This window comes from Hyphomicrobium sp., assembly GCF_020852195.1.
GTDB lineage: Bacteria > Pseudomonadota > Alphaproteobacteria > Rhizobiales > Hyphomicrobiaceae > Hyphomicrobium_C.
The window spans coordinates 1-56,101 of the sequence record NZ_JADZBI010000095.1; the positions used below are offsets into that span (position 1 = coordinate 1).

Below are 56,101 nucleotides of genomic sequence, written 5' to 3' on the forward strand. Positions count from 1 at the left end.
AGAGCAATTCGCCCTTGTCGCCGTCGATGAACGTGATCGCCGACGAGCAGTTGGCGGTCGAGGTGAACCCTGGATCGTAGGTGAAGCATCCCGTGTCACGGAACACGCTCCCGATGTCCATCACGTCCGGCCCGATAGTCCCGCGGCGCACGTCGAGCGGCACCGACTTGCCGTTGAGCTTGAGCTCGGCCTGCCGGGTCGCTGCCGCGCCGGGGGTTGAGCTGTCATGAATGCTCATGCCGCTTCTCCTTGGTTTGGGGTCGTCGGTGGTCTTTGCGCAGATGAACGTGAACGGGTGATGCACCGGAGCTGATGCTGCATTGCAGTATAACCAGTCGCCCCCGGTGCCGGAAAGACGATTCCGGCCGCGAATTTGATGGGCAATCGCCCAATTCTCGCGCTGTCAGCGCGCCTGATCGGTAAGCCGGGCGAGTGTCTCGTCGCGCCCGAGAACGCTCATGACATCGAACACCGGCGGCGAGACGGTCCGCCCGGTCAGGGCCGAGCGCAGCGGCTGTGCCACCTTGCCGAGCTTGGTCCCCGTCTCCTCCGCGTATCCGCGCACAAGTGCCTCGAGCGCGGATGGGTTCCACTCCTCCGCCGCTGCGAGACGCGGCACGATCGCCGTGAGAATGGCCCGGGCGTCAGCATCCATCAGCTTCGTGGCTTTGTCATCTAGACTTATGGGTCGCCCGGCAACGAGGAACAGCGCCTGGCTTATGAGCTCGGCCAGCGTCTTCGCGCGCTCCTTGAGCGAGGGCAGGGCGGCGCCGAGTGCGTCCCATCCCTTGGCCGCGAAGAGCCGCGCGAGATCCGCACCCGTCGCCGCGCCCGGAACCTGCGATGCGGCCTCGTGCGCGAGCGCCACGTCGGAGCGCGCCGGCGCCTTCGGATCGACGGCGAGCGCCCTGAGCGCTGCGAAGTCGAGGTGCGGCAGCATCGCCTGGATGGCAGCGAGCAGCTCGGCGTCGGGCGTCTGGCGCAGATAGTGGCCGTTGAGATCGTCGAGCTTCTTGAAGTCGAAGCGCGCCGCGCTCTTGTTGATGCCGTCGATGTCGAACCACTGCACGAGCTGCTCGGTCGACATGATTTCGTCATCGCCGTGGCTCCAGCCGAGCCGCACCAGGTAGTTCCGGAGCGCCGCCGGCAGGTAGCCCATGGCGCGGTACTCCTCGACGCCCTGCGCGCCGTGGCGCTTCGAGAGCTTGGCCCCGTCCGCCCCGTGGATCAGGGGCACGTGCGCCCACTCGGGCACGTCCCATCCCATGCCGCGGTAGATCTGCGTCTGCCGTGCGGCGTTGGTCAGGTGGTCCACGCCGCGGATCACGTGTGTGATGCCTATGTCGTGGTCGTCGACCACCACCGCGAGGTTATAGGTCGGGTTGCCGTCGCTGCGCAGGATGATGAGGTCGTCGAGCTCCTTGTTCTGGAACACGACGCGCCCCTGCACGTGATCCTCGACCACGGTCTCGCCCTCGCGCGGCGCCTTGAGGCGGACGGCGAACGGCGCGCCTTGTGGCGCCTCCGCGGGATCGCGCTCGCGCCACGGCGAGCGGATGGTGAGCGGCCGCTTCTCGGCCTCCGCTTGCTTGCGCATGGCATCGATCTCGGTCGGCGTCAGGTAGCAGCGGTAGGCGCCTCCCTGAGCGAGAAGCGCCTCCGCAACCTCCCGGTGGCGCGCCGCGCGCGAGAACTGCGAGACCGGCTCGCCGTCCCACTCGAGCCCGAGCCAGGTAAGTCCGTCGAGGATCGCGGCCACGGCTTCCGGGTTGTTGCGCTCCCGGTCCGTATCCTCGATGCGCAACAGGTACTTGCCCCCGCGGCCGCGCGCATAGAGCCAGTTGAAAAGCGCGGTGCGGGCGCCGCCGATGTGCAGGTATCCCGTGGGCGAAGGGGCGAAGCGCACGACGACGGGTGTGCCGCCCTCGCTCCGTTGCGTGTCCGTCATGGGTGATCAGGCTCATGTTCCGGTGGTTCGGCCCGCCATGTAGCATGGCCCGGCGCCACGAGGCCAGATCTCGGGCGATGCCGCTTTCGGGGGGAAGCCGTGGACGCACTGCGAGGCAGCGGACAGCGAGGCGGGTCGATCCAGGCCGCCCTGCGCGCCGTCGCCGCACGCGTTCTGGGGGGAGGGCTCACCCGGCACCTCGAGTTGGAGCGGTCCCGCTGGTTCCTTTGGCTGCCCGTGGCCTTCGGTGCCGGAATCGCGATCTATTTTTCCCTGCGGGCCGAGCCCGGCGCGTGGACGGCACTTGCCCTGCCTCTTGTCGCGCTCGGTCTCGTGGCCGCGAGCCGCCGGGCCGGGCTCGCCCGCCTCGCAGCCCTCGCACTGCTCGCGATGTGCCTCGGCTTTGCCGTGGCCAAGGCCCGTGCCGAGTGGACGCGGGCCCCTGTCCTCAGCCACGAGTTGCGTCGCGCCGACATCTCCGGCGTCGTGGAGCTGATCGAGCCGCGCCCCACGCGCGGCGAGCGCCTGACGATCCGCGTCACCGACATTGCCGGCCTGTCGCCGGACGCCCGACCGGCCAGGGTCCGGGTGCGCGTGATGACGAAGCGTGAGGGCCTGAAGCCTGGCGACGCGATCAGGATGCGTGCCACGTTGCGACCGCCGGCTATCCCGCCACTCCCCGGGGCCTACGATTTCTCACGCTGGGCCTGGTTCCAGGGCATCGGCGCCACAGGGTTCGCGGTGCAGGCACCCGACATCGTTGCGGTTGCGGACACCGCAAGCCTCTCCCAATCCCTACGCGCCGGCCTCGAACGCTTGCGGCAGGCCGTCGGCGATCGGGTGAGGGCCGCGGTGCCGGGCGAGACGGGCGCCATTGCCACCTCGCTGCTCACCGGCGAGCGCGGCGGCATCACCGACGCCACCAACGACGCATACCGCGACTCCGGCCTGGTGCACATCCTGTCGATCTCCGGCCTGCACATGGTCATCATGGCGGGCTCGGTATTTCTGGCCGTGCGCCTGGTGCTTGCGGCCTTTCCGGCCGTCGCGCTGCGACACGCCACGAAAAAGTGGGCCGCCGCGGCCGCGCTCGCCGGCGGCTTCGGCTACCTTCTGATTTCGGGAGGCTCGATCCCGACCATCCGCGCCTTCATCATGATCGCCATCATGTTCGTCGCGGTCATGCTCGACCGGCAGGCGCTCGCCATGCGCAACGTCGCCATCGCGGCCCTCGTGGTGCTCGTCGCGATGCCGGAAAGCCTGCTCGATGCCGGCTTCCAGATGTCGTTCGCGGCTGTCGTCTGTTTGATCGCGGCCTATGAGGCCATACGCGACGGTGCCGGCGAGCGCGACCGCAGTGGCTGGCTCAGGACAGTGCTCTTCTTCTTCGGCGGCATCCTGGGATCGACCATCATCGCCAGCCTCGCCGTGACGCCGTTCGGCCTCTTTCATTTCCAGCGCAGCCAGCAGTACGCGCTGCTCGCCAACCTGATCGCCATTCCGATCTGCAACCTGGTGGTGATGCCAGGCGCGCTCTTGACGCTCGTGCTCATGCCGCTCGGGCTCGAGGCCTTACCGCTCAAGCTGATGGCCTTCGGCATCGACGCCATGACAGCCACCGCCTATTGGGTCGCGAGCCTGCCCGGTGCCGTCGCCTACATTCCGGAGATTCCCCAGACGAGCTTCGCGCTCATGGTGGCGGGCGGCCTCTGGCTCACGCTGTGGCAGACGCGCTGGCGCGCTCTGGGGCTCGCCGCCATCGGCGGCGGCATCCTGCTCGCGGGTGGGGGCGCGCGCCCCGACATCCTTGCCGGCCGCGGCGGCGAGCTCGTCGCCGTGCGCGGTACCGACGGTCGTCTGGCTGCTCGCGGCACGCGTGGCGGCAGCTTCGAGCTCACCCGCTGGCTCGGCAGCGACGGCGACGGCCGCGCCGCCCGCGACGTCTTGCGCAGCCGCGCCTTCCGTTGCGACGGCACGGGCTGCACGGCCACCGTGAAAGGCTTCCGCGTCGCCATCGCGCGCCATCCGTCGGCCATTGTGGAGGACTGCGTCAAATCCGAGATCGTGATCACCGAGACGCGTCCGCCGCGTGGCTGTATCGCGCCGTTGATCGTCATCGACCGGTGGGCGCTCAGGCGCGAGGGCACGCACACGCTCTATCTCGAAGCGGGCGAAGGCAATAGCCCAGGCCGCATCGCCCGCATCGAGACAGTCGAGAACCGACGCGGGCTGCGCCCCTGGACGCAGCGGCCGGATGCAACGCGCCGCGAACGCCATGCTGAATGAAGGTTGCGGCCGCGCTACCTGCTCGTGAGGGCTTCAGACGGTCTCCGCCCGTGCGCCGGTCAGCAGTCCGAGCACGCGGCCGACCGCGATCAGCACGAGACATAGCACCAGGAACGCGGCCGTCATGCCGCCCGCGTTCACCAGCACCTTGTCCAGCCCGAGTTGGGTAACGTCCACGAACGGGTAAGGATAGAACCCGCTCCACGAGCCGTGCCATAGTGTCCAGCCCATGTAGATCAGAGGGTAGGCGAGTGCCGCGAGCGCGGCCCGCCACGGCACGCTGTGCTTCGGCACGAACAGGAGCCAGTCGACGACGAACAGCACCGGCGTCACGTAGTGCAGGCTCATGTCGGCAATCCATTGCCACCCTTGCGGATCCCAGAGGTCACGCAGAACGAGGTGGTAGATCACGCCGACGACGATGATGTAGGTGGCGATCGCCGTACGCACCGCCGGGCGATCGAAGAAGCCGCCGATGGACGAGCCCGGGGCGAGCAGCGGCGCAGTCATCGCCAGTGCGGCGAGGATGTTGGTCAGGATGGTGAAGTAGCTGAAGAAATTTATGGTCCGGTTGACCGGATCGGGCCCGATGTCGCCGGAGATAACCAGCCAGTATTGCAGTGCAACCGCAAACCAGCCGAGCGCCGCCGCAAACGCGCGCAGAACGGTGACCATGTTTCCCCCTTGGCCGATGCGAGCCCGGCCGTCTTCCACCCAATGTTACGCGAAGGTTAGCAAACGGCGAAGATTTGGTCGATGCATCGGCCGCAGAAGCGTCACGCCAGCGGGTGTGTCTGAAACAGCGTGATGCGCAACCCGCCGTGGGCGACGGGCGCGGACGGCGCCAGGAAGGGCAGCCGCGTGGCGTTGGCGAGCGCGGCGTCGCTCGTCACGAGTCCGACGCGCCAGCCCGCGAATTTGCTCATCAGGGTCTGCCCCAGCGCGCGATAGAGGGCCTGCAGCTTTTTCCTGTCCCCAAGTCGCGCGCCGTAGGGCGGATTGACGATCACGAGCCCGGGAGGGCCGTCGGGTGGTGCGAGCGCGCTCGCCGCGCACTGTTGAACCACCGTGAGGTGGGCGACGCCCGCACGCTCGGCGTTGGCGCGGCTCATGGCAACCGCATTTGGATCGCGGTCGCTGCCGAAGAAGCGTACGGCTGGCGTCCTTATAGTCTGTGCGTCACGGAGCTCCTGCCAGGCCTCGGCGTCGAACGTTGCGAGGCGTTCGAAGGCGAACGACCGGGCACGCCCCGGCGGGAGACCAGCCGCGATCTCGGCCGCCTCGATGACGAACGTGCCCGAGCCGCACATCGGGTCAACGACAGGCTCGGTGCCGTCGTAGCCGCACTGGCGCAGGAAAAGCGCAGCGAGGTTCTCGCGCAGAGGCGCCTTGGCGACGGCGACCTTGAAGCCGCGCTTGTGCAGCAGCGCGCCCGACGTGTCGATGCTGAGCGTGCAGATGTCCTTCTCGAAGCGCGCCGCGACCGAGAGCGCGGCATCGGCGGACACGGGTACGCCCGCGACGTCATGGATCGCCTTGCCGACGCGCTCGGCGACCGCGCCCGTGTGATAGATGCGCGAGCGCGTGCACGCCGCTTCGACGCGCACCGGCTCGTCGCGTCGTAGCATGGCGAGCCAGGGCAGCTGGCGGGCTCGCGCCTCGATCTGCGAGAGGTGCGTCGCACGGAAACTCCCTAGGCGCGCCAGGATGCGGCTTGCTCCCCGGATCACGAGATTGGCGCGCCAGACGTCGTGCCAGCGGCCTTCGATCCTGACGCCGCCGGGGACGGCCCGCGGGGCACGGAACCCATGGGCCTTGACCTCCTCGCAGAGGATGCCCTCGAGACCGGGAGCAGTGGCCAGGAAGATCTCGAAATCGCCGTTCGCTTTCATCGCGCCTCAATACCGGGACGCCCGCCTGTCCGCGATGCCTTTTCGCGCTGCCGCGAGGCTCTGGGCGCACCGATACCGTAGGGGCCCCGAACGGCCTTGACAGAGAGGGCATCAGGACCGACTCTCCTAAACAGATGGCTGTCGCTGCCGACGTCAGTTCAGAGTGGGGTTCCGCAACCCCGTCCGTTTTGGCCCGCAGCACCCCCCGGTTGTGAGGACGGCCGTCTTTCCGTGGTCCGGGCGCAGGCGTCTGATCAGCGCGATGCGTCACGGCCACGGGTTTTGGATCAACAGCGAATGGAGGAAGGATGACGCCGCCTGGTCGTGCACTCGGACCCCGCGCTGAAGCGAGGTCCAGGCTTGGATAGCGGATGCTGCTTGAGCTCAAGCGCCGCGTATCCGGGCCCTTCCAGACATAGCACTGTCGACCTTCATGCGAGGGCGGAGAGCCGGTCAAGATCTGGACCGGAAAGCCAGAGCCTCGCCTCATAAGCCCGGCTCAGCTGGGCAGGTTACCGAAGACAAGGAGCCCCGATCGGCCGAGAGCGCGACGGGGCTCGACTTTTTTTGGGCACCGGCGCGAGAAGGGGCCGGGCGCGTGGCGTGCGGCTGCCCGGCCCCGAAGCCGCGTGGGGGGAGGACGCGGCTGTAGGGAATGAACGGCTATTGCGTGGCGGAGCCCTCGACGACAGTGGCGCCGTTCAGCTTCGCGTCCTTGAACGTCAGCTTGTCGCCGGCGTTGGCCATCCACGAGAAGCCCCAGGGACCTGTCAGGCCGCAGCCGTTCTTGCATTTGGCCGAGAAGTCGCCGGACTTGCCGGCCGCAACGGACTCGACGTGCTCGACTTCGCCTTCGTCGATACCGAATTTCAGCTCCGCCGCGTCCTGGTTCTCGATGGTGAGCGCCGCAGCGGGCGTCGCGAGCAGCACGGCGGCCACGGCAAGCTTCGAGGCTTTGATGAAGGTCATGCGTCCTCTCCTACAAGTTTCTTTTGCGATTCCCGCATGCCGCAGGCACGCGATTGCCCCACATCTAGGAGAGGCGACCCAGCCGGGCATTTCGGTCGGTTGCGTAAGGGAGGACCATTACGCAAACGCACTGGTTGAAGATCAAGAAAATCAGCAGATATGAATGAGTTACGCTGACATCCGCCCCTTAAGGTTTTTCTCCGACGGAGCGATGCGTGGAGGATGCCGGTCCGTCACGGTCCCATGCAGTCGTTCTCGTTCTGCGTGGCGGTTTTCGGTTTGTCCTCGTGTGAGGCCGGACGGCCGGAACCCTGGGCGCCGTCGGCACGGGCGCGCAGGTACACGTAGATGTCATCCAGGTAGCACATGACATTTTTGTTATCGCCGAACCCCGGCATGACGAGACTTTGCGCCGTGTTGACGTCCTGCTTGCCGTTGACGACGACCTTCTGGAAGTCGGTGTAGGCAAGCGTCTTCAAGGACTGCGTGAGGTCCGGGGCGAAGCTGGAACCCGAGCCGTCGAAGCCATGGCAGACCTCGCAGGAGCCGTTGAAGCGGCGGTAGCCTGAGAACGTGTACCAGTCGACGCGGTCGTTGGGCGCGATCTTGTAGGTGGGATTGCCGTCTGCGTCGAAATACTTGCCGTTGTCGGAGGAGACGGCTTTCGGGTCGCCAGCCGCTTGCGCGACAGGCCCGGGATCGGGCGCGGCCGACGCTGAGATGCTGGCCACGCCCAGAGCAAGGACGGCGAGCAGGAGCTTGCGCATGGGCGATATCCTTCGCAGGCGACGCACGCGGAAAATCATGTTTCCGCTGAGCGCTTTCCTTGGACATATGTGTCACGCGTCACCCCGCAAGCGGGCTTACGGATAAGTAAACGCCATGGCCAATGGCCGACTGGGGCGCTAACCTCCGTCCGACGTCCCACGGCTTTCTGAACGGCATATGAACCTTCCGCTCAAGGGCGGTTCAGCGAGACTGTGGCACATCCGCGGCGGGAGCCTTCATACCCATGAAGCGAGCCGCGACCAGGATGATGACGTCCGAGGCAATCACATTCGAGGGAACGACAGCGATGACAGACCGAACGTTGGGCGATGATCAGCACACCGGCCCTACGGGCCGCGTCGTTTCGCTTCTCAAGACGGCCGCCCTGGTGGTGACGATCGTGGGCGCCGTTCCGACGGCCATCACCGCCTACCATGCCTGGCAGTACAAGGTTCCGTTCAGCCAGGTGTCGCACCGGCTCGCGCAGTACGAGATCTGGGAGCGCAACATCGACTGCAAGATCGAGTACAAGGCGCTCTCCACCGCCGAGGGCACGAAGATCGACGCGGGAGCCTGCGATGAGACCGGCGACATCTCGCTCAAGGTCTCGACGGACGACGGCAAGGCCACCTACGAGTGGATCGCCTACAACCAGCTTCAGAAGCCCGGCGAGGCTCCGCCGCCGGCCGGCTTGATCGATCTTCTGATCGGCGCTGCGCAGGCTCAGGACGCGCAGCCGGGCAAGGGCAACATCCGCCTTGCCCAGGGCCTGGAGGTCGTGTGCCAGTCGCTCGTCAGCAAGACGCAGCTCGTGCGCGTCGTGCGCGAGGACGGAAAGTGTTTCCGCGAGATCATGTCTCCGGTGCGCGGCACGGTGGACAAGCGCGAGGAAGTGCCGTGCGAGACCAAGTGCACGGCAGCGGGCTAAGGGCCTCTTTGGACGCAGCGCCCTCTCCCCGCGGTAGTCACGCGGCGGCGAGGTCTGGATACCAGAGCGCAAGGCCGCGGTCGCGGTAGGCCGTGAGGTTTGCGTAGCGCTCGGCGGCCGTGCGGATGGGCGTCTCGAAGTGCGGGCAGAGCAGGCCCGTCAACATCGCCCACACCGAGGCGTCCGCGCCGCAGGGCGCGTCCCCCATCAGCCACGGCCTGTCGCCGATCTGCGTCGAGATCGCATCCAGCGCCCGCACTGTCAGGCGCTTGATCTCGTCCTTCGTATGGCGGCCGAAACCCTGTCCGCGCAGGTCACGCGCCACGCTGCGCCTGATGACCGGCACGATGACGGCACGCAGCGGCGCGGGCACCGCCTCGAAAAACGCGCGTGGTCCTTTGTCGAAATTCGCCTTGTCGGTCCAGCGCGCGTCCAGGAGCGCCCAATAGACTTGGTCCTCGGCCATCTTCTCGAAAGCCCAGGCGCCCGCTTTCTCCCTCGCGCCGAGGTTCTTGTCGAAATCAACGCCGTGCTTCTCCTCGAGATGGAAGCGCAGGAACGTCGTGTCGCTGAAGCGGTGGCCGTCATCGTCGAAATAGGGGATCTTGCGCTTTGGTGCCTTGCCGAAGTCTGCTTGCGCGGTCCGGTACGGAACCCCCGACATCTTGAGCAGCACGTCGGCCTTGGTGCAGAACGGGCTCGCGTCCGGCAGACCGAACTTGGGGCCGGCAAGGTAGAGCGTGATCATTGAGTTCTCCCTGGCTCGCTCAAGGCGCTGTAGCTGCCGATTGTGTCGCCGGTGCGTAGCTGCGCACGCTGGCCGTCCTCAATCGGAAAGGCTCTTGGAGCGCCGCGCGCCTGCGTCCTCTGCCTGCGCGCCCATGAGCGCCCGCGCGGCGTCGATGGTGTCGGCTTCCCCGGGCGGCTTGTCCCAGCGGATGCGGTGGATGCGCGGAAACCGCATGGCGAGCCCCGACTTGTGGCGCGAGGAGGGGAAGATGGCGTCGAAGGCCACCTCCAGCACGAGCCGCGGCTCGACTGCGCGCACCGGCCCGAACTGCTCGACCGTGTGCGTGCGCACGAAGCGGTCGATCTCGAGCAACTCGGCGTCGGTCATGCCCGAGTATGCCTTGCCGACCGGCACCAGCTCGTGGCCGGGATAGATGTCGCCGCGAGGCGGCCCCTCGAGCGTCGGCTCGGCGATCTCGCGCCAGACACCGAAGGTGTAGTCCGAGTAGTACGACGACCGCTTGCCGGAGCCGCGCTGTGCGTACATCAGTACGCAATCGAGCGTCAGCGCCGCGCGCTTCCACTTGAACCAGTGTCCGCGCGGGCGACCCGACAGATAAGGGCTGGTCCAGCGCTTGAGCATCAGGCCCTCGATGCCGTCCTGCCGCGCACCCGTCCATAGCGCGTCGAGCTCCTCGCGGGTGGAGAAGGGGACGAGCGGGCTCACGTCGGTGAGCGGCGGCGCATGCGCCGCATGCCAGGTTTCGAGGCGGTCCCGCCGCTCGCGGAACGAAAGCGCGCGCAGGTCGTCTCCGCTGGCGATCAGCAGGTCGTAGAGGCGCACGTGCGCGGGGTGCTCCTTGAGCATGCGGCCGGTGACAACCTTGCGGTTGAGCCGCTGCTGCAGGTCGTTGAACGGCGCCACGAGGCCGCGCCGCGCCACCAGCAGCTCGCCGTCGAGCAGCACGTCGTAGCCCTCAAAGGCCGCGACGATGTCGGGGAACGTGCGCGAGATGTCGTCGCCGGTGCGCGAGAAGATGCGCACGTGCTCGCCGTGGGCCGCGACCTGCACGCGGATGCCGTCCCACTTCCATTCCGCCGCGAACTCCTCCGGCACGAAGCCGGCCCAATCCGGCTCCTCGATGGCATGGGCGAGCATCAGGGGCCGGAACACCGGCTTGCCGCCGGCGTCGGGACGCGGCCCTTCGCCTTCGAGCCATTGGAACAGGTCAGTGTAGGGCGGCGTCAGCGCGTGCCAGATCTCCTCGATGTCGGCCACGTCGTTGCCGCTCATCTCTGCGAGCGCCGTCTTTGCGAGGCGCGCCGAGACGCCGACGCGCGGCGCACCGCCGACGAGCTTCAACAGCGCCCAGCGCCCGCGCACGTCGAGGCGGTCGAGCAGATGGCCGAGGATCGCCGCGACCTCCGAGGGCTCGGCGGTGGCGAGCGCCGCGACGGTCTCCGCAAGACGCGGCGCGGGCTCGCGCAGCTCCGGCTCCGGCCACATGAGCGCCACCGTCTCGGCCGTGTCGCCCACGTAGTCGCGCGATAGGGCATAGAGCACGGGATCGACGCGCGTCTCGAGCAACGTCGCGAGGCTGCGCCGCAGTGGCAGGCGCGGGAACAGCCCGTCGGTGAGGGCCGCCAGCGCGAAGCCGCGGTCGGGGTCCGGCGCCGACCGGAAATAGTCGGTGAGCAGCGAGAGCTTGCCCTTCCGCGACGGCGTCGTGGTCAGCGTATCGAGCAGGAGGGCGAACGGCTCCATTACGCGCCTCCCCCCGCGTGCAGTCTTGGTGCATGTCGCGCATGCGCCAGGGTGCATGCCTCCGACGTCGAGCAAGTGGAACCTTGCGTGGATCCCGGCCTTCGCCGGGATGACGTCTGTCGTGTGTCCGCCGCCTGCCTCCTCTCGATGTCATCCCGACGCAGGTCGGGACCCACGTCAGCTTTCACCGATCCAACGCTGGCAGGATCCAGGCATGACAGCGCAGCCCCGCATCGGCGAACCGCGGACCGGAATATGCCACGGTGGCCCATCACTCTCCCTCGTCCTCAAAGCCGACAAGCGCCAGAGCGCGCGCCTTGAGGCCGCGCCGCGACAGCTCGTAGACGAGGGCGTCGTCGCGGCCGTGCGTGACCCACACGTCCTCGGCGCCGGTCTCGAGTACGGTGGCGATCAGCTCCGGCCAGTCGGCGTGATCGGAGATGACCAGCGGCAGCTCAACGCCGCTCTGGCGGACGCGGCCCTTGATGCGCATCCATCCCGATGCGAACGCCGTCACCGGATCGGGAAAGCGGCGCGACCAGCGGTCGTCGACGGCCGCGGGAGGGCAGAGGACGAGCGCGCCCGCCAGCTCCGCGGGCTTCACGTCCGGCACCGGGCGGATGTCGCCGAGATCGACGCCGAGACGCTGGTAGAGCTCGCTCATGGCGAGATGCGCGCCGTGCAGGTAGATCGGCGCGTCGTAGCCGGCATCGCGCGCCAGCCGGATCACGCGCTGGCACTTGCCGAGGCCATAGGCGCCGACGAGATGCGCGCGCTCCGGATTGCGCCGCAGCGAAGCGAGCAGACGGCCGACCTCGCGCACGGCGAGCTCGTGGCGGAAGACCGGAAGCGCGAACGTCGCCTCGGTCACGAACACGTCGCAGGCGATGGGCTCGAACGCATCGCAGGTCGGATCGGCGCTGCGCTTGTAGTCGCCCGAGACGACGGCGCGCTGCCCGTTCCAGTCGAGCACCACCTGCGCCGAGCCCAGGATGTGGCCCGCCGGAACGAGCCGCACCGACACGCCATTGATCGAGAGCGCGTGTCTGCCCGCAGTGGATTCGTAGCGACCCGCGCCATCCTCGCCCAGGCGCAGCTTCATTACTTCGATCGTCTCGGGCGTCGCCAGCACGGCGCCGTGCCCCGGGCGCGCATGATCGCTGTGCCCATGCGTGATGATGGCCCGATCGACCGCACGCGCGGGATCGATGTAGACGCCGGCGGGCTCGCAGTAGAGGCCGCGCTCGGTGGGGTAGAGCCACTGGTCCAGTCCGGCTGCAGTCATCGTGTTCTTGATCGTTGAGAAGTTCACGTCTCGTCGCAGCGCCTGCTTGGCGCGCAATCAGGCATCGTCGACGCATATATGGGGTGCGCTCGCGTGCATGGGAACGCGGATATCCCGCGCCGGTTCGAGGTCCGGCGTCACAGGTGGAGCGGGTCGTCTCGTGGGCCTCGGGCCCCCGCCGCGATCAGGCGATGATGTCGGGCAGAAGCTGGTCCTCGATCTTCGTGATCTGGTCCTTGAGGGCGAGCTTCTTCTTCTTCAATCGGCGGATCAGGAGCTGATCGGCGGCCCCGGCCGTTTCGAGCGCCAGGATCTCGTCGTCCAGCAGGCGGTGCTCGGAGCGCAGCTTAACCAATGCCTCCCGAAGCTCCCTGTCGTTCTGCCGCTGCATGTCGCTCTCTTCGAAAGCCGGCCGGCCGCCGTGTTTACGTAAATGCAGGCGGGCCTGAGCCGGCGGGACTATCGTCTCATTTTCTGCGGCGTGCAAGCAAGTCGCCGCGCGGCCGCGATAAAGTTCTTGAGTAAACTGATGCTTAGCTGGCCGTTAAGGCTGCGCGGCGGCTTAAACTCTTGTTTGTCACGCCGCCGGCCACGATGGACAGTTCGTGGCAAATCTGTAACAATGCTCCTGTCTTCAACTCTGAAAAGGAGGTCAGGATGGCGCTATCGGCTCATCTTCAGGAACTCTCAGAGAAGCACCGGCAACTCGAGCGTCGGATTGAAGAGGAGACGGCAAGACCCGGTTCGGACGATCTAGCGATCCGCCGGCTCAAACAAGAAAAACTGAAGCTCAAGGACGAAATCTTCAAGCTGGAAACCGCCACACGGCACTGACGCCCACCGCGGAGCTGCGAGCGCAGTTGCCCCGGGCACCTGCCATCGCAGCGCTGATGGGCGTCGCCGGCGACCAATCCCCCAACATCACACATCCAAAAGGCGCGAGGCTGCCAGGGCGGTCTCGCGTTCGTGTTCTTGATCCCGCAGCGCAGCGCGGCGAAGCCGCCTTTCGCAGCTCTACGCGTCCTTGGCCATCTCGCGCAGCTTGAATTTCTGGATCTTGCCGGTCGAGGTCTTCGGCACCTCGACGAACACTACGCGCCGCGGCGCCTTGAAGTGGGCGAGCCGCTCGCGGCACCAGGCGATGATCTCCTCCTCGGTCGCCGTCGCACCGGGCTTGAGTTCCACGAAGGCGCAGGGGGTCTCGCCCCATTTCTCGTCGGGCTTGGCAACCACGGCGCAGACGACGACGGCCGGGTGCTTGTAGAGCACGTCCTCGACCTCGATCGATGAGATGTTCTCGCCGCCGGAGATGATGACGTCCTTGGAGCGGTCCTTGAGCTGGATGTAGCCGTCCGGGTGCAGCACGCCAAGATCGCCCGAGTGGAACCAGCCGCCGGAGAACGCCTCGGCCGTCGCCTCGGGGTTCTTGAGATAGCCCTTCATGACGATGTTGCCGCGGAACATGACCTCGCCGAGCGTCTCGCCGTCGGCCGGAACCTCGGTCATCGTGACCGGATCCATCACCGTTAGCCCCTCGAGCGCCGGATAGCGCACGCCCTGGCGCGCCCGCTTGGCATCCTTCTCGGGCTTGGGCAGCGCATCCCAGGAGCTGTGCCATTCGTTGAGCGTGGCAGGCCCGTAGGTTTCGGTGAGGCCGTAGAGATGCGTCAACGCGAAGCCTGCCTCATTCATGCGCGCCATCACCTCCTCGGGCGGCGGCGCGGCGGCGTGGTTGAACGCCACGCGGTGCGTGATCTCGCGGCGTTCCTCGGGCTTGGCGTTGAGCAGCGTCGCCATCACGATCGGTGCGCCGGAGAGGTGCGTGACCTTGTGGTCGACGATGGCGTCGTACATGGCCTTGGCGCGCACCCAGCGCAGGCAGACGTGCGTGCCGGCGACCACCGACAGCGACCAAGGGAAGCACCAGCCGTTGCAGTGGAACATCGGCAGCGTCCACAGGTAGACGGGGTGGCGCGCCATGCCCGTGGCAATGGTGTTCGCGTAGCACATGAGGCCGGCGCCGCGGTGGTGGTAGACCACGCCCTTGGGATTGCCGGTCGTGCCGGACGTGTAGTTGAGGCTGATGGCCTCCCATTCGTCCTCGGGCATGCGCCAGGCGAAGTCGGGATCGCCCGCAGGCAGGAACGCCTCGTAGTCGAGATCCGACAGTGGCGGCCCGAGGTCCGGGAACTCCTTATCGTGATAGTCGATGATCAGCGGGGCCGCTTTGGCGAGCTTGAGCGCCTCTCCCATTAGCCCCGAGAACTCGCGGTCGCTGATCAGCACCTTCGATCCCGCATGGTCGAGCTGAAAGGCGAGGATCGGCGCGTCGAGGCGCGTGTTCAGGCAATGCAGCACGGCGCCGGTCATCGGCACGGCGAAGTGCGCTTCGAGCATGGCAGGCGTGTTGGAGAGCATGACCGAGACCGTGTCGCCGGGCCCGATGCCCCGCGCCGCGAGCGCCGAGGCGAGCTGGCGCGCGCGGGCATAGAACTGCCCGTAGGACGTGCGCTGCGCGCCGTGGATGATGGCCGTGTGCTCCGGGTAGACCTTCGCCGCTCGCTCGAGCAGGCCGATGGGCGTCAGCGGCTGGTAGTTCGCCGGGTTCTTGTCGAGGCCGACGGAATAGGGGTTCTGGCTCATACGAGGGCTGTTCTGCTCTTGCTTGGTCGCGTGTCGGACGTTCCCCGCCCAACGCTAGCGAAGGTGACACCTGGCGGCAATGTCTTATCCGCTGGCCCGCGGCGGGCTGCCTCGAACAGGACCGCCTTGCCAACACTTTGGGCAAAAATAGCGGGGTAAATATCGAGGGCAGCCGCGCGTTCAGGCTTTGAAATGCCTGCGGCGCTCTGTACCATGAGCGCGTGTCGTCAGGTCCTCTTTGCAAGGGAGACGGAAATGACGGAACCCAAATTCGAGACCATCGCCTTGTGGATCGTGGCGGTGCTGGTGCTGATGGCGCCCTGGGCGCTGCTCTGAGCAGCCCCTCTTTGGCGACCGCCTGAGAACCGGCCGGAAAATGGGCGTCGGCGCGGAAGGCTGTCCTCGCCCGCGCCGATCCCTTTTTCAATCCCTGCCAACTTCTGAGCTGCCGTCTTGCGCGGCCATGTCCCGACAGTGCCACAGCAAGTTGGAGATCCTCTTAAGAAGACTGCTTAATAACTGGTGAGCGCGGCTGAAAGGCAATCCGTGCGCGAATCCCGACGGATTTCCGGGATCGGCGCAAGAAAAGCGGTGGGACCGCAGCAGAGCGTCGCCTTGAACCCGAGCCGGGGATAGGGCAGGAAATAGCTTGATGAGGCGCCGCCGTCGGGAGCGCGGCGATGAGAGGATCCCAGGCATGAGCGAGCACGAGACGTCCCCCGGGCAGCTTCTTCACCTTGTGTTTGGCGGCGAGCTTCGCGATCTGGACGGCATCGAGTTCCGGGACCTCGGCAACCTCGACATCGTCGGGATCTATCCCAACTATGCCGAGGCCCTGGTGGCCTGGAAGGCGGCCGCGCAGAAGAGCGTCGACAACGCGGCGGTGCGCTACTTCATCGTCCATATGCACCGCTTGCTGGAGCCGGAAGGCTCGGGCACCAAGGTGCGCGCGTAGGACCGCACGAGACGATGACGACCGCGAGCAAGAACGACGAAAGCCCGGAAGCGAGTCGCCGCCCGGCGAAGTCGCGGACGCTCGCCCTCGACGCGCACTCCCGCAAGCTGCTGTCGCGCTTTATCGCCGACTGGATCCGCCCGCGCTGGCGTGAGCTCCTGATCGCCCTCGCGCTGACCGGCGGGCTGGCATTGGCCACCGGCGCCTATCCGATGGTGATCAAGTTCTCCTTCGACAACCTGCTCGAAGGAGATGTCTCGTGGCTCCCCTGGGTGCTGGCGGCCATCGTCTCCATCACGCTCGCGCGCAGCGCGCTGCTCTACCTGCAGACGGTCGCCACCCAGCGCATCGGGCTCAGGCTCGCGACCGACATGCAGAGCGTCACCTTCCGCCACCTGATGAACGCCGACTACGCGCGCCTCACGCGCGATACGCCCGGCCGCATGATGTCGAAGCTCACCAACGACATCCAGTTCATTCAGCAGGCGACGCTCGCCTCCATGAACTCCATCATGCGCGACTCCCTCTCGGTCATCGCGCTCGTCGGCTCGATGTTCTATCTCGACTGGATGATCTCGCTCGTGGTGCTCGTGGTCTACCCGTTCGCCGTGGTGCCGATCGCCACCATCGCCCGCCGCGTCCGGCGCAACTCGACGCGCACGCAGGCCGAGCTCGGCGGCATGACCTCGCTGCTCGCCGAAAAGCTCGGCGCCACACGCCTGATCAAGACCTTCCGCCTCGAGGAGTATGCCGCGGGGCGCATGAACCGCAGCTTCGAGGAGGTCTACCGCCTGAAGCTCAAGGGCGTCTCCGTCAAGGCGCGGCTGGAATCGCTGCTTGAGGCGCTGGGCGGCGCGGCCGTCGCCGGCGTCATCTGGGTCGCCTACTGGCGCATCTCCAGCGGCGCCTCGACCGTCGGCGACTTCATGGGCCTTACCGCGGCACTGCTGATGGCCGCGCAGCCGCTGAAGGCGGTCGGCGGCCTGATGGCGCGTATCCAGGAGGGACTGGCTGCGATCGAGAGCATCTACGGCGTCCTCGACGAGAAGCCGACCAACAAGGACCTGCCCGGAGCCAAGCCGCTCGTAATCGGAAAAGGGGCCGTGAGCTTCGACCACGTCGATTTCCACTACGGCGACGAGTCCATACCGGCCATCACGAATTTCACTCTCGAGGTCCAAGGAGGGCACACGGTGGCGCTGGTCGGGCGGTCCGGCGCCGGCAAGTCGACCATCGTCAACCTCGTGCCGCGGCTGTTCGACGTCACGGGCGGCGCCATCCGCATTGACGGCCAGGATATCCGCGAGGTCACGCTGGCGTCGCTGCGTTCCTCGATCGCCCTTGTCAGCCAGGACGTGACGCTATTCGACGACACCATTCGCACCAACATCGCCTTGGGCAAGCTCGACGCCACCGACGACGAGATCGTCGCGGCGGCCAAGGCGGCGGCCGCCCATGAGTTTATCCTCGGCCAGCCGCAAGGCTATGCAACCGTCATCGGCGACCGCGGTGTACGCCTCTCCGGCGGCCAGCGCCAGCGCCTCGCGCTCGCGGCCGCGATCCTGAAGAATGCGCCGATCCTGCTTCTCGACGAGGCCACGAGCGCCCTCGACACGCAGTCGGAGCGGCTGGTGCAGGAGGCGCTGGCGACATTCACACAGGGGCGCACGACCATCGTCATCGCACACCGCCTCTCGACCGTGCAGAACGCGGACCTGATCTGCGTCATGGAGGCCGGCACGCTGGTGGAAGCCGGCACGCACGCCGAGCTCATCGCGCGCGGCGGAGCCTACACGCGCCTCGTGCGCGCCCAGCTCCTGTCCGACGCCGATGCTGACGCCCCGCCCGCCGGCGTGCCCCTTAACTGAGCGCGGCGCCTGCCGGCAACGTGTCCAGACACGTCTGAAGGAAAACCGGCGGCTGTCCTCCGCTCACTCGCGATGAAAGATCTTGTCGACGACGCGGTTGGCCCAGCGGCTGGAGTGGAGCCGCGCCTTGACCTCCTCGGGATCGTAGACCGTCTCCACCCAGTCGTAGAACGCGATCGGCGTCTCGGCCGCATACGCGAGGTAGGAGTCGAAGAAGTGGTCGAGCACCCCCGTATCGGCCTGGCGGATGTGTCCATAGCGCAGCGAGAGTTGCCGGCGCGCCTCGGCGATGGGAACGCCGTGGCGGGTATGCAGGTAGAGCGCGCTCATGAGGCCCACGCGGTCGGCGCCCGACTTGCAGTGCATGAGCATGGGATATTCGACGGTCGCGAACAGATCTCGCGCGGCCAGAACCTCGGCCCGCGTCGGCGCCGCGCGCGAGCGGATGCGGAAGTCGACGAGCTTGAGCCCCGCCGCCTCGCACGCCGCGACCTCGTAGCGATAGGTGGATGAGGCGGTCGGGCCTCTGAGGTTGACGACCGTCTTGATGCCGCGCCGCACGAGGTCGCGGATCTGGTGCGGCAGCGGCTGCGCCGCGCGCCATGCTTCGTCCGAGAGCCGGTGGCGGTTGGGAAAGAAGAGCCGCACCGCGAGGTGGTCCAGGAGCAGCATGTCGAGATAGCGGGCAACGGGCTCGCCGGCCCGGCGCAGGGGGGCAGGCACCGCCGCGCTGACGGCTTTCACACCGGCCCATGCCCGCCGTCGAAGCGCGCGCTTTGCCCGTTTCGTGAGCGATGCCATTGTTCTGGGAGTACCCCGTGCGACATGTGCGCATCCGGTGGCCGCAGCCGCCGCTCGGCCCCGTGAAGCCCGTGATTCTCACGGGCTGCGTAGCACTATCCGCTGCGATCTGTCGAACCTGATCTTGGGACGCCGCGCAAGCGGTTGCGTTGCATGCGTATTCCCTATAGGAAAATTGCCGTCGACCGGGCGTCGGAGACGCTTGCGGCTCAAGCAAAGAGAGGCGAGAGAGGCCGATCGATGGCGCAATCGCCACAGCGGGAGTCGAGGCTGCGCCGCATCGCCGGTCTGCTGGGCGAGCGCTACACGCGGTTCGTGTATACCACCTCGACGATTGCGCTGGATCCGCCGGACGCCCGCGAGCGCGTTGCCGCCCTGCATCCCTTCATCCTCTCCATGTGGCATGGCCAGTTCGTGCTGATGCCGACGCTGCACGAGTTCAACGAAAAGACCTTTCCGGTTTCCGCCATCGTGGCCCGTCACAAGGACGCGGTAGCGATCAAGACCCTGCTTGAAAAGTTCGACATCACGGTCGTAGAGGGGGCAGGTGCCGCCCACCGCAAAAAGGATCGCGGCGGAGCGGCCGCCTTGCGCGGCGCCATGCGCCTTCTGAAGGATGGGCGCACGTTCTCCATGACCGCCGACATTCCGCCAGGCCCTGCGCGCCAGGCGGGGTTGGGCATCGTGACTCTCGCCAGATTCTCCGGCCGCCCCATCGTGCCCTTTGCCGTCGCCACGTCGCGCTTCCTCGTGTTTCCCACGTGGAGCCGCCTGACGATCAACCTGCCGTTCTCGAAGCTCGTCTATGTCATCGGCGATCCGATCTGGGTCCCGGCCGAGGCCGACGCCGCCGCGCTTGAGGACTACCGCCGCGCCGTCGAAGCGGGCCTCAACAAGGCGACCGAGCGGGCCTATGCGATGGTCGGAGGCAACATTGCGCGCATTGCCCTTCCGCCGCCTCCCGCGCCGCTGACGGAGCCCGCGCCCGAAGGCCTCGCGCTCAAGGCCTACCGGCTGGCGACGCGCGCCTTCGGCCTCGCCGCGCCGATGCTGCTCTGGCTGCGCGGCCGCCAAGGCAAGGAGGATCCCGCCCGCCGCGGCGAGCGCTACGGAAAGGCGAGCGCGCCGCGCCCCGAGGGTCCGCTGCTCTGGATGCACGCCGCGAGCGTGGGCGAGGCCAATGCGGTGCTGCCCGTCATCGCGCAGCTTCTCGAGGAGCGCGACGACCTCTCCGTCCTGCTTACGACCGGCACCCTGACGTCCGCCGCGATGGCCCGAAGCCGGCTTCCGCCGCGCGCGCTGCACCAGTTCATCGTGCTCGACGTACCGGAGTACGTGAGCGCGTTTCTCGACCACTGGAAGCCCGATCTCGCCGTCTTCGTGGAAAGCGAGGTCTGGCCCAATCTGATCGTCGATGTCTCGCGCCGGCAGATCCCGCTGGCGCTCGTCAACGCGCGCATGTCGCGGCGCAGCGCACGGCGCTGGAAATGGTTCAGCGGCCTCTCGCTGCCGCTGTTCTCGCGTTTCGATCTGGCGCTGGCGCAGAACGAGACCTTCGCGCGCACGCTGCAGCGCCTCGGTGCGCGCAAAGTGCGTGCCATCGGCAACCTCAAGATCGACGCGCCGCCGCCGCTGGTCGATGCGGCCGAGCTCGATCGGCTGCGCCGGGCGCTCGACGGCCGGCCGCTGCTGGTCGCGGCCAGCACGCACAATCCGGAGGAGGAGGTCGTGGCGGAGGCGCATCGCCTCGTCGCGGCCCGGCTTCCCCGTTTCTGCACCATCATCGCCCCGCGCCATCCCGGACGCGGCAAAGCCATCGCAAGCCGGTTGCGCTCGCGCGGTTTCACGGTCGCCCTGCGCTCGGCCGACGAGCGGCCCGATGCGGCGACGGACATCTACGTCGTCGATACCATCGGCGAGTTGGGCACGCTCTATGCGCTCGCCGACGTGGCGTTCATCGGCGGCTCGCTCATCCCGCACGGCGGCCAGAACCCAATCGAGGCCATCCGCCACGGCGCCGTGCCGCTGACTGGCCCGCACTGGACCAACTTCCGCGATGTCTATCGCGCGCTTCTCCGTCACAAGGGCACGCGCGAGGTCGCCTCCGCCGAGGCGCTTGCCGTCGCCGTCGAGGAGGCGCTCACGCAGGAGGGCGAGCTTGCCCGCATGCGCGACGGCGCTAAGGCAGCACTCGCGTCTCTGTCCGGCGCGCTCGACCGCACGGTCGCGGCCCTTGTCGAGATGCTGCCTGAAAGCTCGCGTGTACGCCGTGCGTCCTGACGAGCCTGGCTGGTGGTACGGCGACGGCCGCACCGTGACGCTTGCGGAGCGGCTGTTGGCGCCCGTCGGCGACGTCTACGCCGCCGCGGTCGAGCGCCGATTCCGGACGGCGGTTCCCTATCGCGCGCCGCTGCCCGTCATCTGTGTCGGCAATTTCACGGCCGGCGGCACGGGCAAGACCCCTCTCACCCGCTTCCTGATCGCGAGGCTCGCCGAGAAGGAGAAGGCGGCCGTCTGCCTCTCGCGCGGCTACGGCGGATCGCTGGCCGGCCCGGCGTGGGTGGACCCCGAGCACCACACGGCGCGCGAGGTGGGCGACGAGCCGCTGCTCATCGCGCAGGGCGTACGCGTCATGGTGGCCCGCGACCGCAAGGCGGGCCTTGTCGCCATCGAGCGGGCAGGGGACGTCGCGGCCGTTGTCATGGATGACGGGCTGCAGAACCCGAGCCTCGCCAAGGATCTTTCCATCGCGGTGGTGGACGCGCGGCGCGGCTTCGGCAATGGGCGCGTGATCCCCGCAGGGCCGCTCCGCGCGCGTCTCGCCTTCCAGCTCGGGCTCGTCGACTGCATCGCCGTCATGGGCGCCGATGCGCCGGATGCGGAGCCGCCCGTCTTCGAGGACTTGAAGAAGCGCTTTCACGGCCCCGTGCTGCGCGGCGCCGTGGCGCCCACGGGCGACGTGTCGTGGATCACGGACGGCAATCTGCTCGCCTATGCCGGCATTGCCGATCCGGAGCGCTTTTTCCGCATGCTCGCAGGCTACGCGCCCGCCACGCTGACCCGCCGCACGTTTCCGGACCATCACGCCTTCACGGAAGCCGAGGCGGTGCACCTGCTGGCGGAGGCCGACGCGACCGGCGCCGAGCTCGTCACGACGGAGAAGGATCTGGCGCGGCTCGCCGGTGCCGCGGGCGCCCTGGCGGACCTCGCGGCGCGCTCGCGCACGCTGCCCATCGCCGTCACGTTCGAGGAGCGCGATCTCCTGCGCCTTACCGCCCTCATCGACGGCGCCCTGAAGAACGGATACCTACGCGGGTAAGCAACACCATTCATTCGCCCTGGAGAGTCCATTGCGCTGTTGCACGAGGATCCTGCCGATGCCGCGTTTGTGGAGGCTTGTGTGGGTCCCGACCTGCGTCGGGATGACGTCAGAAGGAGGCTGGCGACATCCACATAGCAAACGTCATCCCGGCGTCATGGCGGAGCCATGCTTCGCATGGACGGCCGGGACCCACGCAAGTTTCTGCTTGCTCGACGTCAAACGCTTGGGCCGAGAGATCCAAGGAAGCGAATGCTGGGGGGCTGGAGAGCGTCAGCCCTGCCCGCGGCCGCGCACGGCCTCGAGGTAGCGGTTGAGCGAGATGTCGGCTGACGCATAGGCTTCCTGCAGCTCGACGCTCCAGTAGCGCAGGTCCGCGAGGTCGATCTTCTGGCCGGTCACCGCGCAACGCACGAACTCGCCCGGCGCCACGACCTGGAACTCGCCGTCGAGATAGCGCACCTGGGCTTCGCCCCGAATGCCGAAGAGCTTGTCGAAGCGGTTCATGAAACCTCAGCCTCGGAAAACACGCCGCGGGAAGGCGGCCGCATTCACATCGCCAATCGGCAAGGCGGCGTCAAGGCGCTACGGGATGAATTCCTTATCAGAATAGCGAGCCCTGGTCCTTTTCGGGGCGTTTCGGGGGAACGTCTGCATCCCTTTCGGGCAACGGTCTGACCGGGCGTGCAGACGGGTCCCGGCCTGCCCTTGCGATGCTCTTGGCCTCGGCGCGCACGCGCCCGTCGGCGAACTCGATCTCGAGCGCCTGGCCCTGGCTCACGGCAGACGCAGCGCGTACCGTGGCACCGTCGGCGTCGCGGACGAGTGCGAAACCGCGTGCAAGCACGCTGTGATAGCCGAGCGAGCCGAGCAGCTTGGCCTGCCCGTCGAGCGCATGACGGCGCTGCGCGAGGCCGGCGGCGAGCGCGCGCTGGACGCGCCGAGCCAGCGCCTCGAGGCGCTCCCCGCAGCGCTCGACGCGATGGCGGATCGGCGCCGGCTGCAAGCGCCCCGACGCCCGTTCCAGCCGGGCGCGGCGTACGGACGCGGTCTTGGCCAGGCATTCGCGTGCGCGCTGCGCGAGCCCGTCGAGGCGGTCCGCGGAACGCGCCACGCGCACCGCGAGCAGGCGGTGGTGCAGGCGCGAGGCGATGCGCACGTGGCGCGTATGGTGTGCCTGCGTGTTGGCGGAGAGCGCGCGCCCGAGACGCAGGCCGGTCGCGTCGATGCGCTGGCGCGGGTGGATGACAAGCGACCGCGGGGAGGGCAGCCGCCCGGCGACCTGGAAGAAGCGCGTGTGACAGCGCTGGACGCGCGCCGTCAAGGCGCCGTCGAGACGATGCGCGATATGGTCGAGCCGCTGGCGCGGCAGCGCCGCCAGATCCTCTGCGCGCGGCAGCCCGCGCTCCGCCGACTTGAGGTCGCGCCGCAGGGCTTCGAGCACGCGCCGCACGGCAACCGTGAGCCGGAGACCGAGCTTGCCCGTCTGATCCAGCAGGTCCGAGTGCTTGGGCACCGCCCATTCGGCGGCCTTGGTCGGCGTCGGCGCGCGGGCGTCGGCGACGAGGTCGATCAGCGTCCAGTCGGTCTCGTGCCCCACCGCCGAGATCACGGGGATATCGCTCGCCGCCACGGCGCGCACCACCATCTCGTCGTTGAAGCCCCACAGGTCCTCCAGGCTGCCGCCGCCGCGCGCAACAATCAGCACGTCGGGGCGTGGGATCGCACCGCCGGGCGCTATGGCGTTGAAGCCGCGGATGGCCTGCGCGACCTCGGCCGCGCTGCCGTCGCCCTGCACACGCACGGGCCACACGACGACGCGCGTCGGAAACCGCTCGCGGAAGCCGTGCAGCATGTCGCGGATGACGGCCCCGGTGGGACTCGTCACGATGCCGACCACGCGCGGCAGGAACGGCAGCGGCTGCTTGCGCTCCTCAGCGAACAGACCCTCGGCGGCGAAGCGGCGCTTTCTTTCCTCGAGCTGCGCCATGAGCGCGCCGAGCCCCGCGGGCTCCAGGCTCTCGATGACGATCTGGTACTTCGACGAGCCGGGGAACGAGGACACCTTGCCGGTGGCGATGACCTCCATGCCCTCCTCGGGCTTGATCTTGAGCCGACCCCAGGCGCTGCGCCACACCACGGCGTCGATCTTGGCCTTGTCGTCCTTGAGCGAGAAATAGCAGTGGCCGGACGCGTGCGGGCCGCGGTAGCCCGACACCTCGCCGCGCAGCCGCACATGCCCGAAGCCCTCTTCGAGCGCGCGCTTGACCGCGTTCGAGAGCTCCGAGACGGTGAACTCGACGACGTTGCCGGCGCGGTTCGCCGTGGGAGAGGGAGGGCTGGCCAACGAATCGGTCCTTGCTTGTTTGTCCGCCGATAGATGATACACGGTGGGCGAAAAACAATCCGCTCCCCGCGGCAAACAATCCAAAGCGCTAGGACCTTGACATCAATGAATGTTCTCCTGATCGGCGGCGGCGGACGCGAGCATGCGCTCGCCTGGGCGCTGTCCGCGAGCCCGCTGCTCACGAAGCTCTACGCTGCCCCCGGCAACGCCGGCATCGCAGAGCTGGCGGAATGCATCGCGCTCGATGTGGCCGATCACGCCGCCGTTCTGGCCTTTATCAAGGAGAAGGCGATCGGCTTCGTGGTGATCGGCCCGGAGGCGCCGCTGGTCGGCGGGCTCGGCGACGCGCTCGCCCAGGCGGGCACCAAGCACTTCGGGCCGTCGAAGGCTGCGGCCGAGCTCGAAGGCTCGAAGGGTTTCACCAAGGACCTCTGCCGCGAGGCGGGCATCCCGACCGGCGCCTACGGCCGCTTCAAGGACGCGGCGTCGGCAAAGGCGTACCTAGCGGCTGAGCCGGTGCCGATCGTCGTCAAGGCGAACGGCCTCGCGGCCGGCAAGGGCGTCGTCGTGGCTGCAACGCGGGCCGAGGCCGAGGCGGCGGTCGACGCGTGCTTCGCCGGCGCGTTCGGCGCCGCCGGCGCGGAGGTCGTGATCGAGGAGTTCCTCGACGGCGAGGAGGCGAGCTTCTTCGCGCTCTGCGACGGCAGGACGGCGCTCGCCCTCGCAACCGCGCAGGACCACAAGCGCGTCGGCGACGACGACACCGGGCCGAACACCGGCGGCATGGGCGCCTACTCCCCGGCGCCGGTGATCACGCCTGCCCTCTCCGCGCGCATCATGGACGAGATCATCCGGCCTACGGTGGAGTCCATGGCGGCGCGCGGCACGCCGTTCAAGGGCGTTCTGTTCGCGGGCTTGATGATCACCGCCGACGGACCCAAGCTGATCGAGTACAACGTGCGCTTCGGCGATCCCGAGACGCAGGTGTTGATGATGCGCCTGCAGTCGGACTTGTTGGCGGCGATGATCGCCACCGCCGACGGTGTGCTCGATCATTTCGACCTGCGTTGGCGCGACGACGCGGCGCTGACGGTCGTGCTGGCCGCCAAGGGCTATCCGGGCACGCCCGAGAAGGGCACCGAGATCAAGGGCCTGGAGGGTGCCGGCGACGTGGCCGGCGTGCAGATCTTTCATGCCGGAACGCGGCGGGAGGGCGGACGCCTGCTGGCGGACGGCGGCCGCGTCCTGAACGTCACGGCGCTGGGCGCGACGGTCGCCGAAGCCCAGGCCCGCGCTTACGAGGCGATCGCCAAGATCGATTGGCCCGGCGGCTTCTGGCGCACGGATATCGGCTGGCGTGCGGTGCTGCGCGAGAAGGCGAGGGCATGATGCGCACATTCTGGCTCGCTTTCGCCGTCGCTCTGTTGGTCGTCTCAGCCCACGCGGGAGCGCCGGGGAAGCTGCCGACCGACGAAGCCATACGCACGGAGATGAAGGCGATCCGCGACCTGACGCTCAACGTGCACACGCTGGTCACCCACCGGCGCATGCCGCCGGCCGACGCGCGCACGTTCCACACACGCGTCAAGGCAGCCGTCGAGCGGTTGAAGGCCGGAACGCAGGTGCAGGCCGAGACGCGCGGCGAGATCGAGAAGCTTGCAAGCTACATTGAACGCGGCGCGGCCGCGGTGGCGGGAGCGGACAGCTCGATGTCGCCGATCGACGGCATCCTCATCATCGACGACTCGCTCGCCATCTACGCCCAGCGCTTCGACCACCCCGACTGGCAGCCGCTGCGGTAAATTGACGGTTGCGTCTATTCCTTCGTGAGACCGAACACGACCACGGCGCCGCCTTGTCGGAAGCCCCAGATCTGGCTGCCTCCCGCCGCCACTGCGATGTACTGCTCGCCGTCTAGTTCATAGCTCACGGGCGGCGCATTGACGCCTGCGCCGCAGGAGAAGCTCCAGAGCTTCGCGCCGGTCTTGGCGTCGAACGCCGAGAAATCGCCTCCACCCTCGCCGGTGAAGACCAGTCCGCCCGCTGTTGCCAACACACCGCCGACGAGGGGTTGGTCCGTCTTGGTTTGCCACGCGATCCGGCCTTTCCTGGTGAGGTCGAGGGCCGTCAGCGTTCCCCAGTTTTCTTCGTGGGACGGCTCGATGATGAAATAGGGCACCGCTGGCTTGTCGCCATCCGCGGGCAGCTCGTCCGTGCGATAGATCATCGGGACATGCATTCCGGCCACGTAGACAATCCCACGCGATGCATCGAGCGATGCCGGTGACCAATTGGAGCCGCCGGCGGGCCCCGGCGATACGCGAACGCCTTGAGGTGTCGGCCTCGCGAACAGGTTGTCCTGTGGAACGAACGCGTCGGACTTGAACAACAGCTCGCCGCTGCGGCGGTCGTGGACGTAGTACCAGCCGAGCTTGCTCGCCTCGCCGACGGCAGGCACGGTCTTTCCGTCCACCTCGACATCGAACAGAGTCGGCGGACTGGCAACGTCGTAGCCCCACATGTCGTGCGGCACCTGCTGGTAATGCCAGACAAGCTTGCCGGTCGCCGCCTCGAGCGCGACGAGCGAGACCGTGTAGAGATTGTCGCCCGGCCGCGTGCTGTCGGCGGCCTGGGGCGAAGGGTTCCCGACGCCGAAATAAAGCAGGCCGGTCGCCGTATCGACGGCCGGCGTATGCCAGATCGAGCCGCCGCCATGCTGCCAGGCGTCGGCATGTTGCGCGAGGCTCGCCTTTTCGGCCGCGATATCGCGGTTGAGCGGCACGCCGTCCGGCGTTTCGCTTCGGAAGCTTCCCTCCCAGCCCTCCTGCGTGGTCTCGAATTTCCAGATCTCCTTTCCCGTCTCGGCGTCGTAGGCGGCGAGAAAGCCGGGGCGCCCGTATCGGCCCGCGACGCCCACCACCGCGCCCAGAGGTGCGCCCGGTCGCGGACTGTCGAGATGCAGCCCGTATCCAACGCCGGTGATGCCGACGATGACCTTGCCGTCGTAGACGAGTGGCGCGATGACGGCGCCGGCACCCGTCGACCCTGTGATGTTCCTCCCATGCAGCGGGTCTCCCGCCGCCAGGACGCCCTTGTCTTCCGTCGCGCCCGACCACTGCTCGGCGAGCGCAATGTCCCAAAGCGGCTTACCGGTGGATTGATCGAGCGCGACAAGGCGGGCATCGACAGTTGCGACGTAGACCTTGCCATAGCCGATCGCCGCACCGCGGTTGGCCGGTCCGCAGCAGGTTTTTTCGGACGCACGCTTGTGATCGTAGCGCCATCTTTCGCGCCCGGTTTTCGCATCTACGGCGATGACGTGAGAGTTGGGCGCCGTGAGGTACATGACGCCGTCGGCGATCAGGGGGGATGTCTGGAACGTCGCCGCGCTGCCTGTTTGATAGATCCACTTGGGCACAAGCCGATTGAGAGTCGCGACATTGATCTGATCGAGCGGCGAAAACCGCTGCTGGCCATAGTCACGCCCATACAGGAGCCAGTCGCCGCGATTCTCGCCGGCTGACTTCAAGCGGCCATCGTCAATGTCCCCGGACAGGGCAGCCGAAGATCCGAAGGCGAGTGCAAGCAGCGCCGGCAGGAGGAAGCCGAGTTTCAATGAGCTATGCATGGATAGGCTCCAAGAGTGAGTGCGCCGGACAAGGCAGCGCAGGGCAAACTGGACGTGCTCGGAAGGCCTGCGCATTTACGTCCTCGAAAGGCGCCCTCTGAACGGAAACGATCACCGTGCCGAAATAGCTGTGGTTCAAGCGGGCAACAAGCCCGCTTGAACCAAGGTAGCGTCATCACACCGGGCCATACGCCTAAGACCCGGTGCTCCGACGAACCGGCAGCACGCTATTTCTTTCGCGGGTCCTCTTCCGGATTGACGTAGATGATGTCGAACGGGCCGGTGGCCGCCACCTGGATGATCGTCTCCTCGTCCTCCGTCCACACATAGTGCGGATGGTTCGCCGGCAGCAGGAGCAAGGACCCGGCCTCGAGCATCTTGCCTGTCGACTTCTCGACCGTCTCGCCCATGCCACTGCCCATGGAGCCGGTGAGGACAGTCACGGACTCGAATGCTGGATGCGTGTGCGCGGGTACCACATAGTTGGGAGGGAACTTGAGGCGGATGATGAAGAATTCCGGCTTCGCCGGGTCACCGTGAATAAGCTGGGACTGCGCCCCCTTCGGAAACGCCGGGTTGTCCTCGAACTGGATGTCAGCGGGTTTCAACTCCCTGGCCTCGTGGGCGGCGTCCTTGGCGAACGCGGTGCCTGCCAGCACGACCAATGCGGCAGCGATCAGAGCTTTTCTCATTGCCAGTTCTTTCCTCCTTTGACGTTGAACTTTTTTGAATCCTTAGAACGAGGGAAGCACTCCAGGGCTCTTTGCACTCCGATCCAGGCAACGGGTCCCCATGACCTCGGCTGGACCGTCAAGCCCACTCATAAGGCGTGGCTGCTCGGCTGCCGTCTGGCTCAGCGTCCGCAGGTGAACCCCGGCGAAAGCCACGGAGGTCGCCACCGCGGCAGACACCAGCACAAACAGGAGCGCCTCCCTCCAGCGCAACGGGGCAGTCTCGGAAAGCCATTGCAGCGCCTGTCGAAACGCGTTCGCTCCAAGCTGCTCCATTGCTGCAGGTCTCCAGTACCCACCATCCGAGGGAAGCCTAAGAAGGCTCGAGGTCGGCGAACAGTGCGCTTCGCCCGAGGAAGTATGTGAAAATTTCCCGAGCCGAGGGTACGGGCCTTCACAGCCCAGATTGGGGCCTCTAGCCTGAGGGAAAATGGGACGGGCGAGGCGTCGTCATGGATCTGAAGTGGCTTTTGGTGAGGCGCATCACGTTGGTGGCGCTCACGTGCTTCCTGGCCGGTTCGGGACTTGCACTTTATGCGGCCGCGCGCGAGGCGAAGGGGCGGAACGTGACCCTCGTCGAGCTCGCGGGCCGTCAGCTCGATCTGCAGCTCTCCCGCATCGACAGGTCGACGGACGTACCGAAGCGCTTCCCGGATTGGGACCTTGTTTCAAGCTATGCTTTGCAGCCCGGCCAATGCGTGGAGTTTCATGGGACCGATGCGTCGCGGAACCGCTCGAGCTGCGCCGGCTTCGACGTCGGATCGACCGGCACGCCGCAATGGTTCCTCAAGGTTTATCGTCTGCTCATAAACAACAACCTGACGGCAGCCACGCCCCTCTACTATCGCGGCGTATATCAGGGCACCATCGTGGCCGCGTATGATCCCATAGCCACGGCCGGACAAGCGTGGGCGACGATCTCGCCGCTCCTTGGTCTGTCGGCCGCCCTCGTCGCCACCCTGTGCCTCGTCACCTATCTTGTCGTCGATCGCGCGCTTCTACCGGCAAAGGACATCCTTTCCGGCCTCAACCGCCTGGCGCGAGGCGACCTCGCATGCCGACTTCCGGCCTTCCGCCTAACGGAGCTCAATCGCATCAGCGAGGTCTTCAACGCCGTCTCCGAGGAGCTTGGCAAGGCCACGTCCGAGCGTACCGAGCTGGCGCGTCGCCTTGTCGATATGCAGGAGCAGGAGCGGCGTCGCATCGCACGCGAGCTGCATGACGAGATTGCCCAGAAGCTCGCGGCGCTCAACGCGCTCGCGGCGTGCCTAAGAAGGAGCACCCAAACCGACGCGCCGGAGCTCGTCAACGAGGCACGGGAGCTTGAGAAGATGGCGTCCAGCCTGATGATCTCGTTGCGTCGGACGCTCACCCATCTGCGCCCCCAGGAAATCGACGATCTGGGTTTGGTTCAGAGCCTGAAGGCTCTTGTCGAGCAGCACAACGAGCGCGCGCGGGGACATACAAGCTTCTCGATCGAGATCACGGGAGAGGTGGAGCAGCTCCGGGCCGAGACCAGCGCTCACGTCTACAGGATCGTGCAGGAAGCTCTGACCAATGCTTCCAAGCATGCGAATGCGCGCAACGTGCGGGTGTTGCTGGCCCGGCATGCCGATAGGGGCGAGGAGAGAATCCGCCTCTCGGTCGTCGATGACGGATCGGGGTCGCCAGCCGTCCGCAAGCCTGCGAGCCTCGCAGGGGCGGGTTTGATCGGAATGCGCGAGCGGGTCGCCGCGCTGAGCGGCAAGTTCGCCGCAGGTCCGCTGTCCAGCGGCGGCTTCGGGCTTCAAGTGGAGTTTCCCACATCGCTGCAGGAGGCCTGAGCATCATGGGCATCCGCGTCGTGCTGGTCGATGATCATGCCGTTGTGCGCGAGGGCTATCGCCGGCTGATCGAAAAGCATGCGGGCATCGAGGTCGTCGCTGAGGCGAACGACGCGGCCTCGGGCTACGAAGCATTCAAGAAATTCAATCCTGATGTCCTCGTCGTCGATATCTCGATGCCGGGACGGGGAGGCATCGACCTCATCCGGCAGATACGCCAACTGGATTCCAGCGCCCGCGTCCTCGTTTTCACGATGCACGCGAGCGCGACCTACGCCCAGCAGGCATTTCGTGCCGGTGCGCGGGGCTATGTCACGAAAAGCAGTTCGCCTGAGGTTCTGGTCAGCGCCATCCGCGACGTCTTCATGGGTCGGCCCGCGCTTTGTGCCGAAATCAATCAAGCCTTGGCGGCAAGCAGATTGTACGATGACGTCTCCGCCACGGACCAGCTCTCGCCGCGGGAGTTCGAGGTTCTTCGCATGATCCTGGACGCGAAATCGACGGACGAGATCGCGTCGGCTTTCAACCTCAGCCCGAAGACCGTGGCGAACTACCATAGCGAGATAAAATCCAAGCTCGGCGTACGGTCCGACATCGAACTCGTATATCTCTGCATGCGGCAAGGGCTAGTAGCGGCTCTTCCGGAACCCGGTATTGGCTAGTCGCATTGCACGCCCTCGGTTTCGAACGCGCCGAATATCCCGCGATCACGCGCGGACGGTCGCTGCCCAGTCGAGCCAGAGGCGCACGCGGGCCTCGGGATGCGGCGCAGTCATGAAGTCGGTGATGACGGCGATGCTGTCGGCGCCTGCCGCGACCACGCCGCCCGCGCGCTCGGGCGTGATGCCGCCGATGGCGATCAGCGGCAGCCTGCCGATGCGACGGCGCCAGATGCCGATCTTCTCGAGTCCCTGCGGCGCCCACTTCATGACTTTGAGCTTCGTCTCGTAAATCGGGCCGAGCGCGACGTAGTAGGGATCGGCCGCGAGCGCCGTCTCCAACTCCTCCTCGCTGTGCGTCGAGATGCCGACGGCTATGCCGGCGCGGCGGATCGCGGCGAGATCGGCCTCCGCCAGATCCTCCTGCCCGAGATGCAGCTCCGTCGCGCCGAGATCGATGGCCGCCTGCCAGTAGTCGTTGACGATCAGCCGGCAGCCGGCGGGCTTGCAGATGGAGAGCGCGGCGGCGATCTCCGCGCGCGCGTCCTCGGGCGAACCGTCCTTGAAGCGGAGCTGCAGGGAGCGCACGCCGAGCGGCACGAGACGCGCCACCCAGTCTGCGGAGGGCACGATCGGGTAGAACACATCGGGGGAGCCGGGAAGGGCGCCGGGCGCGGTCATGCGGGTCTCATTGGCGCGAGCCGCCGGGCTTCGGTGTATCGAGGTCGAAGAAGGGCGTGCCGGCAACCGGCGTCGAGGGCCGCGCGCGGTCGCTCGGCTCGATCAGCCCCGCCTCGTAGGCGGCACGGCCCGACTCGATGGCGGAGGCGAACGCCTCCGCCATGCGCACCGGATCTTGCGCCCGGGCCACGGCCGTATTGAGCAACACCGCGTCATAGCCCATCTCCATGGCCGCCGCCGCGTGCGACGGTGCGCCGATGCCGGCGTCGATGACGAGAGGGAGGTCCGGAAAATAGGCGCGTAGCGTCTTCAGCGCATGCGGGTTGGCAAGCCCGCGACCGGTGCCGATCGGCGAGCCCCAGGGCATCAGCACCCGGCAGCCGGCGGCAACCAGGCGTTCGGCGATCGACAGGTCCTCAGGCATGTACGGGAACACCTGGAAGCCGCGCTTGATGAGTTCCTGCGCCGCCTCGACGAGACCGATGAGGTCCGGCTGCAGCGTGTCGTCGTTGGCGATCACCTCGAGCTTGATCCAGTCCGTCTCCAGGAGCTCCCGCGCCATCTCGGCGGTGGTGATGGCCTCCTTGGCCGTGCGGCAGCCGGCCGTGTTCGGCAGCAGGCGCACGGGGAGCGCGCGAACAAGGTCGAGGAAGCGGGCGCCGGTATGCCCGCGCGCCTGCTCGCGCCTGAGCGACACCGTGACGATGCCGGCGCCGGCTGCGCGGATCGCCTCGCTCATGACCTGCGGCGAGGGATAGAGCGCGGTGCCGAGCAGAAGGCGCGACGACACGTGCTCGCCGTAGAAGGAAAGGGGGGAGGCGTGTGCGGAGCGCCCCAGGGGGCGCAGGGGTTCGTTCTGGTTCATGTGGTCTCGGTCACTTGGGTCAGCCGCCCTGGCGGACGGAAAGGATCTCGATGCGGTCGCCCGCGGCAAGCCACGTTTGGTCGCGCTCGGTGACGAATACGCCGTTGACGGCCGTTGCAACCTTGCGGCCTGCGAGGCCCTGCTCGGCGACGAGCGCGGCCAGCGTCTCGGCGCCGGTGGCGACCGGCGCACCGTTGACGGTGATCTCCCGCGGACGTGTGAGAACGTTAGTCATATCTCGCCTTCACGTAGGAGCTTCCGCCGACTGCCGCCAGATGGCAGCATGCCGCTCCGCGGACAGCATCCGCCTACGGCCGATCGCTGTCAATTAACGCGCCTTTATGCGGGGTTAGCGACAATGGTCGAAGCGTACCCGGATCGCCGATGCAACCGGGACCGCCCGTCTTTCGCGTCCGTCACCGTTGACTTCGTCACCCGCCGCCATCCTCTTCGCCACAAAGGGCCGTTGTTTGACCATCATCAGGCCCCTAGTGTCCTTGCCATATTGGCGTAAGGTCCCGCGCTCGTTTCACCTCTCCCGTGGGGAGAGGTCGGCGCGAGGGGCCCGGCCCCGAGCGGCGGGTGAGGGGTTACGCGGTAAGAAATTTTCGTCAGGTTTCCCCATGGTCCAAGCGCTGATTACGAGCCGCCGCTTCGCACCGCTGTTCTGGTGCCAGTTCCTTTCCGCCCTCAACGACAACTTCGTCAAGAACGCGCTCGTCATCCTGATCCTGTTCAAGATCGGGTCGGAGCAGGGTGGCGTGCTGGTGGCGCTGGCCGGCGCCGTGCTGGTGGCGCCGTTCTTCATCCTGTCGGGCATCGGCGGCGAGCTGGCGGACCGCCACGACAAGGCGGTGGTGGCGGAGAAGCTTAAGCGCGCGGAGATCCCCGTCGCGATCATCGCCGCCGCGGGCTTCGTGCTGCAGTCGGTGCCGCTCCTGTTCGTCGCGCTCGGCCTCTACGGCGTCATCGCGGCGCTGTTCGGCCCCATCAAGTACGGCATCCTGCCGGCGCTTCTGGCGCCGCGCGAGCTGCCGGCCGGCAACGCCTTCGTCGAAAGCGCGACCTTCGCCGCCATCCTCATCGGCACCATCGGCGGCGGCCTCGCGGCCGGCAACTCCGGCGGCGAATGGATCCTGGCCGCGCTCGTCGTCGGCCTCGCCGTGCTGTGCTGGCTCTCGGCCTCGCTGATCCCCCGGATGGGCGCCGCCGCTCCCGGACTCGCCATCGACTTCAACCCCTGGACCTCGACGATGACGCTGATCCGTCATCTGCGCGGCGACCGCCGGCTCTGGGTCGGCGCGTTGATCACGTCCTGGTTCTGGCTCGTGGGCACGGTCGTGCTGTCGCTGCTGCCCGTTCTCATCAAGGACACACTCGGCGGCGGAGAGAGCGTCGCTATCCTCGCCCTGGTCGTGTTCACCATCGGCATCGCCATCGGCTCGGCGCTCGCCGCGCGGGCCAGCAAGACGCGCCCCAACCTGGCGCTGGTGCCGATCAGTGCGCTGCTCATGGGGCTGTTCGCACTCGATCTCGCATGGGTCGCCTCGTCGCTCGTCAAGCCGTCCGAGGTGATCACGGTCGGCACGCTGCTCTCGAGCGTGACCGGCTGGCACATCCTGGTCGACCTCGCCGGCCTCGCCGTCGCCGGCGGCCTCTTCATCGTGCCGGCGTTCGCCGCCGTCCAGCTCTGGGCACCGGTGACCGAGCGCGCCCGCACCATCGGCGCCTGCAACGTGATCTCGGCGCTGTTCATGACCGCGGCAAGCCTCGGCATCGCGGCCCTGCAGTGGGGTGGCGCCGGGCTTGCCTCTCTGCTCGCTCTCTTGGGGCTCGCCAACCTCGCGGCCATGGTGCTGATCCTGCGTGCCTGGGGCCGCGACGGCATCCGCGACGTCGGCGCCTTCCTGTTCAAGACCTTCATGGGGCTCGAGGTGAAGGGCCTCGAGAACCTGCCGCCGGAGGGCGAGCGCACCATCATCGCGCCGAACCACGTGAGCCTGCTCGACGCGCCGATGATGCATTCGATCCTGCCGTCGCACGCGGCCTTCGCCATCGATACCGGCATGTCGCAGAAGAGCTGGATCAAGCCGTTCCTGAAGGTGGTCAAGGCGCACGCCATCGACCCGACCAAGCCGCTCGGCACGCGCCACCTGATTCAGACGGTCAAGGACGGCGAGACCCTGATCATCTTCCCGGAAGGGCGCCTCACGGTCACCGGCGGCCTGATGAAGGTGTACGACGGCACGGCGATGATCGCCGACAAGGCCGACGCCGTGATCGTCCCCGTGCGCATCGACGGCCCGGAGCGCAGCCCCTTCGGCTACCTCAACCGCTTCCAGTGCAGGAAGACGCTGCTTCCGAAGACCACGGTGACCATCCTGCCGCCGGTCAAGCTGCAGGTGCCCGACGGCCTCAAGGGCAAGGCGCGCCGGCAGGCCGCCGGCATGGCACTGCAGGACCTCATGGTCGAGACGGCAGTCAAGACCGCCAACCTCGACCAGACACTGTTCTCGGCCCTCGTCGAGGCCAGGGCGACACGGGACACGGGCAAGCCCGCCATCGAGGACCCGCTCGGCACGCAGCTTAGCTACGGCAAGCTCATCCTCGGCGCGCAGGTGCTCGGCGCCAAGCTCGCGACCCTCGCGCCGGAGGGTGCGGCGGTCGGCGTCATGCTGCCGAACTCGGCCGGCGTCGCCGTCACCTTCTTCGCGCTGCAGACCATCGGCCGCGTGCCGGCCATGCTGAACTTCACCGCCGGCCCGCAGAACGTCGAGGCGGCCTGCACCGCGGCCAAGGTGGACGTCGTGCTGACGAGCCGCACTTTCGTCGAGAAGGCGCACCTGGAAGCGGTCGTCGCCAGGCTCGCGGAGACGCGCAAGATCGTCTACCTGGAGGATGTCCGCGCCGGCATCACCTTCGCCGACAAGATCCGCGGCCTGCTGTTCGGAAGCCGCGCCCAGGCCGAGCGCGCGCCGAACGATCCGGCCGCGATCCTGTTCACGTCGGGCTCCGAGGGCCTGCCCAAGGGCGTCGTGCTCTCGCACCGGAACATGCTGGCCAACGCCATGCAGAGCCTGACGCGCGTCGCCGTCAACGGGCAGGACAAGGTGTTCAACGTGCTGCCCGTGTTCCACTCGTTCGGTCTCACGGCAGGGCTCGTCATGCCGCTGGTCGGCGGCGTTCCGGTCTACCTCTATCCGACGCCGCTGCACTACCGCATCGTGCCGGAGCTGGTCTACGGCTCGAACGCCACCATCCTGTTCGGCACCGACACCTTCCTCAACGGCTACGCGCGCACGGCGCACCCTTACGATTTCGCGCGCGTGCGCCTGATCCTCGCCGGTGCCGAGGCCGTGAAGGAGCGCACGCGACAGATCTACATGGAGAAGTTCGGCGTACGCATTCTCGAGGGCTACGGCGTCACCGAGACCGCGCCGGTGTTGGCCATCAACACACCGCTCGCCAACAAGTCGGGCACCGTGGGTCGCCTCTCGCCGTTGATGGAGGCGCGCCTCGAGTCGGTTCCGGGCATCGAGGGCGCGGGCCGGCTCTACGTGCGCGGGCCCAACGTCATGCTCGGCTACATGCGCGCCGAGAACCCCGGCGTGCTCGAGCCGCCGCACGAGGGCTGGCACGACACCGGCGACATCGTCGCCATCGACGATCACGGCTTCATCTCGATCAAGGGACGCGCCAAGCGCTTCGCCAAGATCGCGGGCGAGATGGTCTCGCTGTCGGCGGTCGAGGCGTTGGCGACCGAGCTGTGGCCGTCGGTGACGAGCGTCGTTGTCGCGCTCCCCGACGCGCGCAAGGGTGAGCGCCTCGTGCTGATGACGACCGATGCCGCCGCCACGCGCGACGCCTTCGCCCGCTTCGCCCGCCAGAAGGGTGCCAGCGAACTCATGGTGCCAGCGGACATCCTGGTGGTGCCGAGCGTTCCGCTGCTCGGTTCGGGCAAGCCCGACTATGTTGCTGCGCTTGCGCTCGCGAAGGAGAAGATGTCAGGCGCGCCGCGCAAGGCGGAGGCGCTGGTGCCGGAGCCTGCTGTTCCCGGCCCGGCCGGCGCGCCGCCCGTGGTGTAAATTATCTGGCGTGTCTGGATCCCGGCCTGCGCCAGGATAACCCATAACGTTACCTCTTCCCGCTGGGGAGAGGCCGACGGCGAGCGTCAGCCAGTCGGCAGGTGAGGGGACCTACCGCCGTTCCTTGTCGCGCTGCCAATAGAGGAAAGCGGTCGTGACCAGCGCCGTCAGGATGATGGTGCCGATGATGTCGCTGCGCTTGATGAACGCAAGCCAGACGTCGATGCCGCCGAGCGAGCCGCTGCGGCCGACCAGGAAGCCGTTGACCATCATGACGAAGAGCACGACGCCGGCGGTGAGCGCGGCCGCGATGGCCACGTGCAGCGACCGCTTCATGACACGGGGCATCATGGCGACCTTGCGGCTACCGACGGCGAACTGAGTGCGGTCTGACATGGCGGTCTCCCTGCGTTCGAATTGACGGTCATGAAGCGACATGGGCTCAAATCCCGAGACGAATCAATCTGCCCAACAGACTAATGGGCGGCTTCTGGGACGCAACGCTCGCCATGAGCATAAGGCAACCTTACTCCAGGCGCGTGCGCAGCGCCCGGTCATTTGAGTCTATTCTTCCCGCTCAGCATGGCGTGGCCATGACATGCCGGTGAGCACAACGATGCACGCTACCTGCGGACCCGCACGCCGAGACGGACCTCGTCGCTCTCGTAATCACCATCGACATCGTTTGAGGCAAAGTCGAGGTGCTCGTAGCGCGCGAACAGCACGAGTTCCGGGCTCGCATAGTATTCGAGGCCGGCGAACGACAGCCACTGGTCCTCGGTGAACGGCGTCGCATCGTAGTCGTAGTGCGTATAGACCACGCCAGCCGACGCGATCAGGTAGCGGCGGAAGGCGTGGCGCGCCTCGAGGCCGACAGTGTGCGCAACCACGCCGCCGGACAGAAGCGTGGTCGTGTCGTAGATGTCGCTCTGCGCGGTCAGGAGGAACGATGTGACCTCCGACGGCCGCCACGCGAGGTTGGCGTCGAACAGAAAGGCGTCGACCGCGGAGAGGCGGCGGTCGTCGGGCGTCTGCCGCCCGTAGCCGACCCCGATCGTGCCGCGCAGCACCGCGCCGGTGGAGCCGAAGTCGAGCCCGACGCGCGTGCGCGTGCCGTCGGAATCGCGGGCGATGCCGTCGGCCGGCGTGGCGCCTTTGTCGCGCTGGTTCAGCTCCTGCTCGGCGAAAACGGCGAGCGTCGGCTTGAACGCCCAGGCCGCCCGCACGGCCGCCCGCGTCTCGAGCGTATCGCGGTCGGCGTTGCTGACACCGTTCGTATCCGAGTAGGTGGCGTCCGAAACCGCCCCGCGGAGTTGCACCGTGAGCCTGTTGAAGCGGTGGTTGAGCGCCACCTCCGCGCGATCGACCGTCACCTCGGCGCGTTCCCCCACCTGATTGGCGTCGATGGCGGAGCGGTCCTCCCGGCTGACGTCGCGGCCGGCGATGGCCTGCAGGTTCGTGCGCCGCGTGATGTCAAGGCGTCCGCGCGCCTCCACGCCCCACGCGCGGTCGTCCTCGGAGGGAAAGTCGTCGTGAAAGGTGGTGAGGCTCGTGCCCTTGAGCTCGAGCGCGTGCACGGACCAGTTGGAGACGAGACGCGAGACCGAGCGGATCTCGGCGGCGATGTCGGAGTGTGCGTCGGGCGAGGATAGGACGTTGTCGGTCGCGAGCCCGCCGATCTCGATCTCGGGGAAGAACACGAAGCTGCCGATGCGGATGCCGATGGGATCGTAAGGCTCGAAGCGGGCGAGCCGCGCCGGTCGCCGGTCGGTGGCGACGGGGTCGATGTCCTCGACCTGGAACAGCAGCGGATCGTAGCCGGCAGGCGGATTGCGGAACGCGTCAAGGTCCTCCGACGGACGCGTGTCCCGCGTCGGGTCCGCGCCGTCCTCGGGAGGCTCCGGCTCGGCGAGATCGATGACACCGTCGGCCAGCGCGGGACCGTCCGCCGGTGCCGATGCTTCCCCGTCTCCGGGTACGATCTCCTCGGCGTCGGAGAAGGAATTCTCGCCCGGCCCGCCTTCGCCCGCAGGGTCGTCATCCTGATCGTAGAGGGAGTCGCCTGCGGGTCTCCGAAGGCGCTGCGCCGTTTCGTAGGCGGCCGCCACGTCGGCGAGATCACGGGGAGAGGGTGTCCACTCCTGCGCGTTGGCGGAGGGCGCGTGCGAAAGCGCGGCGACCAGCGTTGCCACCGCGAAACCGAACAGGATCAAGCCGAGCCGCCGGACCACCGAGTGGCGCCCTCATGAGGATGAACCGCACGCGACGCACACTGAAAAGCCGGGCCAATGGCCCGGCGCGAACACGTTTCGACACTAGGGAGCGGCGGTTAACGGGCGCTTAAGCATTGCAGCGGGATCTCCCTCTCTCCCTGCTAGCGGGGGAGAGGGATGCAATCTATCACGCCGGCTCGACGGTGAAGACGATGCCGTTGGCGCCGGTGATGCGCACGCGTGAGCCCTTGGGGGCATCGGCGCCCGCGGCGAGCCACAGCGTGTCGTCCACGCGCACCCGCCCGCGGCCGCCCGAGATGGCATCCTCCACCACGACTACGCGCCCGAAATACTGCGCGCCTCTCTGGTTGAGGTCCTTCTCGGCGCTTTCCACGCTCTGCAGGTTGGCGAAACGGCGCACGGCGAACACCGTTGCGACCGAGATGAGCGCGAACAGCACGAGCTGCCAGGGCTGGCTGATGGCGTCACCGGTACCGAACAGCAGCACGCCGACGACGACGGCCGAGATGCCGAACCAGAGGAAGTAGACGCCGGGGATCAGCGTCTCCAGCGCCATGAGCAGCACGCCCGCAATGACCCAGCTCCAAGGGCCGAGGCTGGCGAAGAAATCGATCAGGGCGGACATGGGCGATCCCCGTGGTTGATGAAGCATTCAAATGCCGAGCCGATTATATCGGCTCGGTCGAAACCAAGACAATCAGGCTCTACGGTCGCCTTGGCGACATCCTTCCCCGCAACCTTGACCCTCCCCGCGAAGGGGGAGGGGAAAAGTGGACGGGCTTGCGCCGGTTAGCCTCGGGAGGACGGAACGCTGGTGGAGCGGCCCGGCGGTGTCGTGGGGGCTTGCGGGCCTTTCGGTCCGAACGCCTCGCCGGTGATCTGCGCCAGACCGGCCAGCGAGCCGATCACCGACGAGGCCTCGAGCGGCATCAAGATGACCTTCTGGTTTGGCGCTTTTGCCAGCTCCTCCAGCGCCTTCACGTAGTTGTTGGCGACGAAGTAATTGATGGCCTGCACGTTGCCCTTGGCGATGGCATCGGAGACGAGGGACGTGGCCTTGGCCTCGGCCTCGGCTGCGCGCTCGCGTGCTTCGGCGTCCTTGAAGGCCGCCTCGCGCCGACCCTCGGCCTCGAGCACCACGGCCTGCTTCTCGCCCTCGGCCTTGAGGATGGCGGCGGCGCGCAAGCCTTCGCTTTCGAGGATTTGGGCGCGCTTCTCGCGCTCGGCCTTCATCTGCCGCGCCATGGCGTCGATAAGGTCGCGCGGCGGCGCGATGTCCTTGATCTCGATGCGCGTCACTTTCACGCCCCAGGCTTCCGTCGCATGATCGACGACATCGAGGAGCTGCGCGTTGATCTTGTCGCGGTTGGAGAGCAGGTCGTCGAGGTCCATGGAGCCCATGACGGTTCGGATGTTGGTCATGGTCAGGTTGACGGTGGCGTTCTCCAGGTCGTCGACCTCGTAGGCGGACTTGGCGGCGTTCAGCACTTGGAAGAAGGCGACGCCGTCGACGCGCACCATGGCGTTGTCGCGCGTGATGACATCCTGGCTCGGGATCTCGATCACCTGCTCCTTGACGTTGACGTGATGGCCGACGCGCTCGACGACGGGCACGAGGAAATGCAGCCCCGGGGTCAGCGTGCGTGTGAAGCGGCCGAAGCTCTCGACCGTGTAGTTGTAGCCCTGCGGCACCACCTTGACCGTCGACCACAGCACGGCCGCAGCCAGTACGATCAAAAGCAGGCCGAAGACCTCGAAGCCCAACATGGATGCGTTTCCTTTCGCGACCGGTACGTCTCTGAGCACAGACTATTCTGCCCTCAAACTAGGCGCGTTTGTGGGCAGAGGTCAGCGACGATGTAAATTGATCCTTACTCCCCGCAGCTCCGCAGGGAACTGACGGCTCTCCGGCTCGCCCCATGCGACATACAACAGATGCAGGCTGTCGATTGAGGAAGCAGCAAGTTCTTGAGCGATGCGGCGACATCGCCTAGGCGGCGCCGTCCTAGATCCAGCCCGAGAGCTCGCGGCGCACAATGGCCTCGATGACGTCGACGCCCGCCTCGCTCTCGTTGAGTGCCGGCAGGTAGGCGAACTTCTCCCCGCCACCGGCCTCGAAGATGTGGCGGTTCTCCCCATCGAGCTCCTCGAGCGTTTCCAGGCAGTCAGCCGAGAAGCCCGGCGCGACGAGCGCAAGGCGCTTGATGCCCTCGGCGGCCAGCCGCTCGACGGTCTTGTCCGTGTAGGGCTGCAGCCACGGATCGTTGCCGAAGCGCGACTGGAACGTCGTCAGCCAGCGGTCGGCAGGCCAGGAGAGCGCCGCGCGAACCAGCTCCGATGTCTTGAGGCACTGCGGATAGTAGGGATCGCCCTTCTCGTAGTACTTCTCCGGCATGCCGTGGAACGTGGCGATGATGCGCTCGGGCTCGAAGTCGAGCTTGGCGAGGCTCGCCTCCATCGAGCGGGCGATGCGGTCGATGTAGACCGGGTCGTCGAAGTAGGCCGGCGCCACGCGCACGGCCGGCTGGCGGCGCATCTTCATTAGCGCGCGGAATGCCTGATCGGCGGCCGTGGCGGTCGTCGCGGCGGCGTACTGCGGATAGAGCGGCACCAGCAGAATGCGGTCACAGCCCGCGGCGACCAGCGCCTCGATGCGGCTTGCCGTCGTCGGGTTGGCATACCGCATGGCCCAATCCACGACCACGTTCGGATGCTGGGCGAGACGCTGCGCCAGCGTTTCGGCCTGCGCGCGCGAGATGGTCTTGAGCGGGCCCTCGTCGCGGTCGTTGTTCCAGATGGTCGCGTAGTCGCGACCCTTGCGGCCGGGGCGGACCGTCAGGATGATCAGATTCAGGATCGGCCACCACTTCCACTTCGGCTCCTCGATGACGCGCTCGTCCGAAAGGAACTCCTTGAGGTAGCGGCGCATGGACCAGTAGTCGGTGCCGTCCGGCGTGCCGAGGTTGAGCAGCAGCACGCCGACGCGGTCGTTGCTGGCGGCAACAGGCCCCTCCGGCGTGCGGTAGGTCTCCTGGCCGGTTTCCTCGACTTTCGTCAGCATGGTGTGCTCTCTTGTGGTCTCTGCCGAGCCTTGTAACGCATATCAGGCCGGGACCGGTCCGCTTTTTGTTACGGGCTTGGCGAAGAGCCGCATGGCGGAAAACCCCGTCAGCGTATGCCATGCCGGCGACGCTCGGCCTCCTGAGGGTCGCCAAGATACGTATCGCGGCCCTTTTCGGATCGCGCTTCGCTCGGCTCCGCCTCGACAGGGCCCGGCGCCTTCGCGCGCGCGCCCTTTGCAGGCGCCGCGTCCTTGCCGCTGCGGGCCGCCGAACGGCTCCGCGCCACGGCGGCCGCCCATACGGCAGCGATCCTGCGGCCGTGCGCCTTCGGCCGCTCGGCAAAGATCATGTCCCCCTGCGAGCGCGCCGCGAGCCGCAGCGCCGCCTGGCGAGCGCGGATCAGATCCTCGATCGCCTGCACGTCCTCGATCGAGAGCGAGCCGGGCTGAAGCGCTGCGAGCTTTTCCCGCAAGAGGGCCAGATCGTGGTCGTCGCCAAGCGTTTGCGAGAGGGCGCGGGCGGCCTCGATATGCGCCTCGAACAGCGCCGGCCAGGCCCGCGATAGAAGCGCCATATGCCTCCAGTGCGTTTGCACGCACTTGCGCCAATCGTGATACGCCTCGTCGGTGTTCGACGCGAATGCGGCGTCGCGCGCGGCGAGGCCCTTGCGGTAGTTGCGGACCAGCCCTCGCTCCAGCGTGTCGAAGCTGTCAGGCGCGAGCGACAGGCGGCGGAAACGGCGCAGCGCGCGCTCGAGCGCCGCCACCGCATCGGCGCGTCCGTCCGCCGCGCCGTCGGCAACCGGTGCGCGCTGTGCCAGCACGGCCTCCTTGAGGCGCAGGAGCGCGGGCCCCACGCGGCCGCCGCCCTCGGCCGTGAGCTTCGTGATCGTCTCCAGGAGCACGTGATCGTCGCGCGCGGATGCCAGCGAGGAGGCGATGGATCGGAACTGGGCGTTCTCAGCCCGGAACGCCGCCTCGCCGAGTCCCGCGCGGCCGAGCCGCAACAGGGCCCGAATGCGCTTCAGGCATTTGCGCGCCTCGTGCACCTCGACCGACGGATCGGCGTTGGCCGCGAGCTGGCGGCGCGCGCGCTCGATCTGCTCGGTGCCGACGCGACGAAAACCTTTCGTGATCGGTTCGTCGATCCGGAATCGGAATGCCATGAGGAAGATCCGCTCGCTGCCGGCAAGTCTCGTTGTGCCGGAGTATAGCGGGTCCGGGAGATCGTGCGCCATGGGACGCAGAGGTCCGCCGGCGCCGCGCCGTGCAGCTCTCAGTCCGCGAGGCGCACGATTGAGATGCAACCCTTTCCGATTTCAGCGGAATTTTCATCCGCCGACGGCGCAAGTCGCTGCCACGCGAGATCGGAATCTATAGTATGCGAGCCGCAGGCCCGCCCGGCGTCGCTTCCTTCATCCGTTTCCGCCGGCGCCCCGCCGCCCATGCGGCCTCCGATGACGGTCGGCTCTCCGCTCGCGAGTTTCTCCTGCCGCCAGGCATCGAGCGTCTCGAGCGCCGTGCAGGGCGGATCCTCGGCGCTGCACGCGGGAGGCAGTGCCACCGACGCGAGCCAAAGCGTGCGCCCGCCGCGACCGCGGTCGACGAGGCGGACGGCGGTCGCGGCAGCCTCCGGCCGCTCGGGCGCCGGGCCTGATACGGATACCTCGAGGCGCAGCGCGTAGGTCCGCGCCGTGAGATGCAGGTCCTGACGCGCCTTGATCGCGATGGCCGTCGTCGGCGGAAGATCCGAGCGCACGCTGCGGAACCCGACGGGATCCGTCGCCGAGAGAACCCTGCGCGACACGATGAGGCGCCAGGCGCTGGGCGGAAAGAGGCGGCGCAGCGGGGCCGCCGCGCGCACGCCCTGGATCAGCACGACGTCGCAGCCTGCGAGCGCCTCGAGCGGCCCCTGCACGCCGCCGGCCTTGATCTCCGGCTCGGTCTGCCTCTCGGAGCCGAACGAGGTGCGCCACGCCGGGCGGCGCACCTCGGCCGGCGGCCGCGGCGCAAGCTCTGGAATCTCCGCCAGATCGACGATGCCGATGGTGAGACCGGGCCGGCCGGCCTCCCCGCCGGACGCGGGCGGGACAAAATCCTCAGACGCGAGGACGAGGGCGCCGCAGCCAAAAAGCCCCAATGCCGCGCGCCGGGCGCGCAAGCACGGTTCCGTCAAGCCACGCCGTGTGCGCATCGCGAGCACGCGGGCCTCCCTGTGCCAGCCGCAAGCAACCGGAACGCTACATTTCGTCCGATTCAAAGGCTATCCTTGGACGAGTCCCCGCGACAGGCAAGCCTTTGAGGTCCGGTCCATGCTCGCCATCCCCGAGAGAGAGCCGTCGGCAAGCCGCTGGGCAACCCGCGCCGCGCTGTTTGCATTCGGCCTCATCGCCGCGGCGGCGTTCCTGCATCGTCTGTTCGGCCTGCCGACGCCGGTGGCCTTCAACCTGTTCGCGCTCGCGCTCGCCGTCGCCGCGCTCTCGATCCTGTTCGCGCTCTTCGCCGCCCTCGTCATCTGGCAGACGGGCCGGCCCGGCACCGCACGCGTGCTGGTCGCCATCTGCGTCAGCCTCGCGCTGCTCGCGGCGCCGCTCTTGTATCTCATGTGGGTTCGCGACCACCCGCTGCTCAGCGACATCACGACCGACTTCGAGAACCCGCCGGCCTTTGCCGCCGTCGCGCGCCTGCGCGGGCCGGGCGACAACAGCATCGCGTACAACCGGCGCCGCTCGGCTGACGAGCAGGCGAGCGCCTATCCCGACATCAAGCCGGTGCGCATCGCGCGCTCGAGCGAGGAAGCCTACGCGCTGGTGGTCGACGCGGTGAAGCGGCTCAAGCTCGAGATCGCGCGCGAGGAGCCACCGGATCCCGGAGCAGGCACGCCCGGCGAGATCGAGGCCGTGGACCGCACACTGATCATGGGCTTCTACGAGGACGTTGCCATCCGCGTCTCGGGCGACGGGGAGACCGCCCGCGTGGACATCCGCTCGGCCTCCCGCTTCGGTCGCGCCGACATGGGGCGCAATGCCGAGCGCATCCGCGCGCTTGTGAAGGAGATCCAGGGGCGCGTCGATGCGACCATGCCAACCGCGCAGGATGCGCGCGAGCAGGCCAAGCGCGCTAAGCCGGAGAAAGGGGCTGATCCCAGGTCGGATCGCCGTCGCAGGTCACGAGACCGCGGGCAATGAGATGCTCGACGTGCGCCTGCACCGAGAGCGCGGCCGCGCTCGAGAGCTTGTGGTCGATGGTGGGGTAGATGACCGGCACGATGGACTGGATGGTGCCGACGCCGTCGCGGATCGCCGCCAGCACCTGCTCCTCGCGCCAGCGCCGGTGCAGCAGATAGGCCCGGACCGTGCGTTGCGCGTCGTCGAGGCGATCTCCGTGACCCGGGAGGTAGACGCTCTCCGCGCGCGGCAGCAGCAACTCGAGCGAGTCGACGTAGTCGGCCATGGAGCCTTCCGGCGGCGCGACCAGCGTCGTGTTCCAGGCCATCACGTGATCTCCGGAGAACAGGATGCCGCGGTCGGCGAGCGCGAAGCAGAGATGATCCGGCGCGTGCCCGGGCGTGTGGATCGCCTGCAGCCGCCACTCCTTTTGCTCGATGACGTCGCCGTGGACGACCTTCGTGTCCGGCGTGAACACGTAGTCGATGAACTCCGCGCCCTGCGGGTTGGTGACCGGGCCGACGGCCGCGAACGTCTCGCGCCCGTAGCCGAAGATCGGCGCGCCGGTCGCGGCCTTGAGCCCTTCGGCACCGTCCGCGTGGTCGCGATGCGCATGCGTGACGATGATCTGGCGGATGGGCCGGCCGGCCGCCGCCTTCAGGATCGCCGCGAGATGGCCGTCGTCGCGCGGACCAGGATCGATGACGGCAAGCTCCGTCATGCCCAGGAGATAGGTGTTGGTGCCCTTGAAGGTTAACGGGCTCGGGTTGTTGGCGACGATGCGCACGATGCCGGGGCTGACCGGGGCGGGCTCGCCGTAGGCGAACTGCATCGTGGTCTTGAACTTGAGCTCGTGGGTCATCGGGGCCTTGGGTTGCCGCATTCAGCCGCGCAACTTAGTCGATCACACACGCCCCGCCTAGGCGGCGGCGCGTCGCCCGCGACGCTTAAACGGACGTCCCGCTGCTCGCGCTCCCGCGAAGCTGAAAGAGGACGCAGAGCGCCAGGGCCGCGATGACGCCGACGACGATCTCCGCTGCGACAGGTCCGTAGGCGGCGAGCGCCGCGACCCCGGCGGCATTGGCCGCCGCGTGCGCCGCGATTGCGCCCGCGAGCCACGCCAGGCGGCGGCGAACGACCGCCAAGAGCACCACCACGGCCATCGCCATGTGGAAGCAGAGCGCGAACACCCGCTCGAGCGCGCCGAGGAGGGGCACATACCACGGCGTGGACCAATAGCGCGTGGCCTGATCCGCGAGGCGGGCATGCTCCTCCGCGCTGTGGCCGGGCAAGGGCGCGGTGCCCGGCGAGCCAACCGCCAGCATCCCGGCGAGCTCGACGCCCATGAGCACGCCGAGCACGATGGACTCCATGCCGCCGTGGCCGGCACCGAAGGTCACCGCGGCGTTCCAGCTCCGCGCCTGCGGGATGACGTGGCGATAGGCGAGATAGCGCGCGCTTTCCTCGAACAGGCCTGCCGTGAGCGCCAGCACCGCGATGTTGAAGGCCGCCTGATAGGCAGGATCCGGCGCCGGAAGGCCGCCGGACGCGAACCCCGAGGTGAGGGCTTGCAGCACAGGAATGCGTATCGCCTGCGCAGCGAAGAACGTGGTCGCGCCGAGCAGGAGAAGGCTCACCGGAGTGCCGAGCCGCCGCACGAGGAGCCACGCGAACGTCACCGGCAGCACGATCATCAGCGCCACGGTGATGGGAATGGTCGCTGCAAGCATGTGGCCGTGCCCTCCCGTCAGCACCATAGCGCGACGAGGGTGCGGTGCAACCTGCGTGGTCGTCGCGTCAGAGATTGAGCTGATAGCTGTGCGGGAGCCATCGGTAGGCGGAGCCCTGCCGCTCGACGTAGCCCACGGACGGGAACGGCATGTGATAGCCGATGACGGCCAGACGGTCCGTGGCCAGCCGGTCGTAAACGCGCTTGCGCGTGACCGCGCCCAGCTCCTTGTCGATGTCGAACACGCAATGCCAGTCGGGGCGCGCGAGAGACGCCACCTGATGGTGCGCGCAATCGCCCCAGAAATAGATCGCTTGGCCCTCGCTCTCGATGAGGAAGTTCAGGTGGCCGGGCGTGTGGCCGTAGGCTTCCACGGCGCGGATGCCGGCCACCACGTCGTCGCCGGGCTTGACGAACGTGAACCGGTCTGCGATCGCGCGCGTGTTGGCGCGGAAGATCGCGGCCATGTTCTCGATCTCGCCCGTGTGCTTTCCCTCGGGCGCCCAGAAGTCGTACTCGATCTGCCCGATGGCGTAGCGCGCGTTGGGGAAGAGCGGCTTTCCGCCTTCCATGAGGCCGCCGATGTGGTCCGGATGGCCATGGCTCAGCACCACCACGTCCACGTCCTCGGCCTTGAAGCCTGCAGGCCCGAGCCCGGCCGCCAGCCACCCGCCTTGGGGCCGCGCCACGAAGCCGTTCTCGCCGTTGCCGGTATCGAACAGCACGAGCTCGCGCCCCGTATTGACGAGTGTGGGCGAGAAGCCCGGCTGATAGCGCGCTTCCGGCAGCAGGTTGTCGCGCATCAGACGGCGGACGTCCTCCTCGGGTGCGTTGCCGCCGATGAGCGGGAAGGGGCCGTCGAGGAACACCTCGGAATCCGTGATCGTCGTCATTTCGAAGGCACCGATCTTGTAGCGCCAGTGGCGGGGCTGCCACGCGCCGAGCAGCGGCGCCGCGGCCTGTACCGGTGCGCCAACACCGAAGGCCAGCGGACCGGCGGCGAGGGCGGTGGCGGACATGAGCACATGCCGACGGCTTGGCCTGAAATCTGTCGTGGACATTGAGGTCGGGGCTCCGAGTTGCTATGCGCGATGCGACGGATGTTAGCCAACGGAGGCGAGGCGCGCTTGTACGAACCTGCTGCCAGGAACACGGGGACCCATTCCGGCCATGCGGGCGAGCTGTTGCCGATCTGGCATCTCGACCCCGGCCGGGCCCTGTTCGTCGGTCCGCTCGGCCACAACGCGCCGCACGCCCACAGCATACCCGTGTATCTTGCCGGCTTGTACGCGCCGTTCCGCCTGCGGATCACCAACGGGACATGGCAGTCCTGCCGCACGGCCGTCATCCCCGCCGGCCTCCCCTACGAGTTCGACGTGGAAGGCCAGCCGCTCGCCGTGCTCTACCTCGAGCCGCGCGAGGCAGGCGCAGGAGCGCTGATCCCTCTCGTCCGCGCGGCGCGCGAGGAGGCCGGGGCCCTGGTCGGCGCCGATGGCGAGCTGACGCTGATCCGCGACCTCTACGAGGCGCGCGACGGCGCACTCTGGGTGGACGCGGCGCTCGACAGCCTTCTGGCATACGCGAAACCCCGCGCGCGCCGACCGCTCGATCCCCGCGTCGCGCGGGCCGTCGCGTCGCTCGCATCCGGCCTTGAGGATCAGGTGCGCGTTGCAGACGCTGCGCGCGCGGTCGGGCTCTCGCCGTCGCGCTTCCAGCATCTCTTTGCGCGCGAGGTCGGCGTACCCTACCGCCGCTTCCGTGTCTGGCAGCGCCTGCGCTGCGCCATCGGCTCCATCGCGGCGGGCGACAGCTTCACGGACGCCGCGCACCGGGCCGGCTTCTTCGACCAGGCGCATTTCGCGCGCGCCTTCCGCCACACATTCGGCGCCCCGGCCTCGCCCTCATTGCGCAAGGTGCGGCGCGCCTAGCGTCCCCTCTGTCATCCCGGCCAAGCGACGGCGTAAGCCGGAGCGCCGAGCCGGGACCCAGCGCAAAACTCCTATCGCCTTAAATATTCGTGTCTCCGACGACTCTTTTGCTGGGTCCCTGTTCAGCGCATCGCTACGCTCGCTTGGCCGGGATGACAGCGCAAGACGCGGCGCGATCAAGCGCCCGTGGCGGGATCGATCGCATTAAGGCCAGCGGCCTCGAGCGCTGCGGCGACGCGCAGGCAAACGTCCTCGCGCCACGGCGCGGCGATGACCTGGATGCCGTGGGGCAGCGCGCCCGCCTCGCGCACCGGAACCGCCGCGACAGGCAATCCGACGAAGGAGATCGGCTGCGTGTAGATACCCATGTGCGCGCGCAGCGGCACGTCCTTGCCGTCGATCGAAAGCGTCTTCTGGCCGAGCAGCGGCGCGCTCGTCGGCGTCGCCGGCGCAAGGATCACGTCGAAGCGCTGGAACAGCTCCGCCATGACGCCCTCGAACACGCGGCGGAAGCGTTGCGCGGCGACATACCACGAGGCTGGCAGCAGCGCGCCCGCTATGAAGCGGTCGCGCGTGTCCGGATCGAAATCGGCCGGGCGGCGGCGGAGGCGCTCGAGATGCAGCGCGCTACCCTCGGCGTTGGTGATGAGGAACGCCGCCGCACGCGCTTCTGCAGCACGCGGAATATCGACCTCGTCGCTCACGCCCAGCACCGCCGCGGCACGGTCGAGTGCTGCCAGCGCTCCGGGCTCTGCATCGGCGCGGAAGTAGCCGGTGGCAACCGCGATCCTGAGCCCATCGGACCCTTTGCTGATTTCGGCCGCAATGGGCTCGGCCGCCCGCCGCGCACAGACAGGATCGGACGCGTCATGCCCCTGCAGCACGTCGTAGACGAGCGCGAGATCCGCGACCGAGCGCGCGAACGGCCCCAAGTGATCGAGGCTGTCACAGAAGGGGAAGGTCCCGGTGCGCGGCAGGCGGCCGTACGTCGGCTTCAGGCCGTAGAGCCCGCAGAACGCGGCCGGCACACGGATCGAGCCGTTGGTATCCGAGCCGAGCGCTACGGGGACGAACCCGGCCGCCACCGCCGCCGCCGATCCGCCCGACGAGCCACCCGTCATGCGCGCCGTGTCGAGCGGGTTGCGCGAGGGGCCGTAGTGCGCGTTCTCGCCTGTAAAATCGTAGGCGTATTCGCCCATATTGAGGGCGCCGAGCAGCACCGCGCCGGCTGCCCGCAGGCGCGCGATGAGAAGCGCATCGTGCTCGGCGGGCGGGTCCGCGGCGCTGATCTTGGACCCCGCGCGGGTCGAGAGGCCGGCAATCGCATAGAGGTTCTTGACCGCATAGGGCACGCCCGCGAGCGGCCCCAAAGGCCGGCCGGCGGTACGGGCGCCGTCCACGGCCTTGGCCTCGCTGAGCGCGCGCTCGCGCGTGATGTCGGTGAAGGCGCCGATCTCGCCGTCGCGCGCGTCGATCCGCGCCAACGCCGCACGCAAGATCTCTTCGGCCGAGGCGTCCCCTCGGCTCACCGTGCGGGCGATGTTGCGCGCTGTGGCCGGCGGAGGTGCGGTCATTCGGCGGAGCACGCCGAGGTGGCGCCGGGCGTTAACACCGGCTCGGCCTCGGCCGAAGCCGCCGCGCCGGTGCCCTCGACGAGTCGCGCCATGCCGCGTGCAACCTCGATGAACATGGCGACGTTTGGCTTCCACTCGGGCGCGATCGTGAGCCCGAGGTTGGCGGCAGATGCCTCGATCAACGCCGTGGTGTCGTCTGCGGACATGTCTGTATTGCCGTCCTCCCGGTGCCGTCCCTATCTGTCGTCTTACGGTATCTGCGAACGGAGGTCTGGCAAGAGGAAGTTTTTGGCAGCGCGCGCAGCGACTCGCTATTCTGTTGTCGCACACGATGAGGAGGACACTGATGAGTTGGCAGCCTTGCGATGATCCCAAGCCAGGCGATGCTGCTACGTGTGATGCGATCGAGCATATCATCGTGCCACGGGCGCGCGATCTCGGCGGCTTCGAGGTGCGTCGCGCGCTTCCCTCCGAGGCCAGACAGATGGTCGGCCCCTTCATCTTCTTCGACCAGATGGGACCGGCCGAGTTCCTCGTCGGCAACGGCATCGATGTGCGCCCGCATCCGCACATCGGCCTCGCCACCGTCACCTATCTCTTTGCCGGCGAGCTGATGCATCGCGACAGCCTTGGCACTGAGTTGGCCGTCAAGCCCGGCGAGCTGAACCTCATGTCTGCCGGGCGCGGCATCGTGCACTCCGAGCGCTCGAGCGCGGAGGCTCGCGCCGCCGGATCGAAGCTGTACGGCATTCAGGCGTGGGCCGCCTTGCCGAAGGCGCACGAGGAGGACGCGCCGAACTTCGCCCACTACGACACCCTGGCGCTGCCGCGCATCACGGGCGAAGGCAAGACGGTCCGCCTGATCATGGGCTCGCTCTACGGCGCGCGGTCGCCGGCGGCCTTCCCGCACGACTGCTTCTATGCCGAGGCCGTGCTGGCACCGGGCGCGGTGCTGCCGCTCGACCCGGACTACGACGAGCGGGCGGTCTACGTGGTCTCGGGCCAGGTCGACATCGCCGGGCAGTCATTCGGAGAGGGCCGGCTGCTCGTTTTCCGGCCGGGCGACCGGATCTCGATCCTCGCCACGTCCATGGCGCGCATCATGCTGGTCGGCGGCGAGCCGATGGACGGGCCGCGCCACATCTGGTGGAACTTCGTGTCCTCCTCGAAGGACCGCATCGCCGCCGCCAAGGCGGATTGGAAGGCACGGCGGTTCACGCCGGTTCCGAGCGACTCCGAGGAGTTCATCGCGCTGCCGGAATGACTTGGAGCAGGCCCGCCGGGCGGGACGAAGAAGCCGGTATGCGCAGCGCGCAATAGGCGCTACCAATAGGCCTCCCCCGACGTGGAGCACAATAGCCGGAGAAGCTTATGTCCCAGAACCCGTTCGAAATCCCCCAGCAGATGCGCGATCTCGCCGAGAAGAACGTCGATCAGGCCCGAGCGGCCTATGGACAGTTCATGGACGCGATGACGCAGGCCATGAGCTTCTGGACCAAGTCGCTGCCAGCCAACGACATGTCGTCGGGGTTCAGGGCCGTGCAGGACCGCGCGACCAAGTTCGCCAAGCAGAACGCGGAAGCGGCGTTCGCGCTGGCAAGCGACCTCGCGAGTGCCAAGGACATCCAGGAGATCCTGGCGCATCAGAGCCGTTTTGCGCAGTCGCAGATGCAAGCCTATGCGCTGCAGGCCCAGGAGCTCGGCCGTCTGGTGGCCGAGGCCATGCAAAACCTGCAGACGAAAAAGTAGGAATGCGGATGAGCGCCGTTGCCGTGGGCCATCTCGCGGGCTCATGGGAGCGGCGCGAGTCGCGAGGTGTCTGAGGACATTGGTCGGAGCGGGGAGATTCGAACTCCCGACCCCTTGCTCCCGAAGCAAGTGCGCTACCAGGCTGCGCTACGCTCCGCCCGACCGCAATGTCCCTCGACGTCTCATGAAAGGCCCTCCGGCTGCCGAGTGGGGCCGAAGCGCGAGGCGGCTTTATAGCGACAGGTCCGGGGCAGGGCAAGCGATCGCAGCCTGAATTTCGTCGCGGACGAGGATTGCCGTCCGGGAACGCTCTCACTATGGTGCGGCCCCCGGCGCCCCCGCCTTGCGGCGCTGCGGGGCCGGTCATTGGGGCGTAGCCAAGTGGTAAGGCAGCGGATTTTGATTCCGCCATGCGGAGGTTCGAACCCTCCCGCCCCAGCCAGTTTTTTCAAGAGCTTAGACCGACTTCCCGTCCTTTGCCCCGCGCTCGGGCGTAAAACGGAGCGGCACGGGCTCTTGGCAACACGTGGCGGTCAGAAGGGCTCCCCGGGCTTCGTTACCTTTCATCGGGCGTCATACGCCGAGAAGCGTGAAATGATCGCTATCGGTGTGGATCTCGATCCTGCCGCCGCGGCGATACCGATCGAACATTTCCATGAGCGGTGGGAGCGGCATTTCAGCGAGATGATCCGCCAGGAGAAAGCGAATGATGCGCATGCGGTTCTCTTCTGTATCCGGGAACGTCAGCGTGTAGGACACCGGGTGCTTCCGGTAAGCGGCCCCCATGGCCTGAAGCGCACGTTCGACGTCCTCGGATGTATTGTAGGGAACGTCGCGTCCCAGCAGATTGAACCCGGCGATCCAGAATTCGATCAGCGCGTTGGTTCGCGCCGCAATCGCGGCCAGGAGAATGCCCGTCGGCGCCAAGGCCTGGATCAGCCGCGCCAAGGTCGTTTGGAGATCTGAAACGTAGTAGAGGGCGTGGTTCGAAAGCACGACCTCGAAGCATCCGTCGAGCCCTGGAGGCAGCCCGCTCGTTTCTGTGATGGGTGCGGACGTAAACGAAGCCAGGCGCTTTACAGCCAGGTGGCGCGCTGACACCGCAGGGTCCACGAGCGTCAAGTGCAATCGTTCGCGCGGCCAGCCTGCGAGCTCGAGAAATCGCATTGTAAACGCACCGGCGCCGCAACCGAAATCGAGCATCCTCATCGGACCGCGCGCCGGCGCGATCTCCGCGACCTGCAGCGCGTAGACGCGGGCGTCTTCCCGCGCTTCGGTCGCATGCCGCTCGAAGAACATGTAGTCATCGGCGATGCTGTCGAAGTCCTTCGCCGCGGTCTTGCTCACGGTGCCCTCGCTGCTGTGATGAGTGCCAGCCTCACCCCGCACTCCCGCTGAAATGGACGATGGCGAGGTTCGCCGCGGCGAGCAGCGCGACGATCACGGCCAGGCGGTAAAGGCGCAGGTGGAACTCCCTGTGGCCGATGAAGTCGCCGGCGAAGTAGCCGACCGTGACCAGAACCGCGAAGGCATACTTTCCAATCTCCTTGCTGCCCATGACGATCAGAGCGCTCGCCTCGTCCAAGCCGCCGCTGTCGAGCAGGAAGATGATGCAAAGGGCCGCGAAGACCAGCATGCTCGGCCACGTCTGGTCGTCGAAGAAGCGACCGGCGCGGATGGGCTCCAGCGGCTTGCCGGCGAGACGGGCCGAGATGCGCGCGCCCACGCCGAGCAGCGCCATGAAGGCCGAGACGTTGAGCGCCGCGATGATGTGCGGGTGGACGCCGATGCCGACGAGGTCGAGCGGCGGCCGCCAGAGCGTGTAGATCAGCTCCTGCCATCGCGCGAGCACGAGCGAGAGCTGCGGCGCGACCGGCATGACGTTGGCAAGCTGGGCAAGCACGGTCAGCGCAGCGCCGCTCAAGGCAAAGAGGGCGATGCATTCGCGCTTGAGCCACGCGAGGAGGGGGCTGCGCGGTGCGGCGCCCGGCGCGGTAACGGTCGGTCGGCGCTGAATGCGGTGTCGCTCGCTCACGGATGTCCCCGTACGGCATCTTCGGCGATCATAGCCAGCGCACGTGTTCTTGTCTCTTTCGGCGCCGCGACATCGATCGTGCGTCGTGCTGGAAGGCACCGGAGCCTGCAGCTAGTATCCTCGCCGTCGGATGCAAATAGAAAGTCCCGAAGCGCAGGGCTTCGGGACTGATACCGGACCACAGGGGAGACGTCCGGCGGAACGACTCTGAGGAATGGGGAGGAACGATGGAGTCGTCGCATGCATGAAAGCCCGGAACGGTGTGGTGAAGCTTGATCTCAATCAATAGTCTCGGATCTTGTGCGTCCGGTCCGGTGCCGCAGCGCCCGGAAGGGCCGTGAACGCATGACCGTTGTGCTCGTTCACGGCGTCCCGGACACGGCTGAGGTGTGGTCACGGCTCGCGCCCCTGCTCGCCGCCGATGAGATTGCCGTGCTGTCTCTGCCGGGCTTCGGCCGCGAATGCCCTCCGGAGTTCCAAGCCACCAAGGAGGACTATCTCGCCTGGCTGGTGGCGGCGCTTGAGGCCGTGCCCACCCCGCGCGATGTCGTCGCCCACGACTGGGGCTCGACCCTCACGATGCGCGTCCTTTGTGTGCGCCCGGACCTGATCCGGAGCTGGGTCGGCGGCGGCGCACCCTTCACGGCGGATTACACGTGGCATCCGACGGCCCGCCTCTGGCAGACTCCGGGCGCGGGCGAGAAGGCCATGCAGCGCCTCTCGCCGGAGCTTGCTGCCGACATGCTGGCGCGCGCCGGGCTCTCCGCGGTCGACGCACGCGAGACGGCCGGCCGCATCGACGCGCGCATGAAGGACTGCATCCTCCGCCTCTACCGTTCCGGCCGGGACGTGTTCCGCTAATGGGGAGCGGATCTGCCGCGCATTACGGCGCCCGGTCTCGTGCTGTGGGGCGAGCGCGACGCCTACGCGGCACCCGAATACGCGGACCGCATCGGCGCCGTCACCGGGGCCCGTGTGGTGCGGCTCGATTGCGGACACTGGTGGCAGCGCGAGCGACCGGAGGCGTCGGCGGAAGCCTTTGCCGCGTTCTGGGGCGGCATCGAGCACTGATCGCCGCCCGTCATTTGTCTTGGCGCCGGCGAGGGAGTATCGTCCCCCGACGTCTCAGCGTCACGAGGATGTGTGCCATGGGTAAGAAGAAGGCAGGAAAGGGCGAGCGGCTCGATCGCATTCTGTCCGAGCTCAAGAAGCTCAAGGGCGAGCTCAAATCGCTTAGCGAGCAGCAGGCGGAGCTGGCGCAAAAGCTCGACAAGCTGACCGCGCCCAAAGGCACGCGTCGTCCTGCACGCAAGCCCGCGCGGAAGAGTGCGAAGCCGGCCCCCGCGGCGCGCAAAGGGGCTGCCGCACCGAAGCGTCCGGTGCTCGTTCCGTCGCCGAGCAGCGCGGCCGGCTAGGCTACTTCCGAAGTATTGAGCACGAAGGCGTCGACGAAGCTACGCCGCGATCGGAGCGGGCGCGCGTCGGCTGCGTCCAATGCGGCGCCACGTCATGAATGGGCGGATCTCGGTCACCTGTCCATCCGAGAGCCGGGCAAGCGGCCACGTGCCGTGCTCGCAGGCGACAACGCACGCTTGAATCCATTTCTCCACGACGTCCTCGCCGCGGCCGTCCGCTGGACGCCACAGGCG

51 protein-coding genes, 2 tRNA genes and 2 pseudogenes (1 of these 55 cut by a window edge) are annotated in these 56,101 nt (G+C 67.6%); 20 read left to right on the forward strand and 35 right to left on the reverse strand.

The window, feature by feature from the left end; all coding sequences use genetic code 11:
- Positions 1–238: pseudogene (gene gltA, locus IT540_RS07525) on the reverse strand (citrate (Si)-synthase); the annotation flags it as partial.
- A gap of 165 nt (positions 239–403) precedes the next feature.
- On the reverse strand, positions 404–1,948 hold the full coding sequence (gltX, locus tag IT540_RS07530) for a glutamate--tRNA ligase (protein WP_291175308.1): 1,545 nt from the start codon (positions 1,946–1,948) through the stop codon (positions 404–406).
- A 99-nt stretch (positions 1,949–2,047) separates the two neighbouring features.
- Here gltX and IT540_RS07535 point away from each other — a divergent pair, with 99 nt between their 5' ends.
- Positions 2,048–4,234, forward strand: coding sequence for a ComEC/Rec2 family competence protein (locus IT540_RS07535; protein WP_291175312.1), 2,187 nt, complete (start codon positions 2,048–2,050; stop codon positions 4,232–4,234).
- Positions 4,235–4,267: 33 nt separating this feature from the next.
- Here IT540_RS07535 and IT540_RS07540 read toward each other — a convergent pair whose 3' ends face one another.
- The 4 genes from IT540_RS07540 to IT540_RS07555 all read right to left on the reverse strand — a co-directional run bounded on the left by IT540_RS07540 (position 4,268) and on the right by IT540_RS07555 (position 7,862).
- Positions 4,268–4,909 carry a Pr6Pr family membrane protein gene (locus IT540_RS07540; protein ID WP_291175314.1) on the reverse strand — a complete coding sequence of 214 codons (642 nt, stop codon included), beginning with the start codon at positions 4,907–4,909 and terminating at the stop codon, positions 4,268–4,270.
- A gap of 101 nt (positions 4,910–5,010) precedes the next feature.
- On the reverse strand, positions 5,011–6,126 hold the full coding sequence (locus tag IT540_RS07545; RefSeq protein ID WP_291175317.1) for a class I SAM-dependent RNA methyltransferase: 1,116 nt from the start codon (positions 6,124–6,126) through the stop codon (positions 5,011–5,013).
- 663 nt (positions 6,127–6,789) lie between these two features.
- Positions 6,790–7,095 (reverse strand): hypothetical protein, encoded by a 306-nt coding sequence (locus IT540_RS07550; protein WP_291175320.1) that lies wholly within the window; start codon positions 7,093–7,095, stop codon positions 6,790–6,792.
- 233 nt (positions 7,096–7,328) lie between these two features.
- Positions 7,329–7,862, reverse strand: coding sequence for a c-type cytochrome, methanol metabolism-related (locus IT540_RS07555; RefSeq protein WP_291175322.1), 534 nt, complete (start codon positions 7,860–7,862; stop codon positions 7,329–7,331).
- Between the two features lie 308 nt (positions 7,863–8,170).
- Between IT540_RS07555 and IT540_RS07560 the strand changes: the two genes are divergently transcribed.
- A complete protein-coding gene (locus tag IT540_RS07560) occupies positions 8,171–8,791 on the forward strand; it encodes a hypothetical protein (RefSeq protein ID WP_291175325.1) in 621 nt (206 codons plus the stop codon).
- Between the two features lie 37 nt (positions 8,792–8,828).
- Here the strand turns inward: IT540_RS07560 and IT540_RS07565 are convergent, their stop codons facing one another.
- The 4 genes from IT540_RS07565 to IT540_RS07580 all read right to left on the reverse strand — a co-directional run bounded on the left by IT540_RS07565 (position 8,829) and on the right by IT540_RS07580 (position 12,961).
- Positions 8,829–9,539, reverse strand: a complete 711-nt coding sequence (locus IT540_RS07565) for a glutathione S-transferase family protein (RefSeq protein ID WP_291175329.1) — start codon at positions 9,537–9,539, stop codon at positions 8,829–8,831.
- 78 nt (positions 9,540–9,617) lie between these two features.
- Positions 9,618–11,285, reverse strand: a complete 1,668-nt coding sequence (locus tag IT540_RS07570) for a cisplatin damage response ATP-dependent DNA ligase (protein WP_291175332.1) — start codon at positions 11,283–11,285, stop codon at positions 9,618–9,620.
- Positions 11,286–11,556: 271 nt separating this feature from the next.
- Positions 11,557–12,570, reverse strand: a complete 1,014-nt coding sequence (locus IT540_RS07575) for a ligase-associated DNA damage response exonuclease (RefSeq protein ID WP_291175333.1) — start codon at positions 12,568–12,570, stop codon at positions 11,557–11,559.
- 184 nt (positions 12,571–12,754) lie between these two features.
- A complete protein-coding gene (locus tag IT540_RS07580; RefSeq protein WP_291175334.1) occupies positions 12,755–12,961 on the reverse strand; it encodes a DUF465 domain-containing protein in 207 nt (68 codons plus the stop codon).
- Positions 12,962–13,227: 266 nt separating this feature from the next.
- On the opposite strand from IT540_RS07580, the gene IT540_RS07585 reads away from it, so the two are divergent.
- Positions 13,228–13,404: a DUF465 domain-containing protein gene (locus IT540_RS07585; protein ID WP_291175335.1), complete on the forward strand. Its 177-nt coding sequence runs from the start codon at positions 13,228–13,230 to the stop codon at positions 13,402–13,404.
- 180 nt (positions 13,405–13,584) lie between these two features.
- Here IT540_RS07585 and IT540_RS07590 read toward each other — a convergent pair whose 3' ends face one another.
- On the reverse strand, positions 13,585–15,213 hold the full coding sequence (locus IT540_RS07590) for an acyl-CoA synthetase (protein WP_291175336.1): 1,629 nt from the start codon (positions 15,211–15,213) through the stop codon (positions 13,585–13,587).
- Positions 15,214–15,426: 213 nt separating this feature from the next.
- Between IT540_RS07590 and IT540_RS07595 the strand changes: the two genes are divergently transcribed.
- The 3 genes from IT540_RS07595 (at position 15,427) to IT540_RS07605 (ending at position 18,036) form a co-directional block, all read left to right on the forward strand.
- Positions 15,427–15,549 (forward strand): hypothetical protein, encoded by a 123-nt coding sequence (locus tag IT540_RS07595; RefSeq protein WP_291175338.1) that lies wholly within the window; start codon positions 15,427–15,429, stop codon positions 15,547–15,549.
- Between the two features lie 361 nt (positions 15,550–15,910).
- Positions 15,911–16,168 carry a DUF4170 domain-containing protein gene (locus tag IT540_RS07600; RefSeq protein WP_291175340.1) on the forward strand — a complete coding sequence of 86 codons (258 nt, stop codon included), beginning with the start codon at positions 15,911–15,913 and terminating at the stop codon, positions 16,166–16,168.
- A gap of 14 nt (positions 16,169–16,182) precedes the next feature.
- Entirely contained in the window at positions 16,183–18,036 is a 1,854-nt protein-coding gene (locus tag IT540_RS07605) for an ABC transporter ATP-binding protein (RefSeq protein WP_291175342.1), read from the forward strand.
- A gap of 63 nt (positions 18,037–18,099) precedes the next feature.
- Here IT540_RS07605 and IT540_RS07610 read toward each other — a convergent pair whose 3' ends face one another.
- A complete protein-coding gene (locus IT540_RS07610) occupies positions 18,100–18,780 on the reverse strand; it encodes a sulfur transferase domain-containing protein (protein ID WP_291175344.1) in 681 nt (226 codons plus the stop codon).
- Between the two features lie 297 nt (positions 18,781–19,077).
- Here IT540_RS07610 and IT540_RS07615 point away from each other — a divergent pair, with 297 nt between their 5' ends.
- The gene (locus tag IT540_RS07615) at positions 19,078–21,117 is read left to right on the forward strand and encodes a glycosyltransferase N-terminal domain-containing protein (RefSeq protein WP_291175345.1); all 2,040 of its coding nucleotides are present in this window, start codon (positions 19,078–19,080) and stop codon (positions 21,115–21,117) included.
- A complete protein-coding gene (gene lpxK, locus IT540_RS07620) occupies positions 21,107–22,156 on the forward strand; it encodes a tetraacyldisaccharide 4'-kinase (protein ID WP_291175346.1) in 1,050 nt (349 codons plus the stop codon). Before IT540_RS07615 ends, lpxK begins: the two co-directional genes overlap by 11 nt.
- Before the next feature lie 273 nt (positions 22,157–22,429).
- Here lpxK and IT540_RS07625 read toward each other — a convergent pair whose 3' ends face one another.
- Positions 22,430–22,663 carry a DUF2093 domain-containing protein gene (locus IT540_RS07625; protein ID WP_291175347.1) on the reverse strand — a complete coding sequence of 78 codons (234 nt, stop codon included), beginning with the start codon at positions 22,661–22,663 and terminating at the stop codon, positions 22,430–22,432.
- Between the two features lie 97 nt (positions 22,664–22,760).
- Positions 22,761–24,503, reverse strand: a complete 1,743-nt coding sequence (gene xseA / locus IT540_RS07630) for an exodeoxyribonuclease VII large subunit (RefSeq protein ID WP_291175348.1) — start codon at positions 24,501–24,503, stop codon at positions 22,761–22,763.
- A gap of 105 nt (positions 24,504–24,608) precedes the next feature.
- Between xseA and purD the strand changes: the two genes are divergently transcribed.
- Positions 24,609–25,892 (forward strand): phosphoribosylamine--glycine ligase, encoded by a 1,284-nt coding sequence (purD, locus tag IT540_RS07635; RefSeq protein ID WP_291175350.1) that lies wholly within the window; start codon positions 24,609–24,611, stop codon positions 25,890–25,892.
- Positions 25,889–26,305: a hypothetical protein gene (locus IT540_RS07640; RefSeq protein ID WP_291175351.1), complete on the forward strand. Its 417-nt coding sequence runs from the start codon at positions 25,889–25,891 to the stop codon at positions 26,303–26,305. Before purD ends, IT540_RS07640 begins: the two co-directional genes overlap by 4 nt.
- A gap of 14 nt (positions 26,306–26,319) precedes the next feature.
- Here IT540_RS07640 and IT540_RS07645 read toward each other — a convergent pair whose 3' ends face one another.
- Together IT540_RS07645 and IT540_RS07650 are read right to left on the reverse strand one after the other, a co-directional pair.
- On the reverse strand, positions 26,320–28,131 hold the full coding sequence (locus IT540_RS07645; RefSeq protein WP_291175352.1) for a PQQ-binding-like beta-propeller repeat protein: 1,812 nt from the start codon (positions 28,129–28,131) through the stop codon (positions 26,320–26,322).
- Between the two features lie 227 nt (positions 28,132–28,358).
- Positions 28,359–28,823 (reverse strand): cupin domain-containing protein, encoded by a 465-nt coding sequence (locus tag IT540_RS07650; protein WP_291175354.1) that lies wholly within the window; start codon positions 28,821–28,823, stop codon positions 28,359–28,361.
- Positions 28,824–29,314: 491 nt separating this feature from the next.
- Between IT540_RS07650 and IT540_RS07655 the strand changes: the two genes are divergently transcribed.
- Both IT540_RS07655 and IT540_RS07660 read left to right on the forward strand, forming a co-directional pair.
- Positions 29,315–30,685 carry a sensor histidine kinase gene (locus IT540_RS07655; protein WP_291175355.1) on the forward strand — a complete coding sequence of 457 codons (1,371 nt, stop codon included), beginning with the start codon at positions 29,315–29,317 and terminating at the stop codon, positions 30,683–30,685.
- Positions 30,686–30,690: 5 nt separating this feature from the next.
- The gene (locus IT540_RS07660; RefSeq protein ID WP_291175356.1) at positions 30,691–31,347 is read left to right on the forward strand and encodes a response regulator transcription factor; all 657 of its coding nucleotides are present in this window, start codon (positions 30,691–30,693) and stop codon (positions 31,345–31,347) included.
- Positions 31,348–31,392: 45 nt separating this feature from the next.
- Here the strand turns inward: IT540_RS07660 and IT540_RS07665 are convergent, their stop codons facing one another.
- The 3 genes from IT540_RS07665 to thiS are packed head-to-tail and all read right to left on the reverse strand — an operon-like array spanning position 31,393 to position 33,125.
- Positions 31,393–32,025 carry a thiamine phosphate synthase gene (locus IT540_RS07665; RefSeq protein WP_291175357.1) on the reverse strand — a complete coding sequence of 211 codons (633 nt, stop codon included), beginning with the start codon at positions 32,023–32,025 and terminating at the stop codon, positions 31,393–31,395.
- A gap of 7 nt (positions 32,026–32,032) precedes the next feature.
- Positions 32,033–32,890 carry a thiazole synthase gene (locus tag IT540_RS07670; RefSeq protein WP_291175358.1) on the reverse strand — a complete coding sequence of 286 codons (858 nt, stop codon included), beginning with the start codon at positions 32,888–32,890 and terminating at the stop codon, positions 32,033–32,035.
- A gap of 19 nt (positions 32,891–32,909) precedes the next feature.
- The gene (gene thiS / locus IT540_RS07675) at positions 32,910–33,125 is read right to left on the reverse strand and encodes a sulfur carrier protein ThiS (RefSeq protein ID WP_291175359.1); all 216 of its coding nucleotides are present in this window, start codon (positions 33,123–33,125) and stop codon (positions 32,910–32,912) included.
- A 388-nt stretch (positions 33,126–33,513) separates the two neighbouring features.
- On the opposite strand from thiS, the gene IT540_RS07680 reads away from it, so the two are divergent.
- Entirely contained in the window at positions 33,514–36,975 is a 3,462-nt protein-coding gene (locus tag IT540_RS07680) for an acyl-[ACP]--phospholipid O-acyltransferase (RefSeq protein ID WP_291175360.1), read from the forward strand.
- Positions 36,976–37,086: 111 nt separating this feature from the next.
- Here the strand turns inward: IT540_RS07680 and IT540_RS07685 are convergent, their stop codons facing one another.
- From IT540_RS07685 to IT540_RS07715, 7 genes are all read right to left on the reverse strand, one after another.
- Positions 37,087–37,371, reverse strand: a complete 285-nt coding sequence (locus IT540_RS07685) for a hypothetical protein (RefSeq protein ID WP_291175361.1) — start codon at positions 37,369–37,371, stop codon at positions 37,087–37,089.
- A 227-nt stretch (positions 37,372–37,598) separates the two neighbouring features.
- The gene (locus IT540_RS07690; protein ID WP_291175362.1) at positions 37,599–39,206 is read right to left on the reverse strand and encodes an outer membrane beta-barrel protein; all 1,608 of its coding nucleotides are present in this window, start codon (positions 39,204–39,206) and stop codon (positions 37,599–37,601) included.
- Positions 39,207–39,375: 169 nt separating this feature from the next.
- Complete coding sequence (locus IT540_RS07695; RefSeq protein ID WP_291175363.1) at positions 39,376–39,834, reverse strand: NfeD family protein; 459 nt, start codon at positions 39,832–39,834, stop codon at positions 39,376–39,378.
- 164 nt (positions 39,835–39,998) lie between these two features.
- Positions 39,999–40,976, reverse strand: coding sequence for an SPFH domain-containing protein (locus tag IT540_RS07700; RefSeq protein WP_291175365.1), 978 nt, complete (start codon positions 40,974–40,976; stop codon positions 39,999–40,001).
- A 238-nt stretch (positions 40,977–41,214) separates the two neighbouring features.
- The gene (gene hemH / locus IT540_RS07705) at positions 41,215–42,270 is read right to left on the reverse strand and encodes a ferrochelatase (RefSeq protein ID WP_291175366.1); all 1,056 of its coding nucleotides are present in this window, start codon (positions 42,268–42,270) and stop codon (positions 41,215–41,217) included.
- Between the two features lie 107 nt (positions 42,271–42,377).
- Entirely contained in the window at positions 42,378–43,436 is a 1,059-nt protein-coding gene (locus IT540_RS07710; protein ID WP_291175371.1) for a CHAD domain-containing protein, read from the reverse strand.
- 110 nt (positions 43,437–43,546) lie between these two features.
- Entirely contained in the window at positions 43,547–44,431 is an 885-nt protein-coding gene (locus IT540_RS07715; protein ID WP_291175373.1) for a hypothetical protein, read from the reverse strand.
- Positions 44,432–44,582: 151 nt separating this feature from the next.
- Here IT540_RS07715 and IT540_RS07720 point away from each other — a divergent pair, with 151 nt between their 5' ends.
- A complete protein-coding gene (locus IT540_RS07720; protein WP_291175374.1) occupies positions 44,583–45,458 on the forward strand; it encodes a DUF1499 domain-containing protein in 876 nt (291 codons plus the stop codon).
- Here IT540_RS07720 and IT540_RS07725 read toward each other — a convergent pair.
- The 3 genes from IT540_RS07725 to IT540_RS07735 form a co-directional block, all read right to left on the reverse strand.
- Positions 45,391–46,299, reverse strand: a complete 909-nt coding sequence (locus IT540_RS07725; protein ID WP_291175375.1) for an MBL fold metallo-hydrolase — start codon at positions 46,297–46,299, stop codon at positions 45,391–45,393. The genes IT540_RS07720 and IT540_RS07725 overlap by 68 nt on opposite strands.
- An 85-nt stretch (positions 46,300–46,384) precedes the next feature.
- On the reverse strand, positions 46,385–47,167 hold the full coding sequence (locus tag IT540_RS07730) for a YhfC family glutamic-type intramembrane protease (protein ID WP_291175377.1): 783 nt from the start codon (positions 47,165–47,167) through the stop codon (positions 46,385–46,387).
- A 67-nt stretch (positions 47,168–47,234) separates the two neighbouring features.
- Positions 47,235–48,185, reverse strand: coding sequence for an MBL fold metallo-hydrolase (locus IT540_RS07735; protein WP_291175378.1), 951 nt, complete (start codon positions 48,183–48,185; stop codon positions 47,235–47,237).
- A 108-nt stretch (positions 48,186–48,293) separates the two neighbouring features.
- On the opposite strand from IT540_RS07735, the gene IT540_RS07740 reads away from it, so the two are divergent.
- Positions 48,294–49,094, forward strand: coding sequence for an AraC family transcriptional regulator (locus IT540_RS07740; protein WP_291175379.1), 801 nt, complete (start codon positions 48,294–48,296; stop codon positions 49,092–49,094).
- Positions 49,095–49,270: 176 nt separating this feature from the next.
- Here IT540_RS07740 and IT540_RS07745 read toward each other — a convergent pair whose 3' ends face one another.
- On the reverse strand, positions 49,271–50,668 hold the full coding sequence (locus tag IT540_RS07745) for an AtzE family amidohydrolase (protein WP_291175382.1): 1,398 nt from the start codon (positions 50,666–50,668) through the stop codon (positions 49,271–49,273).
- Positions 50,665–50,874, reverse strand: coding sequence for a DUF4089 domain-containing protein (locus tag IT540_RS07750; RefSeq protein ID WP_291175385.1), 210 nt, complete (start codon positions 50,872–50,874; stop codon positions 50,665–50,667). The genes IT540_RS07745 and IT540_RS07750 overlap by 4 nt, the downstream gene beginning before the upstream one ends.
- A 140-nt stretch (positions 50,875–51,014) precedes the next feature.
- Between IT540_RS07750 and IT540_RS07755 the strand changes: the two genes are divergently transcribed.
- Together IT540_RS07755 and IT540_RS07760 are read left to right on the forward strand one after the other, a co-directional pair.
- Positions 51,015–51,932, forward strand: a complete 918-nt coding sequence (locus tag IT540_RS07755) for a pirin family protein (protein ID WP_291175388.1) — start codon at positions 51,015–51,017, stop codon at positions 51,930–51,932.
- Positions 51,933–52,039: 107 nt separating this feature from the next.
- Complete coding sequence (locus IT540_RS07760) at positions 52,040–52,417, forward strand: phasin family protein (protein ID WP_291175389.1); 378 nt, start codon at positions 52,040–52,042, stop codon at positions 52,415–52,417.
- An 80-nt stretch (positions 52,418–52,497) separates the two neighbouring features.
- Here IT540_RS07760 and IT540_RS07765 read toward each other — a convergent pair.
- Positions 52,498–52,574: transfer RNA gene (locus IT540_RS07765), tRNA-Pro, on the reverse strand.
- A gap of 210 nt (positions 52,575–52,784) precedes the next feature.
- Here IT540_RS07765 and IT540_RS07770 point away from each other — a divergent pair.
- Positions 52,785–52,859 (forward strand) — tRNA-Gln (locus tag IT540_RS07770).
- Positions 52,860–52,990: 131 nt separating this feature from the next.
- Here IT540_RS07770 and IT540_RS07775 read toward each other — a convergent pair.
- Both IT540_RS07775 and IT540_RS07780 read right to left on the reverse strand, forming a co-directional pair.
- Positions 52,991–53,764 carry a methyltransferase domain-containing protein gene (locus tag IT540_RS07775; RefSeq protein ID WP_291175390.1) on the reverse strand — a complete coding sequence of 258 codons (774 nt, stop codon included), beginning with the start codon at positions 53,762–53,764 and terminating at the stop codon, positions 52,991–52,993.
- Between the two features lie 31 nt (positions 53,765–53,795).
- Entirely contained in the window at positions 53,796–54,452 is a 657-nt protein-coding gene (locus IT540_RS07780; protein WP_291175391.1) for a hypothetical protein, read from the reverse strand.
- Between the two features lie 345 nt (positions 54,453–54,797).
- On the opposite strand from IT540_RS07780, the pseudogene IT540_RS07785 reads away from it, so the two are divergent.
- A pseudogene (locus IT540_RS07785) lies at positions 54,798–55,523 on the forward strand (alpha/beta fold hydrolase).
- 77 nt (positions 55,524–55,600) lie between these two features.
- On the forward strand, positions 55,601–55,867 hold the full coding sequence (locus IT540_RS07795) for a hypothetical protein (protein WP_291175398.1): 267 nt from the start codon (positions 55,601–55,603) through the stop codon (positions 55,865–55,867).
- Positions 55,868–55,906: 39 nt separating this feature from the next.
- On the opposite strand, the gene IT540_RS07800 is transcribed toward IT540_RS07795, so the two are convergent.
- Positions 55,907–56,101: the 3' portion of a hypothetical protein gene (locus tag IT540_RS07800; protein ID WP_291175400.1), read on the reverse strand. 54 nt of this gene lie beyond the right edge of the window; only the last 195 of its 249 coding nucleotides appear in the window; its start codon lies beyond the right edge, outside the window; the stop codon is at positions 55,907–55,909.

Excerpts from the sequence above, each read along its gene's own strand:
- IT540_RS07670 (WP_291175358.1), bottom strand. The coding sequence starts at position 32,890 with ATGAACCAGAACGAACCCCTGCGCCCCCTGGGGCGCTCCGCACACGCC.
- IT540_RS07585 (WP_291175335.1), top strand. The coding sequence starts at position 13,228 with ATGGCGCTATCGGCTCATCTTCAGGAACTCTCAGAGAAGCACCGGCAA.
- IT540_RS07590 (WP_291175336.1), bottom strand. The coding sequence starts at position 15,213 with ATGAGCCAGAACCCCTATTCCGTCGGCCTCGACAAGAACCCGGCGAAC.
- IT540_RS07640 (WP_291175351.1), top strand. The coding sequence starts at position 25,889 with ATGATGCGCACATTCTGGCTCGCTTTCGCCGTCGCTCTGTTGGTCGTC.
- IT540_RS07595 (WP_291175338.1), top strand. The coding sequence starts at position 15,427 with ATGAGCGCGTGTCGTCAGGTCCTCTTTGCAAGGGAGACGGAAATGACG.
- IT540_RS07755 (WP_291175388.1), top strand. The coding sequence starts at position 51,015 with ATGAGTTGGCAGCCTTGCGATGATCCCAAGCCAGGCGATGCTGCTACG.
- IT540_RS07600 (WP_291175340.1), top strand. The coding sequence starts at position 15,911 with ATGAGCGAGCACGAGACGTCCCCCGGGCAGCTTCTTCACCTTGTGTTT.
- thiS (WP_291175359.1), bottom strand. The coding sequence starts at position 33,125 with ATGACTAACGTTCTCACACGTCCGCGGGAGATCACCGTCAACGGTGCG.
- IT540_RS07795 (WP_291175398.1), top strand. The coding sequence starts at position 55,601 with ATGGGTAAGAAGAAGGCAGGAAAGGGCGAGCGGCTCGATCGCATTCTG.
- IT540_RS07615 (WP_291175345.1), top strand. The coding sequence starts at position 19,078 with ATGGCGCAATCGCCACAGCGGGAGTCGAGGCTGCGCCGCATCGCCGGT.
- IT540_RS07625 (WP_291175347.1), bottom strand. The coding sequence starts at position 22,663 with ATGAACCGCTTCGACAAGCTCTTCGGCATTCGGGGCGAAGCCCAGGTG.
- IT540_RS07700 (WP_291175365.1), bottom strand. The coding sequence starts at position 40,976 with ATGTTGGGCTTCGAGGTCTTCGGCCTGCTTTTGATCGTACTGGCTGCG.
- IT540_RS07580 (WP_291175334.1), bottom strand. The coding sequence starts at position 12,961 with ATGCAGCGGCAGAACGACAGGGAGCTTCGGGAGGCATTGGTTAAGCTG.
- gltX (WP_291175308.1), bottom strand. The coding sequence starts at position 1,948 with ATGACGGACACGCAACGGAGCGAGGGCGGCACACCCGTCGTCGTGCGC.
- IT540_RS07655 (WP_291175355.1), top strand. The coding sequence starts at position 29,315 with ATGGATCTGAAGTGGCTTTTGGTGAGGCGCATCACGTTGGTGGCGCTC.
- IT540_RS07540 (WP_291175314.1), bottom strand. The coding sequence starts at position 4,909 with ATGGTCACCGTTCTGCGCGCGTTTGCGGCGGCGCTCGGCTGGTTTGCG.
- IT540_RS07560 (WP_291175325.1), top strand. The coding sequence starts at position 8,171 with ATGACAGACCGAACGTTGGGCGATGATCAGCACACCGGCCCTACGGGC.
- IT540_RS07730 (WP_291175377.1), bottom strand. The coding sequence starts at position 47,167 with ATGCTTGCAGCGACCATTCCCATCACCGTGGCGCTGATGATCGTGCTG.
- purD (WP_291175350.1), top strand. The coding sequence starts at position 24,609 with ATGAATGTTCTCCTGATCGGCGGCGGCGGACGCGAGCATGCGCTCGCC.
- IT540_RS07680 (WP_291175360.1), top strand. The coding sequence starts at position 33,514 with ATGGTCCAAGCGCTGATTACGAGCCGCCGCTTCGCACCGCTGTTCTGG.
- IT540_RS07760 (WP_291175389.1), top strand. The coding sequence starts at position 52,040 with ATGTCCCAGAACCCGTTCGAAATCCCCCAGCAGATGCGCGATCTCGCC.
- IT540_RS07745 (WP_291175382.1), bottom strand. The coding sequence starts at position 50,668 with ATGACCGCACCTCCGCCGGCCACAGCGCGCAACATCGCCCGCACGGTG.
- IT540_RS07565 (WP_291175329.1), bottom strand. The coding sequence starts at position 9,539 with ATGATCACGCTCTACCTTGCCGGCCCCAAGTTCGGTCTGCCGGACGCG.
- IT540_RS07695 (WP_291175363.1), bottom strand. The coding sequence starts at position 39,834 with ATGTCCGCCCTGATCGATTTCTTCGCCAGCCTCGGCCCTTGGAGCTGG.
- IT540_RS07665 (WP_291175357.1), bottom strand. The coding sequence starts at position 32,025 with ATGACCGCGCCCGGCGCCCTTCCCGGCTCCCCCGATGTGTTCTACCCG.
- IT540_RS07650 (WP_291175354.1), bottom strand. The coding sequence starts at position 28,823 with ATGAGAAAAGCTCTGATCGCTGCCGCATTGGTCGTGCTGGCAGGCACC.
- IT540_RS07735 (WP_291175378.1), bottom strand. The coding sequence starts at position 48,185 with ATGTCCGCCACCGCCCTCGCCGCCGGTCCGCTGGCCTTCGGTGTTGGC.
- IT540_RS07710 (WP_291175371.1), bottom strand. The coding sequence starts at position 43,436 with ATGGCATTCCGATTCCGGATCGACGAACCGATCACGAAAGGTTTTCGT.
- IT540_RS07550 (WP_291175320.1), bottom strand. The coding sequence starts at position 7,095 with ATGACCTTCATCAAAGCCTCGAAGCTTGCCGTGGCCGCCGTGCTGCTC.
- IT540_RS07685 (WP_291175361.1), bottom strand. The coding sequence starts at position 37,371 with ATGTCAGACCGCACTCAGTTCGCCGTCGGTAGCCGCAAGGTCGCCATG.
- IT540_RS07555 (WP_291175322.1), bottom strand. The coding sequence starts at position 7,862 with ATGCGCAAGCTCCTGCTCGCCGTCCTTGCTCTGGGCGTGGCCAGCATC.
- IT540_RS07720 (WP_291175374.1), top strand. The coding sequence starts at position 44,583 with ATGCTCGCCATCCCCGAGAGAGAGCCGTCGGCAAGCCGCTGGGCAACC.
- IT540_RS07725 (WP_291175375.1), bottom strand. The coding sequence starts at position 46,299 with ATGACCCACGAGCTCAAGTTCAAGACCACGATGCAGTTCGCCTACGGC.
- IT540_RS07575 (WP_291175333.1), bottom strand. The coding sequence starts at position 12,570 with ATGACTGCAGCCGGACTGGACCAGTGGCTCTACCCCACCGAGCGCGGC.
- IT540_RS07750 (WP_291175385.1), bottom strand. The coding sequence starts at position 50,874 with ATGTCCGCAGACGACACCACGGCGTTGATCGAGGCATCTGCCGCCAAC.
- hemH (WP_291175366.1), bottom strand. The coding sequence starts at position 42,270 with ATGCTGACGAAAGTCGAGGAAACCGGCCAGGAGACCTACCGCACGCCG.
- IT540_RS07605 (WP_291175342.1), top strand. The coding sequence starts at position 16,183 with ATGACGACCGCGAGCAAGAACGACGAAAGCCCGGAAGCGAGTCGCCGC.
- IT540_RS07570 (WP_291175332.1), bottom strand. The coding sequence starts at position 11,285 with ATGGAGCCGTTCGCCCTCCTGCTCGATACGCTGACCACGACGCCGTCG.
- IT540_RS07645 (WP_291175352.1), bottom strand. The coding sequence starts at position 28,131 with ATGCATAGCTCATTGAAACTCGGCTTCCTCCTGCCGGCGCTGCTTGCA.
- IT540_RS07660 (WP_291175356.1), top strand. The coding sequence starts at position 30,691 with ATGGGCATCCGCGTCGTGCTGGTCGATGATCATGCCGTTGTGCGCGAG.
- IT540_RS07545 (WP_291175317.1), bottom strand. The coding sequence starts at position 6,126 with ATGAAAGCGAACGGCGATTTCGAGATCTTCCTGGCCACTGCTCCCGGT.